At 70.3% G+C, this 45,406-nt stretch carries 47 protein-coding genes and 1 tRNA gene (1 of these 48 cut by a window edge); 11 read left to right on the forward strand and 37 right to left on the reverse strand.

The window, feature by feature from the left end; translation table 11 throughout:
- Positions 1–1,001 carry the 5' portion of a MinD/ParA family protein gene (locus tag AB0259_RS06660; protein WP_366221384.1) on the reverse strand. The gene continues 385 nt to the left of window position 1, outside the view, so 1,001 of the gene's 1,386 nt are visible here — the first part of the coding sequence; its start codon is at positions 999–1,001; the stop codon falls past the left edge of the window.
- Positions 1,002–1,054: 53 nt separating this feature from the next.
- Positions 1,055–4,462 (reverse strand): pyruvate carboxylase, encoded by a 3,408-nt coding sequence (locus AB0259_RS06665; RefSeq protein ID WP_366219961.1) that lies wholly within the window; start codon positions 4,460–4,462, stop codon positions 1,055–1,057.
- Positions 4,463–4,559: 97 nt separating this feature from the next.
- On the opposite strand from AB0259_RS06665, the gene AB0259_RS06670 reads away from it, so the two are divergent.
- Positions 4,560–5,372 (forward strand): ParA family protein, encoded by an 813-nt coding sequence (locus tag AB0259_RS06670; protein WP_251580473.1) that lies wholly within the window; start codon positions 4,560–4,562, stop codon positions 5,370–5,372.
- Positions 5,373–5,413: 41 nt separating this feature from the next.
- Here the strand turns inward: AB0259_RS06670 and AB0259_RS06675 are convergent, their stop codons facing one another.
- The 3 genes from AB0259_RS06675 to AB0259_RS06685 all read right to left on the reverse strand — a co-directional run bounded on the left by AB0259_RS06675 (position 5,414) and on the right by AB0259_RS06685 (position 7,222).
- The gene (locus tag AB0259_RS06675) at positions 5,414–5,959 is read right to left on the reverse strand and encodes a MerR family transcriptional regulator (protein WP_366219960.1); all 546 of its coding nucleotides are present in this window, start codon (positions 5,957–5,959) and stop codon (positions 5,414–5,416) included.
- Between the two features lie 97 nt (positions 5,960–6,056).
- Positions 6,057–6,737: a MerR family transcriptional regulator gene (locus AB0259_RS06680; RefSeq protein ID WP_251580472.1), complete on the reverse strand. Its 681-nt coding sequence runs from the start codon at positions 6,735–6,737 to the stop codon at positions 6,057–6,059.
- Entirely contained in the window at positions 6,734–7,222 is a 489-nt protein-coding gene (locus tag AB0259_RS06685) for an FHA domain-containing protein (RefSeq protein ID WP_251580471.1), read from the reverse strand. The genes AB0259_RS06680 and AB0259_RS06685 overlap by 4 nt, the downstream gene beginning before the upstream one ends.
- A gap of 138 nt (positions 7,223–7,360) precedes the next feature.
- Between AB0259_RS06685 and AB0259_RS06690 the strand changes: the two genes are divergently transcribed.
- Entirely contained in the window at positions 7,361–7,936 is a 576-nt protein-coding gene (locus tag AB0259_RS06690) for a copper resistance CopC family protein (protein ID WP_366219959.1), read from the forward strand.
- A 29-nt stretch (positions 7,937–7,965) separates the two neighbouring features.
- Positions 7,966–9,366 (forward strand): dihydrolipoyl dehydrogenase, encoded by a 1,401-nt coding sequence (gene lpdA, locus AB0259_RS06695; protein ID WP_366219958.1) that lies wholly within the window; start codon positions 7,966–7,968, stop codon positions 9,364–9,366.
- Between the two features lie 112 nt (positions 9,367–9,478).
- On the opposite strand, the gene AB0259_RS06700 is transcribed toward lpdA, so the two are convergent.
- The 8 genes from AB0259_RS06700 to AB0259_RS06735 form a co-directional block, all read right to left on the reverse strand.
- A complete protein-coding gene (locus AB0259_RS06700) occupies positions 9,479–10,108 on the reverse strand; it encodes a CYTH domain-containing protein (RefSeq protein ID WP_366219957.1) in 630 nt (209 codons plus the stop codon).
- A complete protein-coding gene (locus tag AB0259_RS06705) occupies positions 10,098–10,340 on the reverse strand; it encodes a response regulator (RefSeq protein ID WP_251580467.1) in 243 nt (80 codons plus the stop codon). Before AB0259_RS06705 ends, AB0259_RS06700 begins: the two co-directional genes overlap by 11 nt.
- An 88-nt stretch (positions 10,341–10,428) precedes the next feature.
- A complete protein-coding gene (locus AB0259_RS06710; protein WP_366219955.1) occupies positions 10,429–12,945 on the reverse strand; it encodes a glycogen/starch/alpha-glucan phosphorylase in 2,517 nt (838 codons plus the stop codon).
- Between the two features lie 59 nt (positions 12,946–13,004).
- Positions 13,005–14,021 (reverse strand): YihY/virulence factor BrkB family protein, encoded by a 1,017-nt coding sequence (locus tag AB0259_RS06715; RefSeq protein WP_366219954.1) that lies wholly within the window; start codon positions 14,019–14,021, stop codon positions 13,005–13,007.
- A 75-nt stretch (positions 14,022–14,096) separates the two neighbouring features.
- Positions 14,097–14,618, reverse strand: coding sequence for an A24 family peptidase (locus AB0259_RS06720; protein ID WP_366219952.1), 522 nt, complete (start codon positions 14,616–14,618; stop codon positions 14,097–14,099).
- 4 nt (positions 14,619–14,622) lie between these two features.
- The gene (locus AB0259_RS06725) at positions 14,623–14,919 is read right to left on the reverse strand and encodes a DUF1905 domain-containing protein (RefSeq protein ID WP_366219950.1); all 297 of its coding nucleotides are present in this window, start codon (positions 14,917–14,919) and stop codon (positions 14,623–14,625) included.
- 54 nt (positions 14,920–14,973) lie between these two features.
- The gene (locus AB0259_RS06730) at positions 14,974–15,960 is read right to left on the reverse strand and encodes an aldo/keto reductase (protein ID WP_366219948.1); all 987 of its coding nucleotides are present in this window, start codon (positions 15,958–15,960) and stop codon (positions 14,974–14,976) included.
- Positions 15,961–15,970: 10 nt separating this feature from the next.
- Positions 15,971–16,933, reverse strand: coding sequence for a LysR family transcriptional regulator (locus AB0259_RS06735; protein WP_366219947.1), 963 nt, complete (start codon positions 16,931–16,933; stop codon positions 15,971–15,973).
- Positions 16,934–17,013: 80 nt separating this feature from the next.
- Here AB0259_RS06735 and AB0259_RS06740 point away from each other — a divergent pair, with 80 nt between their 5' ends.
- Positions 17,014–18,054, forward strand: a complete 1,041-nt coding sequence (locus AB0259_RS06740) for an aminotransferase class V-fold PLP-dependent enzyme (RefSeq protein ID WP_366219945.1) — start codon at positions 17,014–17,016, stop codon at positions 18,052–18,054.
- A 5-nt stretch (positions 18,055–18,059) separates the two neighbouring features.
- Here the strand turns inward: AB0259_RS06740 and AB0259_RS06745 are convergent, their stop codons facing one another.
- Positions 18,060–19,727 carry a sodium:proton antiporter gene (locus tag AB0259_RS06745; RefSeq protein WP_366219943.1) on the reverse strand — a complete coding sequence of 556 codons (1,668 nt, stop codon included), beginning with the start codon at positions 19,725–19,727 and terminating at the stop codon, positions 18,060–18,062.
- Between the two features lie 36 nt (positions 19,728–19,763).
- On the reverse strand, positions 19,764–20,177 hold the full coding sequence (locus AB0259_RS06750) for a hypothetical protein (protein WP_366219941.1): 414 nt from the start codon (positions 20,175–20,177) through the stop codon (positions 19,764–19,766).
- 117 nt (positions 20,178–20,294) lie between these two features.
- On the opposite strand from AB0259_RS06750, the gene AB0259_RS06755 reads away from it, so the two are divergent.
- Positions 20,295–21,317, forward strand: a complete 1,023-nt coding sequence (locus tag AB0259_RS06755) for an NADPH:quinone reductase (protein WP_366219939.1) — start codon at positions 20,295–20,297, stop codon at positions 21,315–21,317.
- Positions 21,318–21,347: 30 nt separating this feature from the next.
- Here AB0259_RS06755 and AB0259_RS06760 read toward each other — a convergent pair whose 3' ends face one another.
- Positions 21,348–22,601 (reverse strand): MFS transporter, encoded by a 1,254-nt coding sequence (locus AB0259_RS06760; protein WP_366219937.1) that lies wholly within the window; start codon positions 22,599–22,601, stop codon positions 21,348–21,350.
- 86 nt (positions 22,602–22,687) lie between these two features.
- Here AB0259_RS06760 and AB0259_RS06765 point away from each other — a divergent pair, with 86 nt between their 5' ends.
- The gene (locus tag AB0259_RS06765) at positions 22,688–23,089 is read left to right on the forward strand and encodes a VOC family protein (protein ID WP_251580455.1); all 402 of its coding nucleotides are present in this window, start codon (positions 22,688–22,690) and stop codon (positions 23,087–23,089) included.
- A 23-nt stretch (positions 23,090–23,112) separates the two neighbouring features.
- Here the strand turns inward: AB0259_RS06765 and AB0259_RS06770 are convergent, their stop codons facing one another.
- Together AB0259_RS06770 and AB0259_RS06775 are read right to left on the reverse strand one after the other, a co-directional pair.
- Positions 23,113–23,775 carry a response regulator transcription factor gene (locus tag AB0259_RS06770; protein ID WP_366219935.1) on the reverse strand — a complete coding sequence of 221 codons (663 nt, stop codon included), beginning with the start codon at positions 23,773–23,775 and terminating at the stop codon, positions 23,113–23,115.
- Positions 23,772–24,956, reverse strand: a complete 1,185-nt coding sequence (locus AB0259_RS06775) for a histidine kinase (RefSeq protein ID WP_366219933.1) — start codon at positions 24,954–24,956, stop codon at positions 23,772–23,774. Before AB0259_RS06775 ends, AB0259_RS06770 begins: the two co-directional genes overlap by 4 nt.
- A 155-nt stretch (positions 24,957–25,111) precedes the next feature.
- Between AB0259_RS06775 and AB0259_RS06780 the strand changes: the two genes are divergently transcribed.
- Together AB0259_RS06780 and AB0259_RS06785 are read left to right on the forward strand one after the other, a co-directional pair.
- Positions 25,112–25,813 carry an ABC transporter ATP-binding protein gene (locus AB0259_RS06780; RefSeq protein ID WP_366219931.1) on the forward strand — a complete coding sequence of 234 codons (702 nt, stop codon included), beginning with the start codon at positions 25,112–25,114 and terminating at the stop codon, positions 25,811–25,813.
- Positions 25,810–27,114 (forward strand): ABC transporter permease, encoded by a 1,305-nt coding sequence (locus tag AB0259_RS06785; protein WP_366219929.1) that lies wholly within the window; start codon positions 25,810–25,812, stop codon positions 27,112–27,114. Before AB0259_RS06780 ends, AB0259_RS06785 begins: the two co-directional genes overlap by 4 nt.
- 69 nt (positions 27,115–27,183) lie before the next feature.
- On the opposite strand, the gene AB0259_RS06790 is transcribed toward AB0259_RS06785, so the two are convergent.
- Positions 27,184–27,257, reverse strand: a tRNA-Pro gene (locus AB0259_RS06790).
- A 104-nt stretch (positions 27,258–27,361) separates the two neighbouring features.
- Here AB0259_RS06790 and AB0259_RS06795 point away from each other — a divergent pair.
- Together AB0259_RS06795 and AB0259_RS06800 are read left to right on the forward strand one after the other, a co-directional pair.
- Entirely contained in the window at positions 27,362–27,874 is a 513-nt protein-coding gene (locus tag AB0259_RS06795) for an O-acetyl-ADP-ribose deacetylase (RefSeq protein WP_366219927.1), read from the forward strand.
- A 39-nt stretch (positions 27,875–27,913) separates the two neighbouring features.
- The gene (locus AB0259_RS06800; protein WP_251580449.1) at positions 27,914–28,270 is read left to right on the forward strand and encodes a S4 domain-containing protein; all 357 of its coding nucleotides are present in this window, start codon (positions 27,914–27,916) and stop codon (positions 28,268–28,270) included.
- Here AB0259_RS06800 and AB0259_RS06805 read toward each other — a convergent pair.
- From AB0259_RS06805 to AB0259_RS06890, 18 genes are all read right to left on the reverse strand, one after another.
- Positions 28,256–28,651, reverse strand: coding sequence for a DUF2809 domain-containing protein (locus AB0259_RS06805; RefSeq protein ID WP_366219925.1), 396 nt, complete (start codon positions 28,649–28,651; stop codon positions 28,256–28,258). The two genes, AB0259_RS06800 and AB0259_RS06805, sit on opposite strands and share 15 nt — an antisense overlap.
- Positions 28,648–29,550, reverse strand: a complete 903-nt coding sequence (locus AB0259_RS06810) for an NUDIX domain-containing protein (RefSeq protein ID WP_366219923.1) — start codon at positions 29,548–29,550, stop codon at positions 28,648–28,650. Before AB0259_RS06810 ends, AB0259_RS06805 begins: the two co-directional genes overlap by 4 nt.
- Positions 29,551–29,622: 72 nt before the next feature.
- A complete protein-coding gene (der, locus tag AB0259_RS06815; protein WP_251580446.1) occupies positions 29,623–31,152 on the reverse strand; it encodes a ribosome biogenesis GTPase Der in 1,530 nt (509 codons plus the stop codon).
- Complete coding sequence (cmk, locus tag AB0259_RS06820; protein WP_251580445.1) at positions 31,149–31,826, reverse strand: (d)CMP kinase; 678 nt, start codon at positions 31,824–31,826, stop codon at positions 31,149–31,151. The genes der and cmk overlap by 4 nt, the downstream gene beginning before the upstream one ends.
- Positions 31,819–32,934, reverse strand: coding sequence for a prephenate dehydrogenase (locus AB0259_RS06825; RefSeq protein ID WP_366219920.1), 1,116 nt, complete (start codon positions 32,932–32,934; stop codon positions 31,819–31,821). Before AB0259_RS06825 ends, cmk begins: the two co-directional genes overlap by 8 nt.
- Positions 32,931–33,713 (reverse strand): pseudouridine synthase, encoded by a 783-nt coding sequence (locus AB0259_RS06830; RefSeq protein WP_366219919.1) that lies wholly within the window; start codon positions 33,711–33,713, stop codon positions 32,931–32,933. The genes AB0259_RS06825 and AB0259_RS06830 overlap by 4 nt, the downstream gene beginning before the upstream one ends.
- Positions 33,710–34,315: an SMC-Scp complex subunit ScpB gene (gene scpB, locus AB0259_RS06835; RefSeq protein WP_251580442.1), complete on the reverse strand. Its 606-nt coding sequence runs from the start codon at positions 34,313–34,315 to the stop codon at positions 33,710–33,712. Before scpB ends, AB0259_RS06830 begins: the two co-directional genes overlap by 4 nt.
- Positions 34,305–35,159, reverse strand: coding sequence for a ScpA family protein (locus AB0259_RS06840; RefSeq protein WP_366219918.1), 855 nt, complete (start codon positions 35,157–35,159; stop codon positions 34,305–34,307). Before AB0259_RS06840 ends, scpB begins: the two co-directional genes overlap by 11 nt.
- Positions 35,143–35,976, reverse strand: coding sequence for a ParA family protein (locus AB0259_RS06845; RefSeq protein WP_251581238.1), 834 nt, complete (start codon positions 35,974–35,976; stop codon positions 35,143–35,145). The genes AB0259_RS06840 and AB0259_RS06845 overlap by 17 nt, the downstream gene beginning before the upstream one ends.
- 153 nt (positions 35,977–36,129) lie before the next feature.
- Positions 36,130–37,053 carry a site-specific tyrosine recombinase XerD gene (gene xerD / locus AB0259_RS06850; protein ID WP_251580440.1) on the reverse strand — a complete coding sequence of 308 codons (924 nt, stop codon included), beginning with the start codon at positions 37,051–37,053 and terminating at the stop codon, positions 36,130–36,132.
- Between the two features lie 6 nt (positions 37,054–37,059).
- On the reverse strand, positions 37,060–37,710 hold the full coding sequence (locus AB0259_RS06855; protein WP_366219916.1) for an NUDIX hydrolase: 651 nt from the start codon (positions 37,708–37,710) through the stop codon (positions 37,060–37,062).
- Between the two features lie 3 nt (positions 37,711–37,713).
- Positions 37,714–39,414 carry a CTP synthase gene (locus AB0259_RS06860; RefSeq protein WP_366219915.1) on the reverse strand — a complete coding sequence of 567 codons (1,701 nt, stop codon included), beginning with the start codon at positions 39,412–39,414 and terminating at the stop codon, positions 37,714–37,716.
- Between the two features lie 58 nt (positions 39,415–39,472).
- Positions 39,473–41,167, reverse strand: a complete 1,695-nt coding sequence (gene recN, locus AB0259_RS06865; RefSeq protein WP_366219913.1) for a DNA repair protein RecN — start codon at positions 41,165–41,167, stop codon at positions 39,473–39,475.
- Positions 41,164–42,084 carry an NAD kinase gene (locus AB0259_RS06870; protein WP_251580436.1) on the reverse strand — a complete coding sequence of 307 codons (921 nt, stop codon included), beginning with the start codon at positions 42,082–42,084 and terminating at the stop codon, positions 41,164–41,166. The genes recN and AB0259_RS06870 overlap by 4 nt, the downstream gene beginning before the upstream one ends.
- Positions 42,081–42,887 carry a TlyA family RNA methyltransferase gene (locus AB0259_RS06875; RefSeq protein ID WP_366219912.1) on the reverse strand — a complete coding sequence of 269 codons (807 nt, stop codon included), beginning with the start codon at positions 42,885–42,887 and terminating at the stop codon, positions 42,081–42,083. Before AB0259_RS06875 ends, AB0259_RS06870 begins: the two co-directional genes overlap by 4 nt.
- Positions 42,884–43,048, reverse strand: coding sequence for a hypothetical protein (locus tag AB0259_RS06880; RefSeq protein ID WP_251581276.1), 165 nt, complete (start codon positions 43,046–43,048; stop codon positions 42,884–42,886). The genes AB0259_RS06875 and AB0259_RS06880 overlap by 4 nt, the downstream gene beginning before the upstream one ends.
- Before the next feature lie 45 nt (positions 43,049–43,093).
- A complete protein-coding gene (locus tag AB0259_RS06885; RefSeq protein ID WP_366219910.1) occupies positions 43,094–44,125 on the reverse strand; it encodes an HAD-IIA family hydrolase in 1,032 nt (343 codons plus the stop codon).
- Positions 44,125–44,775, reverse strand: coding sequence for a hypothetical protein (locus AB0259_RS06890; RefSeq protein ID WP_366235785.1), 651 nt, complete (start codon positions 44,773–44,775; stop codon positions 44,125–44,127). Before AB0259_RS06890 ends, AB0259_RS06885 begins: the two co-directional genes overlap by 1 nt.
- A 6-nt stretch (positions 44,776–44,781) precedes the next feature.
- On the opposite strand from AB0259_RS06890, the gene AB0259_RS06895 reads away from it, so the two are divergent.
- Positions 44,782–45,406, forward strand: a 625-nt coding sequence (locus AB0259_RS06895) for a hypothetical protein (RefSeq protein WP_366235787.1), incomplete at its 3' end; no start/stop codon positions are given.

The following is a 45,406-nucleotide window of genomic DNA, read 5'->3' on the forward strand; positions in this document are numbered from 1 at the left end:
CCGCTGTCGGTGAGGACGATCGAGTAGTAGTGAGCAGCGATCGCGGCGACATCGTGGTAATCGCGATCGCTGAAGGCCTCCGACAGGTGAGGATCGGCATCCGATGCCAGGATGTCGAGGCGTGTCTCGTCGCGTGCGACGATCGCGGAGAGGTCGTTGAACCCGGTCACCTCCGCGCGCGCCCGGACGAGGTCGCGGACGGTCTTTCCGCTGCGGCGCTCGATGCGCTCCGCGAGCGTGCCGCGGTCGGGATTGGCGTCGACGGCGATGATGCGGTCCTCGCGCGCGTCGGCGAGAGCCATCCCGAGCAACGTGGCGACACTCGTCTTGCCGACGCCGCCCTTGCGGGACAGAACCGGGACGAACTTCGCTCCCCCCGTGAGCGGTGCGGAGATGCGCCGGTCGAGCTCTTTGCGCGCGCGGACCCGCGGACTGTCCTCGAGGATGACGCGACGGAGGGTCGCGCCATAGACGAAGCGCTGCCACACCCCCTCGGGTTCAGGAGCGGCGACGCGGGACCGGTCGATGAGCCGATCGGCGGTGAGCAGCTCCGGTGTCTCGCGGTCCGCTGCCAGTTGGTCCAGACGGCGCGACTGCAGCGGTTCCTCCTCGACCCGGACACCGCGCACCCGCTCGAGGGCGTGCTTGTCGGGGCCCGCGGGGTGGTGGATCGCGCGCCGCGTCACCCCGGTCGGCGTCGCACCCGTCGGGCTGGACACCACCTCAGCCTCGACGATGTCGTCCGGCGCCTCCTCCTCGGACTCCGACGCCGTGTGCTCCTCGGATGCGTCGGCCGACGCCGGCTCGCCGTCGTGCACCACGGGCGCCAGGTCGTCCTCGTCGACATAGTCGTCGTCATCGTCTGCGAGAACGGGAAGGTTCAGGTCGATCTGGGCCGTCGTCCCGTCGACGATGCCGATGCCGGTCGTCTCGAGGTTGTCGGTGCGCTCGAGCACACCGTTGTCGACATCCTGGGACGTCTCGTTGTCGCGCTCACGCATCACGGGGGTCACTCCTGGTGGTTCCGGGGCCTCGAAAAGCCCGACGCACCAGGTTAGTCCGCGGGACGGACCACGAGCAAAAGGTCGCCCGCCTCCACCTGCGCCGTGGACGCGATCGCGATGCGCTCCACGACGCCGTCGACCGGCGCGGTGATCGCCGCCTCCATCTTCATCGCCTCGATCGAAGCCACGGGCTCGCCCGCGCGGACCTTCGCGCCCTCGTCGGCCTTGACGGTGACGACGCCGGAGAACGGCGCGGCCACCTGGCCCGGCTTGGAGGTGTCCGCCTTCTCGGCCTGACGGGCTTCCACGGCCACGGAGCGGTCGCGGACCGTGACCGGTCGGAGCTGGCCGTTGAGGGTCGCCATGACCGTCCGCATCCCCTTGTCGTCGACCTCACCGATCGCTTCGAGGCCGACGTACAGCTGCACACCCCGCTCGATCTCGACGACGTGCTCCTGTCCGGGCTTCATTCCGTAGAGGTAGTCGATGGTGTCGAGGACGCTGAGGTCGCCGAACGTGTCGCGGACCTCGTGGAACGCCTTCGTCGGTGCCGGGAAGAGCAGTCTGTTGAGCTTCTCGCGACGCGTCGCGGAGTCCGCGTCGAGGGCCTCCGAGTCCTCCGGTGAGATCTCGGTGACGGCGATCTTCACGGAGCGGCCCGCAAGGACCTTCGACCGGAAGGGCTCCGGCCACCCGCCGGGAAGGTCGCCGAGTTCGCCGGCCATGAAGCCGACGACCGAGTCGGGCACGTCGTACTTCTCAGGGTTCGCTTCGAAATCCGCCGGGTCGGCCTTCACCGCCGCCAGATGCAGGGCGAGGTCGCCGACGACCTTCGACGACGGCGTCACCTTCGGCACACGGCCGAGGATGCGGTTGGCGGCCGCGTACATGTCCTCGATCAGCTCGAAGTCCTCCGCGAGACCGAGCGCGATCGCCTGCTGGCGGAGGTTCGAGAGCTGCCCGCCGGGGATCTCGTGGTGGTAGACGCGACCGGTGGGACCGGGCAGGCCGGATTCGAACGGTGCGTAGAGGTTGCGGACCGCCTCCCAGTACGGCTCGAGGTCCGAAACCGCCTGCAGATCGAGACCTGTGTCCCGCTCAGTGTCCGCGAGTGCCGCGACCAGCGCCGAGAGGGACGGCTGGCTCGTCGTGCCCGACATCGGCGCGGCGGCGGCGTCGACGGCATCCGCCCCGGCTGCGCTGGCCGCGAGGAGCGTCGCCAGCTGACCGCCTGCGGTGTCGTGCGTGTGCACGTGGACGGGAAGGTCGAACCGCTCCCGGAGGGCTGACACGAGACGTCCCGCCGCGGCAGGACGCAGGAGTCCTGCCATGTCCTTGATGGCGAGGACGTGAGCGCCGGCGTCGACGACCTGCTCGGCGAGGCGCAGGTAGTAGTCGAGCGTGTACAGGTCCTCAGCGGGGTCGAGGAGATTGCCCGTGTAGCAGATCGCCGCCTCTGCGACGGCGGTGTCGGTGGCCAGGACGGCTTCGATGGCGGGCCGCATCTGGGTGATGTCGTTGAGGGCGTCGAAGATGCGGAAGATGTCGACACCGGATGCCGCGGCCTCTGCGACGAACGCATCGGTGACCTTCGTGGGGTACGGGGTGTAGCCCACGGTGTTGCGCCCGCGCAGGAGCATCTGAATCGCGACGTTCGGGAGCGCCGCGCGGAGCGCGTCGAGACGCTCCCACGGGTCCTCGCCCAGGAACCGGAGGGCGACGTCGTACGTCGCACCGCCCCATGCCTCGACCGACAGCAGCTGCGGAGTCAGACGGGCGACGTGCGGCGCGACACGCACGAGGTCCTTCGTCCGCACCCGTGTCGCGAGGAGCGACTGGTGCGCGTCGCGGAACGTCGTCTCTGTGACGGCGAGCCCGCTCTGAGCGCGGAGTGCTTCGGCGAAACGCTTCGGGCCCAGCTCGAGCAGGCGCTGCCTCGACCCGGGAGCCGGCTCCGCGCGCAGGTCGACGTCGGGGAGCTTCGCCGCCGGGTCGGTGTGGACCGGGCTGTCTCCGTTCGGTCGGTTCACGGTGACGTCTGCGAGCCAGGACACGATCTTCGACCCGCGGTCCTTGGACTCCCGCCCCTGGACCAGTCCGGGACGCTCGTCGATGAAGGCCGTGCTCAGGTCGCCGGAGGCGAAAGCGGGGTCGTCGAGCACCCGCTGCAGGAACGGGATGTTCGTGGACACCCCGCGGATGCGGAACTCCGCCAGCGCGCGGCGGGAGCGGACGACCGCCGCCTCGAAATCGCGACCGCGGCAGGTGAGCTTGGCGAGCATGGAATCGAAGTGCGGGCTGATCTGCGAACCCGCCGCCGTGGTGCCGCCGTCGAGACGGATGCCGGCTCCGCCGGGCGAGCGGTACGTCGTGATCTTGCCGGTGTCGGGGCGGAAGCCGTGCGCCGGGTCCTCCGTCGTGATGCGGCACTGCAGGGCGGCACCGCGCAGATGGATCTGCTCTTGGCGCAGACCCAGGTCGTCGAGTGTCGCACCTGCGGCGATACGCATCTGCGACTGGACGAGGTCGACATCGGTCACTTCCTCGGTGACGGTGTGCTCCACCTGGATACGAGGGTTCATCTCGATGAAGACGACCTCGCCCGTGCGCGGGCCGGCGGTCTCGAGCAGGAACTCGACCGTCCCGGCGTTCTCGTACGAGATGGACTCGGCGAAGGCGACGGCGTAGGCGTGCAGGTCGCGGCGGATCTCGTCGGCCAGGTTGGGCGCCGGGGCGATCTCGACCACCTTCTGGTGCCGCCGCTGCACCGAGCAGTCGCGCTCGAAGAGGTGAACCGTGTTCCCGGCTTTGTCGGCGAGGATCTGCACTTCGACGTGGCGGGGACGCTGAACGGCCTGCTCGAGGAAGACGCGAGGGTCGCCGAAGGCGCTCCCGGCTTCGCGCATGGCCTCCGACAGCGCCGGCGGCAGTGCATCCGGGTGCTCGACACGACGCATCCCGCGCCCGCCGCCTCCGGCGACGGCCTTGACGAAGATCGGGAAGCCGATCTCCGGCGCCTGCGCCACGAGGGCGTCGATGTCGTCCGACGCCTCGGTCGATCGCAGGACGGGCACCCCGGCCGCGATCGCGTGCTGCTTCGCGGTGACCTTGTTGCCCGCCATCTCGAGCACGGTCGAGGACGGACCGATGAAGGCGATGCCGTGGGCCGCCGCCTTCGCCGACAGCTCCGGATTCTCGGAGAGGAATCCATAGCCCGGGTAGATCGCGTCAGCGCCGCTCTCGAGGGCGACGCGGATGATCTCGTCCACATCGAGGTACGCACGCACCGGGTGACCGACCTCGCCGATCTGGTAGGCCTCGTCGGCCTTCAGGCGGTGGAGCGAGTAGCGGTCCTCGTACGGGAAGACGGCGACCGTACGGGCTCCGAGCTCATACGCGGCACGGAATGCGCGGATGGCGATCTCTCCGCGATTGGCGACCAGAATCTTGCGAAACATGCTCTTCACCTCTACTGGGTGCGGGGCCACTCCGTCGGGGCCGCCGAGGTACGGGCTGAGTACCCTCACAGCCTAGGGGACGGTAACGTGGTCGCTTGTGCACGTACTCTCCGTCAGCTCCCTCAAAGGTGGCGTCGGCAAGACGACCGTGACCCTGGGCCTCGCCTCCGCGGCGTTCGCGCGCGGGGTGCGGACCCTTGTCGTCGACCTGGACCCGCAGTCCGACGTGTCGACGGGGATGGACATCCAGGTGGCCGGTCGGCTGAACGTCGCCGATGTCCTCGCCAACCCCAAGGAGAAGGTGGTCCGTCAGGCCATCACCTCGAGCGGCTGGGCGAAGGTGCACCCGGGCACGATCGACGTCATGATCGGCAGCCCGTCCGCCATCAACTTCGACGGCCCGCATCCGAGCGTGCGCGACGTCTGGAAGCTCGAAGAGGCGCTGGCGACGATCGAGGCGGACTATGACCTCGTCCTCATCGACTGCGCCCCCTCCTTGAACGCCCTCACGCGCACCGCGTGGGCGGCATCCGACCGCGTCGTCGTCGTGACCGAGCCCGGCCTGTTCTCCGTGGCCGCCGCCGACCGCGCGCTGCGCGCCATCGAAGAGATCCGCCGCGGTCTGTCGCCCCGACTGCAGCCGCTCGGCATCGTCGTGAACCGAGTGCGCCCGCAGTCCATCGAGCACCAGTTCCGCATCAAGGAGCTTCGTGACATGTTCGGGCCCCTGGTCCTGACCCCCCAGCTCCCCGAGCGGACCTCGCTCCAGCAGGCACAGGGCGCCGCCAAACCCCTGCACATCTGGCCCGGCGACTCCGCCCAGGAATTGGCCGGCGACTTCGATTCGCTGCTGGACCGGATCGTCCGCACGGGTCGGATCCCCGTCGCAGGAACCGCCTCGCCCGCCTGAACAGCGCGTCGGGAACGCGATCCGCGCGGCTGGAGTGGAACTCAGGCGGAGCGTGCAGCGCGCCGAGCGGCGAGCTCGTCGACCTGTTCGGGCTGCTGAGCATCGAAGTCGACCAGCGTGGTCTCGACCTCGCGCAGGACCTTGCCGACGGCGATGCCGAAGACACCCTGACCGCGGCTGACGAGGTCGATGACCTCGTCGTTCGACGTGCAGAGATAGACGGACGCCCCGTCGCTCATGAGCGTCGTTCCCGCGAGATCGCGGATGCCGGCCGCGCGCAGCTGATCGACGGCGATCCGGATCTGCTGCAGCGAGATGCCGGTGTCGAGCAGCCGTTTCACGAGCTTCAGGACGAGGATGTCGCGGAATCCGTACAGTCGCTGCGATCCGGAGCCGCTCGCGCCCCGGACGGTCGGTTCGACCAGCTCGGTCCGCGCCCAGTAGTCGAGCTGCCGGTACGTGATGCCGGCAGCACGCGCCGCCTGGGCTCCGCGGTAGCCGACTTCGTCATCCATCTCGGGGAGGCCGTCGGTGAACAGGAGTTCGGTCGAGAACTTCTGCTCGCCCAGCGCATCGTGCGCGGTCATCGGGGCCTCCTGCGGGTAATGGGTAGTTCCACGCTAGAGGAGGGAATGGCCTCCGGCAACGACATCCGACTGGTCGGGCCCGGCGTGTCGCGGGTCGTCACGGCGTGAGACGGTCGAGAGCCGCCGCGACGAAGACCTGGCGGATCTCCTCGAGGCGGCGAGCCAGTTCCGGCGCGATCTCATTCGCTTTTGCACGCGACCCGGCGTCCGCCCGACGCAGCAGCGGGGCGATCGCGCTCTCGATGAGCGACACCTCGCGCTCCGCGCTCTGCCGGATGCTGCGGATGTGGCGAGGCTGGATCCCGTGCGCGTCGAGCGCGACGAGGGAGCGCAGCACGCCCAGAGCCCGTTCGTCGAACGAGTCGGCGGGAGTGATGAGGCCGGCCGAGACCGCCTCGTTCAGCAGCGTGGCCGAGGCACCCGCAGTGCTGAGCAGCTCGTCGCGGCGGTAGCGCCGCGACGTCTGCACGATGGACGCCGGGGGTACCGGCGCGATCTCGTCGCCGTGCTCCTCGAGATACTCACGGATCCGCGCCAACGGGATGCCGAAGTCGCGCTGCATGCTCAAGGCCGTCCGCAGTCGCTCCACATCCGCCGCGGAGAACTTCCGATAGCCGGACTCCGTGCGAACGGGCGTGACGATGCCCTGTACCTCGAGGAAGCGGAGCTTGCTCGCCGTGAGGGCGGGGAACTCCGGGCTCAACCGGGCGAGGACCTGACCGATGCTCAAAGACCCCGAGGACGCCGCTCGTCCCCGGGTGGCGGCGGCCGAGCTCACGCGCCGATCGCCCGCTCTGCCGGAGCGATGAAGAAGTTCAGACGGAATTTGCCGACACGCACCTCGGCGCCGTCGGTGAGCGTCGCACGGTCGACACGCTCGCCGTTGACATACGTCCCGTTGAGCGAGCGCTGGTCGATGAGCTCGAACGTCGCTCCTGTGCGGGTGATCTCGGCATGACGGCGCGACACGGTGACGTCATCGAAGAAGATGTCGGCCTCGGGATGACGGCCCACGGTCGTCACGTCGGTGTCCAAAAGGTATCGTGCGCCCGCGGTCGGGCCGGACCGAACGATCAGGAGCGCGGCGCGGGCAGGAAGAGCGTTGATCGCCTCGACCTCGGCCGCCGTCAGCTCTGCGCCGAAGGGGACGAAGGACAGGTCCGAGTCGTGCCCGAACGTCTGCGTCGAATCCACGAGACGCGGGTGCGCCGACGTCTCGGCACCCCGATGGATGTCGCCGCCCGGTCGCTGATTCTGCTCCACGATGTCCTCCTTCTCCCACAGTAACCGATCGGTCCCGCTCACGGTGGCCGGGTCCGCCGCGAGGCGACATGGTAGCGGCCGACTCCTTCGCACGACAGGGCCGGAGGGCGGCGACTTCCGCACACTAACGTCGCCCTCATGACCCTCACCAGTCGCCCCCGCGCGCGGCGTCGGAGTGCCGCGATCGCGGCCACGGTCCTCACCGCGCTTGTGTTCCTCGCCCCCGCCTCGCCCGCCGCGGCCCACGACGAGCTGCTCGGTTCGGACCCCGCCGCCGACGAGATCCTCGGCACCACCCCCGACGAGATCACCCTGACCTTCAGCGCTCCACCTTCGACCGAAGCGGGCGCCGCGGTGCTCGCCGTCTACGACGAAGCGTGCCGATCGATCGCGGAGGGCGACCCCGAGGTGACCGACAACACCGTCACCCAGGCCATCAGCGGGCCGGTCGAGGGTGCGGTGCTCGTCCAGTGGCGGGTCGTCTCAAGCGACGGTCACCCCATCTCCGACCAGTTCACCTTCTCCGTGGGTGAGGACGGCAAGACGGCGGCGGTCGAGGAGTGCGGGGAGTCGGCGTCCGAGCAGTCGGAAGGATCCTCCGAGGGCTTCAACGCGGTGCCGTACGCCGTCGGCGGCGGCATCATCTTCCTCGCCGTCGGCGTGGTGATCGCCGTCGCGATCGTGCGCGGTCGGCAGGGCGAGACGAAGGAGTGACGCCACCGGCGGCGGACTAGGCTGGAGGCATGCCTCACTACGACGTCGTCATCCTCGGTGCCGGCCCCGGCGGCTATGTCGCGGCCGTCCGCTCGGCACAGCTCGGACTGTCCACCGCCATCATCGAAGAGAAGTACTGGGGCGGTGTCTGCCTCAACGTCGGCTGCATCCCCTCCAAGGCGCTCCTGAAGAACGCGGACCTCGCGCACACCTTCACCCATAAGGCCGACCTCTTCGGCATCAGCGGTGACGTCTCCTTCGACTTCGGCACCGCGTGGGACCGCAGCCGGAAGGTCGCGGAGACCCACGTCAAAGGCATCCACTTCCTCATGAAGAAGAACAAGGTGACCGAGTACCAGGGTCGCGGATCCTTCATCGACGCGAAGTCCATCGAGGTCACGAAGGAGGACGGCTCGAAGGAGACCGTCACGGCTGACAACGTCATCATCTCGACGGGTTCCACGGTCCGCCTTCTGCCGGGCGTCACCCTGAGCGAGAACGTCGTCACCTACGAGGAGCAGATCCTCACCCGTGAGCTCCCGAACTCGATCGTCATCGTCGGCGCCGGCGCCATCGGCATGGAGTTCGCGTTCGTGCTGAGCAACTACGGCGTCAAGGTCACCATCATCGAGTTCCTCGACCGCGCCCTCCCGAACGAGGACGTCGAGGTCTCGAAGGAGATCCAGCGTCAGTACAAGAAGTACGGCATCGACATCCTCACCTCGACCAAGGTCGAGTCGGTCGTCGACTCCGGCGACAAGGTCACCGTGTCGTACTCGGCGAACGCCGACGGTGCGAAGGGCCAGATCGAGGCGGACAAGGTCCTCATGTCGATCGGCTTCGCACCGCGCGTCGAGGGCTTCGGACTCGAGAACACCGGCGTCAAGCTCACCGACCGCGGCGCCATCGAGATCGACGACTACATGCGCACGAACGTCGACGGTGTCTACGCGATCGGCGACGTCACCGCGAAGCTGCAGCTCGCGCACGTTGCGGAGGCACAGGGTGTCGTGGCGGCCGAGACGATCGGCAAGGCCGAGACCCAGACGCTCGGTGACTACCGCAACATGCCGCGCGCAACGTTCTGCTCGCCGCAGGTCGCCTCATTCGGCCTCACCGAGCAGCAGGCCCGCGACGCCGGCTACGACGTCAAGGTCGCGAAGTTCCCGTTCTCCGCCAACGGCAAGGCCAACGGCCTCGGAGAGCCCGTCGGCTTCGTGAAGCTGATCGCCGATGCCGAGCACCTCGAGCTGCTCGGTGGCCACCTCATCGGCCCCGACGTGTCGGAGCTCCTGCCCGAGCTGACCCTCGCGCAGAAGTGGGACCTCACCGCCCTCGAGGCGGCTCGCAACGTCCACACGCACCCCACGCTGTCCGAGGGCCTGCAGGAGGCGTTCCACGGCCTCGCGGGACACATGATCAACCTGTGACGCCTGCGCAAGACCTGTCGGAACGCATGGGTCTTCAGTAACCTGGCGAAACGACTGACGCCGCCCCAATCGAAGCCGGGGGCGGCGTCAGTGCGTTAACGGGCGCCGGAGATCACAGCCCGAGGGCCCGCTCGAGCTTCGAGCCCGATCCGGAGACCTCTCCCCCGACGCCCCGGACGAGCTCGTCGGCCGCGGCGAACAGCGCGTCGCGGGCCGCGGCATCCGTCGGCGCTGCGGGGCCGAGCTCGAGCTCCCACTCGCGCCACGACGTCTCGACGCCCCGACGGACGTCGGTGGCGGTGACCCGGTCGTCGACGAACTCGGCGAGCAGATCGCCCGCCGCGTCGAGGAGTGCGTAGGCCGTGCGCGCGTTGCGGATCCGCGCGAGCGGCGCGAACGGCGGCGCGGCGAGAGGGGCCAGGGCCGCCTCGATCGCCTCGGGCACCACGATCTGCTCAGGGCCGCTGTCGTCGAGCGGCCAGCGGGACTCCGCCTTGCCCTCGGCCGTCACGCGCTTGATGTGCCAGCCCTCGTCGGGCCCGCCGCTGCGGCGACGCAGCGCGACCCGAGCGCGTCCGAGCGCACCGTCCGCGGTGTCGAGGTAGTGCGCGTCGAGGTCGCGCGGCTCCGGGCTGCCGACGGCGGCGACGCCGGGAAGCCTGGCCCAATCGGGCAGTGGCGTCCCGGCGTCGACGTCGTAGGTGCGCTCGATCTCGAGCGAGTGCTCCGGCTCAGTCGTCAAGAGTCGAACGGTCGTCGCGCTCGTCGGCGGACGGGTCGATGTCGTCCTGCGAGGCGACGAAGCGGAAGTCGGCGGACGTGGGTCCGTCGCCCTCCCCCGTGCTCTCATCGGCGCCCGCGCGCTCATAGGTGATCTGCGTCTCGCTGTAGGGCAGGATCAGTCGATCCGTGTCCTCCTCGAGCGGGATGACCTGGCCGTCGAGCGGGCCGCCGTGAAGTCGTGCGATTGCCATGATGTACCTCCGACACCGACTCTAACCCGGCACCCCACCGGCTCCGTCGCGCCTTGTCAGCCCGCCGGCGCGGTGATATCCGCGCCCGTCAGACGAGCGGCGGCGTGTGCCAGATGCGGTCGATGTAATCGCGCATGGACCGGTCGGACGAGAAGAACCCGCATCGCGCGACGTTGAGGATCGCGGCCCGCGTCCAGGCATCCTGGTCCGCGTAGAGGGCGTCGACCCGCTTCTGCGCCGCGACGTAGTCGGTGTAGTCCGCGAGGGCCATGAACGGGTCATGGTGGATCAGGTTGGACACGACCGGTTCGAACACCGATGCGTCTCCCCCCGAGAACGCCCCCGACGAGATGAGGTCGAGCGCCCGCGACAGGTTCTCGTCCGCGCGGACGAAGTCGATCGGGTGGTAACCGCGCGCCTGCAGGTCGGCGACCTCGGGCTCGGACATGCCGAACAGGAAGAAGTTCTCGTCACCGACGAGCTCGCGGATCTCGACGTTCGCGCCGTCGTCCGTCCCGATCGTGAGTGCGCCGTTGAGGGCGAACTTCATGTTCCCCGTGCCGGACGCCTCCTTGCCCGCGAGGGAGATCTGCTCCGAGAGGTCGGCCGCCGGGACGACCCGCTCCGCGAGCGTCACGTTGTAGTTCGGCGGGAAGAGGACGGCGAGACGGCCCTCCACACGCGGGTCGGAGTTGACGACCGAGCCCACGGCGTTGATGAGGTGGATGATGCGCTTGGCCATCGCGTAGCCGGGGGCCGCCTTCGCCCCGAACACGAAGGTGCGCGGCGTCACCTGGTCGGGGGTGACCCGACCCGAGGCGATCGCGTCGTACTCGGTGATGATGTGGAGGAGCTTGAGCGTCTGGCGCTTGTACTCGTGGAGCCGCTTGACCATGACGTCGAGCAAGTGATCGTCGGCCACGGTGAACCCGTCACGCTCGGCCAGGGTCTTTGCGAGCACCCGCTTGTTGGACGCCTTCACGGCGCGGAAGGCGGAACGGAAACCCGCGTCGTCGGCGTAGTCCTCGAGTTCGCGGAGGCGGTCGAGGTCGGTGAGCCAGCCGGGACCGATCGTGTCGGTGATGAGACGCGAGAGGCCGGGGTTCGCGAGTCGGATGAAGCGGCGCGGGGTGACCCCGTTCGTGACGTTCGTGAACTTGCCCGAGTAGAACTCGTCGAAGTCGGGCAGCACCTTCTCGCGCAGCAGCTGCGAGTGCAGCTCTGCGACGCCGTTGACCTTGGACCCGGCGACCGTGGCCAGGAAGGCCATCCGCACGGAGCCGTCGGGCGAGATGATGGACATCCGCCGGATCCGGTCGTCGTCGTCGCCGAAGCGCTCGCGAACCTCTTCGAGGAACTCGTCGTTGATGCGGTAGATGATCTCGAGGTGCCGAGGCAGCAGGCGGCCCAGCAGGTCGGCCGGCCAGACCTCGAGCGCTTCGGGCAACAGCGTGTGGCAGGTATAGGCGAAGCACTGCTGCGTGATCTGCCAGGCGACATCCCATTCGAGCTTGCGCTCGTCGACGAGCACCCGCATCAGCTCGGGGACGCCGATGACGGGATGGGTGTCGTTGAGCTGGAAGATGACCCGCTCGGGGAGCTTCTCGAGGTCGAAGTCCTTCGGCAGGATGAGGTTCACGAAGTCGCTGATGGATGCCGCGACGAAGAAGTACTGCTGCTGCAGCCGCAGCTCCTTGCCCTGCGGCGTGGAGTCCTCGGGGTAGAGCACCTTCGAGATGTTCTCGGCGTAGGTCTGGGCGCGCACGGCCTCCTGGTAATCGCCCGCATTGAAGACGCGGAGGTCGAAGCCCTGCGTCGCCTGCGCGCTCCACAGACGCAGCGTGTTGACGCGCCCGTTGTGGTACCCCGGGACCATGTAGTTGTACGGGACCGCCAGGACGTTCCAGGCCGGCACCCATCGCGTGCGCGCGACGCCCTCGTCGTCGTACGTCTCGGTGTGGCCGCCGAACGAGATGGTCTGCGCCGCCTCGGGGTGCGGGAACTCCCACGGCGAGCCGAGGGCGAGCCACGAGTCGGCCTGCTCGACCTGCTGACCGTCGACGAAGGTCTGCCGGAAGATGCCGTACTCGTAGCGGATGCCGTACCCGATGCTCGGCACGCCGAGCGTCGCGAGCGAATCGATGAAGCAGGCCGCGAGCCGGCCGAGACCGCCGTTGCCGAGACCGGGCTCGACCTCGAGCGCGCGGACGTCCTCCAGGTCGAGGCCGCACGCGACGAGGGCCTCTGCCGCGATGTCGTTGAGCCCGGTGGCGAGGAGGTTGTTGTCGAGCTGCCGGCCGAGGAGGTACTCCGCGGAGAGGTAGGCGACACCCTTGGCCTGGGTCGAGCGTTGCCGACGGACGTCCTCCAGCCAGCGGGCCATCAGGTAGTCACGGACGGTCGCGGCGAGGGCGAAGTACCGGTCGTTGGCCGTCGAGGTCGACAGCGCCACGCCGCGTCCGTTGTTGAGGTTGCGGAGGTACTGCGTCACGAAGCCGTCGACGGTCGGCTCCGGTGACTGCACCGGCGCGAGGGCGATCGGGTGGCTCGGCTGAAGTCGCGGGTTCTTCACGGTACGACGGTACACACCATGGCCGTGCCGCATCGAGTCGATGCGGCAGAGTTCACACAGCGGTGACGAGGCGGTGACGAAGGAGCGGCGTGTCAGTCCTTCGCCCGTTCGGCGGCGAGGGCGTCCCGGGCCGCCTGCAGCTCGTCAGCGGCCGCCTGCATCTGGTCTTCGGCGGTCTGCACGCGGCGCTCGACGAGCGTCGTCGCCCCGTGCACGCGGCGCACGCGGTCCTCGCTCTCGAGCGTCGCCGCGACGATGTAGGCGGACGCGATGAGGATCACCTGGCACGAGAGGTTGATCCACAGCAGCAGGGCGATGAGGGCGGCGAAGGTCGCGAGCAGCGGGTTGGAGCCCGCGCCGCCGACGAACAGGCTCGAGAGCTGCTGCAGGACGGTCAAGCCGAAACCGCCGATCAGCGCTCCGGTCCACAGCGCCCGCGCGGGAGGACGGATGCCGGAGAGCGCGCGGAACAGGAGCGCGACCATGGCCGTGTCGAGCAGGAACGTCACGAGGATGCCGACCGCGGCGCTCACGGCGACGGTCACGGGGCTGTCTGCGGACACGCCCACGACATCGGCGACCAGGCCGACGCCGGCGGTGCCGACGATCGTCGCGACCGCCGCGGCGGCCAGCCCCGCGCCGATGATGATGGCGAGGAGGAGGTTGCGGGCGAGGACGATGAAGAAGAGCGTGTCGTCGTGGACCTTGTCGGCGATGATCCGCAGCGAGGTGCGCAGCGACCCGATGGCACCGATCGCCGCCATCACGAGGCCGATGAGGGAGAACACGCCGGTCAGCGAGAACGCGATCGGCTGACCGAGATCCTTGGTGTCGATGACGCCGCCCTCGCCCACGAGTCCGGGGATGACCCCGTCCACCGCGTCGATGAGGCCCTGCCACGCCTGCGGATTGCCGGCGAGCCAGAGGGCGGCGACCGAGAAGCCGAGCAGGACGCCCGCGAACACGCTGAACAGCGTGCGGTAGGTCACGCTGTCGGCGAGGAGCGGCCCCCGATGCTCGCTGTACCGGAGGTAGGCCCGGACGATCCGCCACGACAGCGCACGGGCGATCAGGCGCGGGACGAGCGGGGTCTTCGTGCTGTCGGCCATTCCCTCACGCTAGCGACGAGGTGACCTCGACCAGGGTCCCCTTGCGCCGGGCCCGCGGATCTGGCATCGACTGCGTCAGACCCCGAGCCCGGTTGCCGTCTCCGCGCCGAAGACGATGCCGGTCCACGCGCCCAGCAGCATCCACGGTCCGAACGCGACCGCGGTACGACGATGAGCACGTCGCGTCGCGAGGAGGATGGTGCCGTAGAGGCCGCCGAAGACGAAACCCGCGAGCGCCCCCACGGCGAGCGCGGGCCACCCCGTCCATCCGAGCGCCATTCCGAGGACGCCGGCGAGCTTGACGTCTCCCCCGCCCATCCCGCCACCGGCTGCGCGGAGGACGGCATAGAACACGAAGAGCACGACCCCTCCGATCGCCGCGCGCACGAGCGATGTCCAGGGTGCGCCGGCCAGGCACGCGACGAGAAGCAGTCCGCCGAGGACCGGATAACCGGGAAGGACCCAGGCGTTCGGCAGACGGTGCGTGCGAGCGTCGATGACGGCGAGCGTCGTCGAGGCGACGGCGAGCCACGCGAAGGCGAGCGCGACGGCCGTGATCGCGACCGGGCCCGTCACCCCGGCGAAGGGCGCCAGCACGGACTCAGCCCTCCAGCACGTCGAGCCGCGCCTTCACGGTGTCCCCCTCGGAGATCCCCTCGCGCTCCCGCACCGACCGTTTGAGGGGCAGCACGTACACGCCCCGGGCCGCGTCGGGGAAGATCGACGTCCGCCACGAGGACGAGCCGACCGTCACCTGCACGGGGACCGATCCGAAACCTCGACCGGGTCTCGGCACGTCGCGGATGTCCTCGCTCGCCTCCGAGGAGAGTGGCACGAAGTACCAGTCGTCCCTCCGCGCCTCCCAGCGGAAGAGCACCCCGGCGGTCTCGACGATCATGCCCTCACGGTAGCGATGTCGCCCGCACGGCGGCGCGCGGCATCCCCACCCCGGTCACCACTGGGGGTGGATGTCCTCCCGCAGCCGACGGTCGTACACGTCGACGACGGCGGCTGCGAACGTCTCGAGCACGGCGGGGTCGGTCGATCCGGCCTCGGCGTTGCTTCGAGCCTGCGCCGTCGTGCGGGCACCGGGGATGACGGAGGTGACACCGGGGCGGGACGCGATCCAGGCGAGGGATGCCGCGGGCAGCGACACGCCGTCGGGCAGAGCCGCGCTCAGCTCCTCCGCCGCGACGAGCCCGGTCTCGAAGTCGACACCCGAGAAGGTCTCCCCTCGATCGAACGCCTCGCCGTGACGGTTGAACGTGCGGTGGTCGTTCGCGGCGAAGGACGTGGAGGCCGTGTACCGCCCGCTGAGCAGTCCCGACGCGAGGGGCACGCGGGCGAAGATCGCGACACCGGCCGCCTCCGCGGCCGGGAGGACCTCGTCGAGGGGCTTCAGACGGAAGGGGTTGAAGATGATCTGCACGTTGCTCACCCCGGGCCGCGCGATCGCCGAGAGCGCCTGTGCGCAGGTCTCGACGGAGACGCCGTACGCCGCTATCGCGCCGCTGTCGACGAGGGCGTCGAGCGCGTCGTACGTCTCATCTGCGTCGATGACAGCGGACGGCGGACAGTGCAGCTGCACCAGGTCGAGCGTGTCGACTCCGAGGTTCTCCCGCGAGCGGTCCGTCCACGCGCGGAAGTGGTCCGGCGTGTAGTTCTCGGGCTCCTGCGGAACACGCCGACCCATCTTCGTGGCGACGGTCACACCGTGTCCCGGGTGCGCCGCCAGGAAGCGGCCGATGAGGCTCTCGCTCCGACCGTCGCCGTAGACATCGGCGGTGTCGAAGAGCGTCACGCCCGCCTCGACGGAGGCGGCGAGGACATCGAGCGCCTGGGATTCGGAGACGTCCCCCCAGTCGGCGCCGAGCTGCCAGGTCCCGAGGCCGATGCTGGAGACGGAACGGCCGGTGGCGGCGAGGGGGCGCTGGTGCATGGGGCTCACACTACTTCGCCCGCGCGGCCGCGGGGTCCGCATCCGTCATCTCTCTGACGGTGTCCGCGAGGTGCCGGAGGACGGTGGCGACGGCGGGCACCCGGGCGGCCCCTCGCGCGGACACGGCGTGGAGCTCGCGCCGGTCCCCCGACGACAGCGGACGGGTGATCACCCCCGCCACGAGGGGGAAGGAGGCGACCGCGAGACGCGGCAGCGTCGCGACCCCCACTCCCTGCGCGACGAGCTGTTCGACGGCGGCGACGTTGTCGGTCTCGAAGCGGATGCGGGGGACGAATCCCGCTCGCGAGCACGAATCCAGCAGGTGACTGCGGCACCGCGGGCAGCCGGCGATCCACTCGTCGTCGGCGAGAGCACTGAGGTCGACGACGTCCTCGGCGCTGCGCGCGTGTCCGTCCGGCAGCACGAGGAGCAGGTCCTCCGCACCGATGCGTCGGGCCTCCAGCCCGCGGATGCTGTCGCCGTGCGCGTCGGTGCCGTCGCCGGGGTGGCTGAAGGTGAGGGCGATGTCGGCACGGTCGGCGCGGACGGCCGAGACCGCCTCGGGCGGCTCCGCCTCGACGTACGTGAGCGAGAGGCCCGGATCGGTGTCGGCGAGGCGACGCATGAGGCGCGGCAGGACGGTCGGCGAGGCGGAGGGGAAGCCGACCAGGCGGACGGTGCCGATCCTTCCTCCGCCGAGGTCGGCGAGCTCGCCGGCCACCGCGCCGAGCGCCGTCGTGATCGACGTGGCATGACGGGCGAGGATGCGGCCCGCCTCGGTGAGCCGCATCCGTCGCCCCACCCGCTCGACGACCGCCATCCCCAGCCGGCTCTCGAGCCGGCGGATCTGCTGGCTGACGGCGGGTTGACTGTAGCCGAGTGCGGTCGCTGCGGCGGTCACGGATCCCGTGTCACCGACGGCCTTGACGATGCGCAACTCGGCGACGGAGAGGTCCGGAACGGGCTGTGGCATGTCGATATATAACGCGATGTCATGCATTCGATGCAATACCTGCCGTGGTGCACTCGATCATCCGCCAGGACCATGGAGTCATGGCCCTCTCCCCCGCGACCGTCCGCTCGGCGTTCCCCGACTCCCGTGGATACGTCGCGGCCTGCACCGCCGGCATCCCGCCCTTCGCGACGCGGGACGCCGTTCGGGCGGATCTCGAGGCATGGCCGGATCCGATCCGCTACGCGACGAGCGCCGAGCGCTGCCGCTCCTCGTTCGCGCAACTGGTCGGGGTCGACCCCGCCGCCGTCGCCCTCGGCGCGCAGACCTCGGCGATGGTGAGCCTCATCGCGGCGTCGCTCCCCGACGGCGCGGTCGTGCTGTGCCCGGACGGCGAGTTCTCCTCCCTCGTCCTCCCCTTCGTCCACGCCGGTCGCGGCATCACGGTGCGCACCGCACCCCTCGATGCGCTCGCCGACGCGGTGGACGACGAGACGACGCTCGTGGCGTTCTCGATCGTGCAGTCCGCGACGGGTGCGGTCGCGGATGCGGACGCGATCGTCGCTGCGGCCCGCCGCCGGAATGCGCGCACCCTCTGCGACGCGACGCAGGCGATCGGATGGATGCCGGTGTCCGCCGGCGCCTTCGATGCGCTGGTGTGCCACGCCTACAAATGGCTGTGCGCGCCTCGCGGGGTCGCGTTCCTCGCGATCCGCGAGGACTTCGCCGGCTCGATCGGTCCGCGTCAGGCGGGGTGGTACGCGGGCGCAGATCCGTGGGCATCGTGCTACGGCACGGACGCGACGCTGGCGGCATCCGCCCGACGGTTCGACGTCTCGCCGGCCTGGCAGGCGTTCGTCGGCGCGGAGCCCGCGCTCGCTCTGTTCGCGGACGCCGATCCGCGGGCACTGCACGACGAGGTGACCGAGCTCGCCGAAGCCCTCCGACGCCGTCTCGATCTGCCCGCTCCGTCGCGGGCGACACCCATCGTCACCTGGCGCGACGAAGGCGGCGACGATATCGCCCGACTGCGCGCCGCGGGGATCGTCGCGTCGAGCAGGGCAGGCAATGCCCGCGTCGCACTGCACGTGTTCAACGACGAAGGGGACGTGGAGGACATCGCGCGGACCCTCGGGCGCTGACGGCGTCAGATGCGACCGGTGCGCAGTTCGATCGCGATCTGCGCGGCGTCGACCACGGCGAGTTCGTGCGCGAGCACGTCGGCGTCGAAGGTCCCCGTGTCGCGCGCATCGAGGAGAGCGCGTCGCTGCGCGTCGATGACCGCGAGGCGATGCGCGCTCTCGATCTCGAAGATGCGCGCCCGATCGGCATCCGCGGGACGCTCGGGCGCGGGGACGGAGGCCGCGCTCTCACGCAGAAGCTCGAGGATGTGCCGACGCTCCTCCCCTTCGCGCTCGCGCGTCTCGTCCGCGGACGCGGCCGGCGTGAGCGCAGCCACGAGCGGTGCGACCGACGCGCCCTGTCCGACGAGGGAGACGACGGCGACGGCGAAGGCGATGAGGATGAGGACGGACCGCAGCGGGGTGTCCTCGGGCAGCGTCTGCGCCGCAGCCAGGGTGATCGCTCCGCGCATGCCCGCCCAGACCACGAGCGCGCCCTCCCGCCAGCCGAGCGGCGCCTCCTGGAAGTAGCGGATGTCGGCGAGGCCCCGGGTCACGCGCGGTCCGAATCTGCGGACGGTGCCCCGCGAGACCCGACGCCCACGGCGGGCGAACGCGTCGACGAGCTGCGCCTCGCCCTCCTCGCTCTCGAGGCGTTGCGCGATCGTCTCGAGCCGCGGCTGCAGACGGCGCATGCGGCGGGCGCTCATCGAGAGCAGTGCGAGCAGCGGCGCGACGTACGCCGCGCGCGCGACCACCGTCAGGAGCCAGGCTCCGGCGGCGATCAACAGGGCGGGGGCGATGCCCTCATGCGCCCTCTCGACGTCCGAGAGGATCGAGGTCAGCTGCAGCCCCATGAACAGGAAGACGAACCCCTCGAGGATCAGCTCGACCGTCCGCCAGTTCTGCGCGTCCGAGAGCCGATTGCGCGCCGAGAACACGCGAGGACCGCCGACCCCCGTGATGATGCCCGCGACGACGGCGGCGACGAGACCCGAGGCGCCGAGCAGCTCCGCAGGGATCGCCGCGAGGAACGGCACCGTGAACGAGAGCACGGTGTTGACCGTCGGATCGGTGGCCCGCCGACGGACCGTCAGGTTCAGCCACCCGAGTGCCGCGCCGATGAGGACGGCGACGATGACCGAGTAGGCGAAGGTCCCCACCGCGCCCCAGAAGGAGAAGGATGCCGCCGCGGCGGCGACGGCGGTGCGCAGCAGCACGAGCGCGGTGGCGTCGTTGAGCAGACTCTCGCCCTCCAGGATCGCGATCACCCGCTTGGACACGGGCGTGCGTTTGATGATCGCCGTCGCGACGGCGTCTGTCGGGCTCACGATCGCGCCGAGCGCGACGCCCCAGGCGAACCCCAGATCCGGGATCACGAGCATGAAGAACAGGCCGAGCACGAGCGCGGTGCCGATGACGAGGAAGACCGAGAGTCCGGCGATCGCGCCGAACTCGCGCCGGAAGTGCATCGCCGGCATCGAGACCGCTGCGGAGTAGAGCAGCGGCGGGAGGATGCCGAGAAGGATCCACTCCGGGTCGAGGACGAAGTCGTCGAACATCGGGAGGAAGCTGCCGCCGACACCGACGCCGACCATCAGGATCGGCGCGGCGATGCCCGCCCAGCGGCCGACGACAGTGGTCAGCGCGACCACGAGGAGAGCGACCACCAGGCCGACAAGCGTCTCGATCACACCGAAAGCCTCTCAGAGGCAGCCCGGTGGCGGCGATCAGCGGGCGGAGCGTCCGCTGCGCGACGCGAGGGATCGCATCGCCTCGGCCGTCGGCAGATCGACCCGCAGCCTGGTCGTGCCCGGGCGAGGCCCCGCACCGTTGACGATTGCCGCGCCGCCGAGGCGGGCGAGCGGTTCGGCGAGCATCGCTGCCGAGCCCTTCGAGAGGAAGCCGATGACGCGGCCATGGGAATGGACGGCGACGTCGTGGGCGCGGCTGCCGTCTCCGCGTCCGACGCGGAGGACGTAGAGCCGGTCGTCGCGGGACCGGCGTTCCGGGTCGTCGACGACATAAAAGGTGCGAGCGACATCCTCGCGGGATGTGGGGAGCACTCGGAGGTCGGGAAGATCGTCGTGCGATCGCGTCCGGCCGATGAGCGTATGACAGAGGTGTTCGAGCCAGGTGGGCACGAGGCCCCCTTTCCTGCACGCGGCACGAAGCTCATACCGCTCCCCCGACTTTGTCACACCCCGCCTGGCAATCCCCCGGTCCGGAATGCTCAGCCGGAGGAGGCGGTTGGGATCGGTATGAAGGCGATCGTCTACAGCTCCCCGGGCGCATCCGACGTCCTGTCCCTCGTCGACCGTGAGGTCGCGACCCCCGGCCCCGACGAGGTGCGTGTGCGCATCGCCGTCTCGGGCGTGAACCCGACCGACTGGAAGTCCCGGTCCGGCGGCACGACGCGCGGATCCTTCGTCGAGACGGTCCCGAACCAGGACGGAGCCGGCATCGTCGACGCCCTCGGCGACGGGGTCGACGACCTGGCCGTCGGCGACAGGGTGTGGGTGCATCTCGCGCAGCACCAGCGCCCGACGGGGACCGCTCAGGAGTACACGGTGGTGCCGGCATCGCGGGCGATCCGCCTGCCCGACGGCATCGACTTCGCGACCGCGGCCAGTCTCGGCGTGCCCGCCGTCACGGCCCACCGCGCGCTCACCGTGCACGAGGACGGGCCTGCGCGTCTGGCGCCGGGCGCTCTCGTCGGGCGCACCGTGCTCGTCGCGGGTGGTGCCGGCGCCGTCGGCCACGCCGCGATCCAACTCGCCCGATGGGCCGGCGCCACGGTGATCACGACCGTGAGCTCGGACGCCAAGGCGGAGCTCGCCCGCGCCGCCGGCGCGCACCACACCATCGACTACACGCAGGGCGACGTCGCGGCCAAGGTGCGGGAGGTCGCCCCCGACGGCGTGGATCAGATCGTCGAGGTGTCGCTGGCCACCAACGCCGCCCTCGACGCAGAGGTCGCGGCCGGCCACGCCGTCATCGCGTTCTACGCCGATGACAACGGCGACACCTTCAGCATGCCCATCCGCCCGACGTTCGCGAAGAACATCCGGGTGCAGGGCGTCCTCCTCTACACCGTCGGGGAGCCCGCTCTGGACGCTGCGGTCGCCGACATCACGCGCGCACTCGAGGACCATGCGCTGCCGGTGGGCGAGGAGCACGGCCTGCCGTTGACATGGTTCCCGCTCGAGCAGACCGCGGCCGCCCACGACGCCGTCGAGGCGGCGACCGTCGGGAAGGTCCTCATCCGCGTCGCCGACCTCTGATCGCCCGGATGCCACGGGCCACGCGATCGCTCAGCCCGCGGCATCCGTCTCGTCGTCGATCCGCGCTGCCGCGATGTGACTGATCGGTCGCCACACGAGCACCAGGGTGACCGCGGCCCCCACGAAGGCGAACCACCATGGGGCGGTGAGTCCGCCGATCTGGGCGATGACGCCGCCGAGCGCTTGGCCGATCACGAGCCCGCCGAAGACGCCCACCATGTTCACCGATGCGATCCGACCCTGGAGTTCGTGCGGGACGAGACGCTGTCGGACGGTGGTGGAGATCGTGCCCCACACGAAGGCATAAGCGCCGAAGGCGATCATGATGACGAAGGCGACCGCACCCGACGTCGTCAGCGCGAAGGCGAGATGCATCGCCACCTCGGCGCTGAGGCAGACGCGCATGAGGGTCGCGAAGGAGAACCGTCTCTCGAGCCACCCGAACGAGAACGTGGCGAGCAGTCCGCCCACGGCGGACGCCGTCGTGAGCGCACCGTACCCGACGGGACCCATGCCGAGGTGATCCGTGGCGTAGAGGACGAGGACGCCCCACGGCGCCGCCCAGGTGACGTTGAAGGTGAGGATGATGAGGACGAGGGTCCGCACGGGCGGGTTGCGCCACAGCCAGCGGATGCCGACGGCGATGTCGGTGTGGACGGGTGTCCGCGGAGAATCGGCCGCCGTCTTCGGCACCGGTGTCGCGGTGATCCGCGAGATGAGGACGACGGCGAGCGCGACGCACAGCGCCTGGACGGCGAACGGCCAGAAGGACCCGACCGCGAAGAGGAACGCACCGAGCGGTGGGCCGCCGAACTGGTTCGCCACCAGGAAGCCCGCCTGCAGGCGGGCGTTCCCGACGCCGAGGTCCGACTTGCGGACCATCATCGGCAGGAGGGTGCTGCTGGTGGTGTCGACGAACACCTCCGCGCACCCGTAGAGGAATGCGACGGTCAATACGAGCCAGATGCTCGCGACACCCGTCAGGAGGAAGCCGCACAGCGCCACGAGGACGAGGGCCCGCGCGCCGTTGGCGATCATGATCAGCAGCCGCCGGTCGAGCCGGTCGGCGATCGCGCCCGCATGCAACCCGAAGAGCAGCCACGGGAGGAACTGCAGGACCGCCCCGGCGGCGACCAGGATGGGAGAGTCCGTCATCGACGCGATCAGAAGGGGTGCTGCAGCGAGCGCGATGCCGTCGCCGACGTTGCTCGTCCACGACGACGCGAGCAGCCAGCGGAAGTCCCGCCCCAGCCGCCGCGGCGCGACCCACTCACCGATGCCCACCGGAAGAGCCTAGAGGTCGTCGTCCCCGCAGGGTGGCGTGAGAGAGGGCATTGCATCCGCGCCGGCGACACCGCGAGGATGTGGCCATGACGGAGAGCTCTCCCACCCCCGGAGCGGTCGGCCCACTCGGCCAGATCTCGCGTCGGGTGACTGACATCGAGACGGCGGTCAGATGGTACCGCGACGTCCTCGGCCTGCCGCACCTCTACACCTACGGTGATCTGGCGTTCTTCGACGCCGGCGGCATCCGTCTCTTCCTGACGGCGACGGATGAGGGGGCGGGACCGTCGGGCGAATCGGTCCTCTACTTCCGCGTCGACGACATCCGCGACACACATCGTGCGCTGACGACGCGCGGGGTCGCCTTCACGGACGAGCCGCACCTGATCCACCGGCACGAAGACGGGCTCGAGGAGTGGATGGTGTTCTTCGCGGACCCGGAGGGCCGTCCGCTGGCACTCATGTCGCAGGTCCGGCCGGTGGGCTGAGGCGGGACGCGAGGCGAGACGACTCACGATCCCGCGGTGAGGAGTCCCGATTCGTAGGCGAGGATGACGAGCTGCGCCCGGTCGTGCGCGTGAACCTTGGCCATGATGCGATTCACATGAGTCTTGGCCGTGTGCGGCGAGATGAAGAGGTCGTCGGCGATCTCCTGGTTCGACCGGCCGCGAGCCACCATCAACAGCACCTCGCGCTCGCGTTCGGTGAGCTGCTCGAGGCTCACCGAGGGCGTCAGCTTCAGCTGCGGGGTCGCGACGAACCGGCCGATCAACGCCCTCGTCGCGACCGGCGACAGGAGCGCGTCGCCGGCATGGACGGCGCGGACGGCGCGGACGATCTCCTGCGGCTCCGCGCCCTTCCCGACGAAACCGCTGGCCCCGGCGCGAAGCGCGGCGACGAGGTACTCGTCCTCTTCGAAGGTCGTGAGGATGAGCACTCGGGTGGCCGACAGCTCGGCAACGGCGCAGATCGCCGCGGTCGCCGCGATCCCGTCGAGCACCGGCATCCGGATGTCCATGACGACGACGTCGGGACGATCCCGGGTCGCGGCGAGGAGCGCTTCCTGCCCGTCGGCGGCGGAGCCGATCACCTCGATGTCGTCCGCTGCCGCCAGGATGTCCGTGACCGCTTGACGGACGAGGGGCTGGTCGTCGACGACGAGCACGGTCGTCATGCGTCCTCCTTCACGAGCGGCAATCGGGCGCTGAGCCGCCAGCCGCCCGGTACCGGCCCCGCCGACACCGATCCGCGGACGGCGGCGACCCGTTCCCGCAACCCGACCAGTCCGAGTCCGGATCCGCCGATCCCGTCCTGCGCCGATGACTCGTGCCTCGGGTTGGTGACGGTGACGACGAGGGCGTCCTCCCCGACCTCGACGAGAACGTGCGCGCGGTCTCCCGAACCGTGCTTGTGCGCGTTGGTGAGCCCTTCCTGCGCGAGGCGATAGGCGACGAGGTCGACCGCGCCGGTCACCCGGGCGGGGTCTCCGTCGATCCGGGTGGTGACATCGAGACCGGATGCCGCGAACTGCGCCGCGAGCTCGTCGAGCCGATCGAGCCCTGCCGGGGGCGCCGGTGTCGCGTCATCAGCGTCCTCGGATCGCAGCATCGACAGCAGGTCGCCGATCTCGCTGAGCACTGTCCGCGACGCCTCGCGGATGGTGACCAGGGACTCCTTCGCCTTCTCGGGATGCGCGTCGATCGCGGACGACGCTACGCCCGCGTGCAGGCTGATGACCGCGATCTGGTGCGCCACGGTGTCGTGGAGGTCGCGGGCTATGCGGAGGCGCTCCTCGCTCACCCGGCGCCGCGCCTCGGCTTCGCGGGTGCGCTCCGCTCGCTCTGCTCGATCGGTGATCGCAGTGATGTACGCGTGTCGTGCGCGAGCGCCGCTGCCGGCCGCCGTCGCGAAGGCGACGATGAGCCCGAACTGGAATATCCGGGGGTCGATCACGCCCGCCACGGCCGCCGGCAATGCGAGGACCATGATCAGCACCGCGACGCACGCACCGATGAGGAACACCTTCGAGCGCTGATAGCGATAGGCCACCTGGAACATCGCGACGCCGACCGCGACCGCGACGCCGATCGACAGCGTCCCCGCGACGGAGACCGCGCCGAACAGGACGAGGACGGCGACCAGGACCGGGATGGGACGCCGGTGCCGCCACGGCAGGACGACGATCGGCGCGATCATCAGCGCCGTCGCGGCGGGTCCGGACGACTGGAACTCGGGAATCGGCGGCTGCGCGAACGCGAGCCCTGCGATGACGACCGCGATGAGAGTCTCCCGCACCCACCGCGGCACGCGAGGGCGCGGATCCGCAGGGGCGCCGGGGAGATCCAGAAGGGTCACGTGACAAGTGTGCCCGCGCTCGGCGCGCGCGGCATCCGTTCGGCGCGTTAGCGGCGGGTACCGCGGATGCGGTACGCGATCGACCCGACGGCGGGATGCGTCCGCCGCCGGGGCCGCAGAGGGTGGAGAAGACCGCACACGAACGGAGATTCCGCATGAACACCCCCATCCTCGAGGCCCGGGACGTCCGCAAGTCCTACGGCCGCGGGCCGAACACATTCGATGCGCTGAAGGGCGTGTCCTTCCGTATCCATGAGGGCGATTCGGTGGCGATCGTCGGAAAGAGCGGCTCGGGCAAGTCGACTCTCATGCACCTGCTGGCGCTGCTGGACGCCGCGGATTCGGGCACGATCCTCCTCGCCGGGGACGACACCGCCCATCTCCGCGGATCCCGCCTGAACAAGACGCGGAACCCGACCTTCGGCTTCGTCTTCCAGCAGTTCTTCCTGACCGGCACCACGACCGTCCTCGACAACGTCATGCTGCCCCTGAAGATCGCCGGCGTCCGACGCGGCGAGCGCCGGCGTCGCGCCATGGCGGCGCTCGAGCAGCTCGATCTCGCCGACAAGGCCCACAACAAGGCTGCGAACCTCTCCGGTGGCCAGAAGCAGCGGGTCGTCATCGCCAGGGCCCTCGTCAACGACCCGCGCCTGATCCTCGCCGATGAGCCCACCGGCAACCTCGACACGCAGACCGGAGCTGTGGTCGAGGACATCCTCTTCACCCTCAACCGCGAGCACGGCATCACGCTCATCGTGGTGACCCACGACGAGGATCTCGCGGCCCGCTGCGACCGCCGGATCGTCATCCGCGATGGGCTCATCGTCGAGGACTCGGCGCAGGAGGCGGCGGCATGAGGACCACGGACATCGTCACCTCTGTGGTCGCCAACACGTTCCGTTCCAAGACCCGGACGATCCTCACCATCCTGGCGATCTTCGTCGGCGCGTTCACCCTGACGCTGACGAGCGGCCTCGGGACAGGGATCAACGCCTACCTCGACGACACCGTGTCGGGCGTCGGCGCATCCGACGCCATGACGGTGACGAAGAACGCCGAGTCGGAAGAAGGCCTCCCCGGCCAGGCCTCGGACGGCCCGCAGGAGTACGACCCGAACACGGTGTCCGGCGGCATCCCCGGGACGACCGTCTCCGCCCTCACGCCCGACGACATCGACACGATCGGAGATGTCGACGGCGTGCTGCGCGTCGATCCGGTGCGGACGATCTCGCCCGACTACATCGTGGTCGGCGACGGGACGAAGTACGAGGCATCTGTCGGCAGCCTGATCCCCGGCCAGACCGTCGTGCTCGCCAGCGGCGCGGAACCGGACCCGGACGCGACCGAGTACGAGGTGACGATCCCCGTGACCTACGTGGAGCCGCTCGGTTTCGCCGACGCCGAGGCCGCCATCGGCGAGACGGTCACCGTGTCGGTGACGGACGCCGAGCGCACGCCGCACACGATCGACGCGACGGTCACAGGCGTCGCCGAGGAGGCGATCGCGAGCCCGACAGGCAGCGGTCTGCTCGTGAACACCGCGTTCGAGGACGCGCTGTTCGCGGCGCAGAGCACGGGGCTCACTGCCGAGCAGGCCGACCGCTACGCGTCGGCGACGGTCTGGTTCAACCCCGAGGCGACGGATGCCGAGATCACGGCGCTCAAGGATCGCCTGGCGGACGAGGGCTATACCGGCACGACGATCGCCGACCAGCTCGGAACGGTGAAGACGATCATCGACGGCATCGTGCTCGTGCTCAACGCGTTCGCCGTCATCGCCCTGCTCGCAGCGGCGTTCGGCATCGTGAACACCCTGTACATGTCGGTGCAGGAGCGCACCCGGGAGATCGGCCTGATGAAGGCGATGGGCATGGGCTCGGGCCGCGTGTTCTCGCTCTTCAGCCTCGAGGCGGCCTTCCTGGGCCTCCTCGGCAGTGCGATCGGAGCGATCATCGCGATGGCGGCCGGCAGCGCCATCAGCACGGCGCTCGCCGGAGGACTGCTCGCCGACCTCCCCGGCCTGACGCTCATCGCCTTCGATCCGGTGTCGATCGCCACGGTGATCGTACTGGTCATGGCGATCGCGTTCCTCGCGGGAACACTCCCCGCCGCCCGTGCCGCGCGGGCCGATCCGGTGGAGTCGCTGCGGTACGAGTGAGGTGGACGCCGCACGCTCGCGCACCGACGACGAAGGGCCCGCCAGATGGCGGGCCCTTCGTGGTACCGGTCGGGATGACAGGATTTGAACCTGCGACCCCTTGACCCCCAGTCAAGTGCGCTACCAAGCTGCGCCACATCCCGGTTCGTCGCCCTTGCGGACAACTCCCCTATCCTAGCCGGTCCCGGCGCCTCCCGCGAACCGCCACGGGGTTCCGCGTGTCCGGGCGCGGGACTACTCTGCCCGGATGACCGAGATGAACCGCGTCACCGTCGTCAGGGGCGACATCACTCAGCAGCAGGTCGACGCCGTCGTCAACGCGGCCAACCGGGCGATGCGCGGTGGCGGGGGCGTCGACGGCGCCATCCACCGCGCGGGCGGCCCGCAGATCCTCGCCGACTGCATCGAGCGGTTCCCTCACGGCCTGGCCACGGGGGATGCCGGCTGGACGACCGCCGGCGACCTGCCCGCCCGCTGGGTGATCCACGTCGTCGGACCGAACCACACCGCCGGCGAACGCGACCGCGCCCTGCTGACCTCCTGCTACCGCAGAGCCCTCGAGGTCGCCGACGAGCTCGGCGCGACCTCCGTCGCGTTTCCGCTCGTGAGCGCCGGGATCTACGGATGGCCGCTCGACGATGCGGTGGACGCCGCCGTCACGACGCTGCAGGACACGCCGTCGCAGGTCGCCGAAGCGCGCATCGTCGCCTTCGACCAGGCCATGTTCGACCGGGTGGAGCGGCGGCTCGCGGCATCCTGACCTGCCTACGATGGGTTCACCGTACGGGAGGAGGGTGACATGGCGGATGCCGTGCGCGTCGACTCCTGGCTCTGGGCCGTCCGCGTCTACAAGACCCGCTCCGCGGCGACCACGGCATGTCGAGCCGGGCACGTCCGCGTCAACGGCGAGAAGGCGAAGGCCGCGCAGCAGGTGCGACCCGGCGACGAGTTGCGCGTGCGGATCGCCGGATTCGACCGCATCCTCGTCGTCCGTCAGACGATCACCAAGCGTGTCGGCGCGCCGCTGGCCGCCGTCGCGGCGGAGGACCGGACGCCCGAACGGGAACCCGTCGCGCAGATCGCGGTGCGCGACCGCGGCGCGGGCCGACCGACCAAGCGCGAGCGGCGCGACATCGAGAAGCTACGCGGCCGCTGACACCGCTCGGCGGTCGATCGCGCGGCGCGTGCCGGCATCCACCCCTCCCACGGCGGCCGCGGTGACGGCGTAGACGACCAGGTCCCTCGGGTCGAAGACCGTGCCGAACACGAGCACGATCGGAGGCCACTCCCCCGCCCATCGCAGCGGCAAGCCGGTCAGCTGGAACAGCTCCACCGCGACACTCCAGGCGAGGACGACCGCGGCGGTCATCCACGACCGCCATCCCGGGAAGAGGAGGACGAGCCCACCCCAGACGGCGATCACATAGAGCGCATCTGCGGCGATGTCGGACGCCGCTCCGTCCAGCGCCGACAGGTGCACCGCGAGCCCGACGGTCACGGCCAGGACAGCGGCACAGAGTCCGGCGAGTCGTCTCACGAGGTGAGCAGCCCGCGGAGCCACGACACCGGCTGCGTGGTCGCTCCCGCCTCATGGACGCGCTCGATGAGGCCTCGATCGCTCGTCACCACGAGGGTGCGATCTCCCCGGTGCACCGACTCGACGGCGGACGCCACGATCTGGTCGTCGCCTTCGCCCGCGGCGCGCACCACCTCGAGCTCGCCCGCATCGGAAGCGGCGCGGGCAGCTCCCTCGAGGACCGCGACCACGCGGGGGAACCAGCGGTGCCCGCCGAGTCCCAGCGCCTCGGCGGGCACGCCGCCGCGCGAGAAGTCGGACAAGCCCGAGAGCAACCGCTCGGTGGCGCCTGCGCGGTCCTTCCACCACCCGTCCGGCGTCGAGCCCACGACGTTCGCCGCGTCGACGACGACCGTCACCCGCGTCGACAGGGCCTCGCGCAGCGTGGGCCACGAGCCCGCGAAACCGGGATGCAGCGGCATGCCGTCGACGCGGTCGACCGCCACCCACTCCAGCGCGTAGCTCTCGGGGTCGGCGATGACCGGTTCGAACGGACGCTCCACTGTCGCGACGAGCGTCGTGTAGGTCCACACGTCTCGGTCCAACACGCTCGTGAACAGCGGCCGCAGGGCGTCGCCGGGCACACCGGCCTCCTCCTGCGACTCGCGGATCGCGGCATCCGTCGCACTCTCGCCCTCGTGGCGAGCTCCCCCGGGAATTCCCCACGTCCCGCCGAAGTGACTCCACGAGACCCGGTGCTGCAGCAGGATGCCGCGGGCCGGGTCGTGCGCGAGCAGTCCCGCAGCCCCGAACCGTCCCCAATACTTCTCGCCGCTGTCGGCGAGTATCCACGCGTCACCGGGGTCGCGCGGTCCGAGCGGACGACGCGGCTCACCGGGGTCGGGCGGGCGGATGATCACCCGACCAGCCTCTCACGCAGCGCGTGGCAGGGCGCGGCATCCGTCACCGGACGACGCGCAGGCGACCGAGGCTCAGCGCTGCCGGCGCTCGCGCACCCGCATGTTCGTGACGATGGGCGTGCCCTCGAACCCGAAGATCTCGCGCAGGCGCCGCTGGATGAACCGGCGGTAGCCCGGGTCGAGGAACCCGGTCGTGAACAGCACGAATGTCGGCGGCCGCGTCGAGGCCTGCGTCCCGAACAGGATGCGGGGCTGCTTGCCGCCGCGGAGCGGGTGCGGGTGCTCGGCGATGAGCTCGGCGAGGAACGCGTTGAACTTGCCCGTGGGGATGCGCTGATCCCACGACTCGAGCGCCGTCTCGAGCGCCGGGACGAGCTTGTCGAGGTGACGTCCGGTGCGGGCCGAGAGGTTGACGCGCGGCGCCCACGTGACGTGCGCGAGGTCCTGCTCGATCTCGCGCTCGAGGTACCGACGACGGTCGGCGTTGTCCATGTCGTCGTCGTTCAAGCGATCCCACTTGTTGAACGCGAGGACGAGGGCACGACCGGACTCGAGCACCAGGTCGATGATGTTGAGGTCCTGCACGCTGATCGACTCGGTGACATCGAGGACGACGACGGCGACCTCGGCCTTCTCGAGAGCCGCACTGGTGCGCAGCGATGCGTAGAAGTCGGCGCCCTGCTGCAGGTGCACACGACGACGGATGCCGGCGGTGTCGACCAGACGCCACAGCTTGCCGCCGAGCTCCACGACCTCGTCCACGGGGTCGCGAGTGGTGCCCGCGAGGTCGTTGACGACGACGCGCTCCTCCCCCGCGGCCTTGTTCAGCAGCGACGACTTGCCCACGTTCGGTCGTCCCAGGATCGCGACGCGGCGGGGCCCGCCGAGCTCGTTCTTCGCGACGGCCGAGACCTCGGGCAGCACCTTCATGACCTCGTCCAAGAGATCTGCGACGCCGCGGCCGTGGATGGCGGACACAGGGTGCGGCTCGCCGAGGCCGAGGTTCCAGAGGGCGGCGGCCTCCGGCTCCTGGCGCGCATCGTCGATCTTGTTGGCCACGAGGAAGACCGGCTTGTCGGTCTTGCGCAGCATCCGAACCACCTGCTCGTCGGTCGCGGTCGCGCCGACCATCGCGTCGACGACGAACATGACGACGTCGCACAGCTCGATCGCGATCTCGGCCTGTGCGGCGACGGAGCGGTCGATCCCCTTCGCGTCGTGCTCCCAGCCACCGGTGTCGACGAGCGTGAACCGGCGATCCATCCACTCGGCCTTGTAGCTCACTCGGTCACGCGTGACGCCGGGGGTGTCCTCCACGACGGCTTCGCGACGACCGAGGATGCGGTTGACGAGCGCGGACTTGCCGACGTTCGGCCGTCCGACGATCGCCACGACGGGCAGCGCCGGCAGCATCTCGACGACCTCGCCTCCGGCGGTGAAGCCGGCCAGCAGATCGTCGTCGTCCTCGTCGAGCTCGTAGTCGGCGAGCGAGGCACGGAGGGCCGCGGCGCGCTGCTCGGCGAGTTCCTCGTCGAGGTTGGCGAGCTTCTCCTCGAGCTGATCGGGGCCGCCTTCGTATTCGTAGTCGTCTTCGGCGCTCATCGCGAGCCTTCCGTTCCCGACCGCACGACGCCCAGGACGGCGTCGACGGTCTGTGCGAAGTCCAGGTCGGTCGAGTCGACGACCGTCACGCCGGGGGCGGCGGTGAGGAAGTCGACGACCTGGGAGTCGGATGCGTCGCGCTTGTGCAGCGCGGCGGCGACCGCCGCGGCATCCTCCGTGGTCAGTTCGGCGCTGCGCCGAGCGGCACGCACCTCGGGTGCGGCGGTCAGCAGGATGCGCACGGGTGCGTCGGGGGCGACGACGGTCGTGATGTCGCGGCCTTCGACGATGACGCCGGGGCGGCCCGACTCCGACACGAGGCGCCGGAACAGGACGTTGACCTGCTCGCGGATGACGGGCACCCGCGCGACGCCGCTCACGGCGGAGCTGACCCGCGGCTCACGGATCGCTTCCGTGACCGAGGTCGCGCCCACCCGCACCCAGTAGTCGTCGGGGTCGAGCGAGATGGCGTAGTCGAAGTCGCCCGCGGCGTCCACGACGGCGGCCGCGTCGGAGGTGTCCGCGCCATGCTCGAGGACATGCCAGGCCAGCGCCCGGTAGGCGGCGCCGGTGTCGAGGTAGCCGTAGCCGAGGCGGCGCGCCGCCTCCTTGGACACACTCGACTTGCCGCTGCCGGCAGGGCCGTCGATGGCGACGGTGATGGGGTCAGTCATTGAGGCTCGCAATCTTCCACCCGCGCGCGGCGAGGCCGTCGGTGGCGACGGTCACCGCGGACGGGACGACACTGATCTCGCCGAGACCGAACTGGGCTCCGGGCGAGTGCTCGAGACGGAAGTCCTCGACGTTGACGTCGAGCTCGCCGAGGTCGCCGAACAGGCGCCCCAGCTGGCCGGGGGTGTCGTCCACCATGACGACGACCGTCTCGAAACGGCGGTTCTGACCGTGCTTGCCCGGCAGCCTCTCGACCCCCTCGTTGCCCCGACGGATCGTGTCGGCCACGGTGCGGCGCGCGCCCGGCGCATCGGGATCGCGGAGCGCGCGGGCGACGCTCGTCAGGTCCGCCGCGAGCGCATCGAGCACCTCGACGACCGGGTCGGCGTTGGCACCGAGGATCTGCACCCAGAGCTCAGGGGCGGATGCGGCGATGCGGGTCGTGTCTCGCACGCCCTGTCCCGCGAGGCGGAGCGAGGCGTCCTCGGCACCGACGAAGCGTCCGGCAAGGAGGGATGCCACGAGCTGCGGCACGTGCGAGACGAGAGCTACCGAGCGATCATGCTCTTCCGGACTCATCTCGATCAGGCTGGCACCGAGGTCGAGCGCGAGTCCTTCTACGACGGCGAGGTCGCGGGCGGACGTCTCCTCGTCCCGGCAGATGACCCACGGCCGTCCGAAGAAGATGTCGGCGCGGGCGGAGATCGCCCCGCCCCGTTCGCGTCCGGCCATGGGATGGCTTCCGATGTAGCGCGACAGGTCCACCCCACGCTCGCGCAGCACGAGCAGTGGCTCGAGCTTGACGCTCGCGACGTCGGTGACGACCGCGTCGGGGAAGGCGGTGAGCTCGCGCTCGATGACGTCGGCCGTCACATCCGGCGGCACCGCCACGACGACGAGATTCGGTCGGTCGTCCTCACGCGGCAGGCGACCCGCGCCGTAATCGACGGCCAGCCGCAGCTGAGCGGGCGACGCATCGGCGAGGACGACGTCGACACCGAGCGCGGTCAGAGCGTGACCGATGCTCGAACCGAGCAGCCCCGCGCCGACGATGCGGACGAGACCGCTCGTGCGGACCGCGCGAGGGCGCGCGTCGATGGCGTCGGTCACAACTGCTCCTGAGTGGGATCCCCGGGCGGGGTCTCCGCCTGGCGCGCGAGAGTCAGCAGCGCACCACGCTCCACTGTAGTCAACTCGCGCGTCCGCCCCGCTGGGAGCGTGCCCAGGTGCAGGGGGCCGAACTGCCGCCGCACGAGCTCCTGGACCGGGTGTCCGACGGCGGCCATCATGCGTCGGACGATGCGGTTGCGTCCCGAGTGCAGTGTCAGCTCGACGAGGCTCGTGTCGCCGTTGGCGTCGAGGAGGCGAGCCTTGTCGGCGGCGATCGGGCCGTCCTCGAGATCGAGCCCCTTGGTCAGCTGCGCGATCGTCTGCGGGAGAACACGACCCGACACCTTCGCGATGTAGACCTTGGTGACGCCGAAGGACGGGTGCGCGAGGACGTGCGCGAGCTCGCCGTCGTTCGTGAGGACCAGAAGGCCGCTCGTCTCGGCATCCAGTCGGCCGACGTTGTAGAGGCGCTCGGGCCAGTCCTTCGTGAAGCGGCGGAGGTCGGGACGGCCCTGGTCGTCCTTCATCGACGAGACGACTCCGGTGGGCTTGTTGAGGATGACGTAGCGCTTGCTCGTGTCGAGCTGGATCGCGGTGCCGTCGACGTCGACCCTGTCGTGCTCGGGGTCGATGCGGGAGCCCAGCTCGGTCACGACGACCCCGTTCACCCGGACGCGACCCTCGACGATGTACTGCTCGCAGACGCGGCGCGAGGCGACACCGGCGTTGGCGAGGACCTTCTGCAGCCGGACCCGGTTCTCGTCGGACTGATCGTTCATCGGATGGTCTCTCCTTCGAAGCCCGCGGAGCCGTCATCCAGCAGCGGGGAGATGGGGGGCAGCTCGTCGAGGGAGTTGATCCCCAGGTGACCGAGCAGCGCGTCGGTGGTGCGGTAGTTGATGGCCCCGGTCTCGGGGTCGGTGAAGGCCTCGGTGATGAGGCCACGGGCGAGGAGCGTCCGGACGACGGAGTCGACGTTCACGGCGCGGATCGAGGCGACCTGGCTGCGCGAAACCGGCTGCTTGTAGGCGATCACGGCGAGCGTCTCGAGGGCGGCCTGCGACAGCCGGGAGGGCGCCTGGCCGTTGACGAACTCGGCGACGAGGTCGTCGTGCTCCTCGCGCACGTAGAAGCGCCAGCCGCCGCCGACCTCGCGCAGCTCGAAGCCGCGGCGCGGTCCGCTCCGTTCGCCGTCGTAGTCCGCGACGAGCTCCTCGACCGCCTGGCGGACGGCGGGCACGGGCGCCCCGACGGCCGCAGCCAGCGAGACGAGGCTCTGCGGCTCGTCGATGATCATGAGAATGGCCTCGAGTCGCCGCGCGACGTCGGCGGGCTCCTGCGAGCGGGGCGGGGCCTCGATCTCGGTGGCGTCATCGGTCATAGTCGGCTCCCAGAGTGGCGAGGTTCTCTTCGGACCACCGTTCGGCGGTCCATCGCAGGGTCAGCTCCCCGAGCGGCTCGAGCTGCTCGAACGAGAGCGCTGCGTGCCGATACAGCTCCAACACCGCGATGAACCGCGCCACGACGACCCCCGTCTGGGTCACGCCGGCAACCAGTTCGCGGAAGTTCAGCTGTCCGGCGTCGCGCAGCAGGGTCACGACGACGGCCGCCTGCTCCCGGATCGAGACGAGCGGCGCATGCAGGTGGTCGAGTCCGACGTGCGGGATCTCCTTCGGCGCGAAGGCGAGCATCGCGATCGCGGCGAAGTCCTCCGGCGACAGTGTCCAGACCAGCTCGGGCACCGCGCGCCGATGCTTCTCGTCGAGCCGCACCGCCCGGGTGTGCCGCTTGCCCTCGCGGTCCAGGCAGCGGGCGAACCAGGCAGACACCTCTTTGAACGCGCGGTACTGCAGCAGTCGTGCGAACAACAGGTCGCGCGCCTCGAGGAGGGCGACCGACTCGGCATCCACCAACTCGCCCTGCGGGAGCAGCCCCGCGACCTTCATGTCGAGCAGCGTCGCGGCGACGACGAGGAACTCGGACGCCTGGTCGAGATCGGCGTCGTCGTCGAGCCCTTTCAAATAGGAGATGAACTCGTCGGTGACCTTGCTGAGCGAGACCTCGGTGATGTCGAGCTCGTGCTTCGAGATGAGGGTCAGCAGCAGGTCGAAGGGACCGTCGAAGTTGCCGAGCGAGACACGGAACCGGTCGCCCGCAGCCTCGGTCGGTTCTGCCCCGGAGGGCGCGGCGTCGGCGTCGGCGACGTCCTCAGGCGACGGCGCCACGGGCGACCAGCTCCCGCGCGAGGCGCAGGTACGCCTGGGCGGCGGAGTGTTCGGGGGCGAACTTCGTGATGGGAATCCCGGCCACCGAGGCGTCCGGGAACTTCACCGTGCGCCCGATGACCGTCTCGAGCACATCGTCGCCGAAGGCGTCGACGACCCGCTCGAGGACTTCGCGCGAGTGCAGGGTGCGCGGGTCGTACATCGTCGCGAGCACGCCGTCGAGCTGGATCGCGGGGTTCAGGCGATCGCGGACCTTGTCGATCGTCTCGATGAGAAGGGCCACGCCACGCAGGGCGAAGAACTCGCACTCGAGCGGGATGAGCACGCCGTGGCTCGCGGTCAGCGCGTTGACGGTGAGGAGCCCCAAGGACGGCTGGCAGTCGATGAGGATGACGTCGTAGTCGCCCGCGACCTTGCGCAGGACGCGCGCGAGGATCGTCTCGCGAGCGACCTCGTTCACGAGGTGGACTTCGGCCGCCGACAGGTCGATGTTGGCGGGCAGGATGTCGAGGCCTTCGACCGACGTCGAGACGATGACCTCGTTCGGGTCGCGCTTCGGGTCGAGGAGCAGGTCGTAGATCGTGGCTGTCTCGTGCGTCTGCACTCCGAGACCCGCGGACAGCGCGCCCTGCGGGTCGAAGTCGACCGCGAGCACGCGACGGCCGTACGAGGCGAGACCCGCAGCCAGGTTGATCGTCGTCGTCGTCTTGCCGACGCCGCCCTTCTGGTTGCAGAGCGAGATGATGCGCGCCGGGCCGTGACCGTCGAGCTTCGGCGGGGTCGGGAAGCCGTGGTACGGACGTCCCGTCGGCCCCATCGGGGTGTCGGTCGCCGAACCCGCCGCCGATGCGCCGGTGGCCTCCGCCGTGCTCCGCTTGCTCGCCACTGATCTCCTGCCTTCGCCGTGCTCACCCGAGTCTAGTCACCGCCGGGCCCCGGGCGAGGGAGCGACTCCCCCGCAGTGCCCTGGTCATCTCGCCCGCGGATGCGACGTGAGGTAGACGTCGCGCAGCGCGTCGACGGTGACGTGCGTGTAGATCTGCGTCGTCGCGACGGAGGCGTGGCCGAGCATCTCCTGCACGACGCGGACGTCGGCGCCACCCTGCAGCAGGTGAGTTGCGAAGGAGTGCCGCAGCGTGTGCGGCGAGACGTGGGCCGTGATCCCCGCACGCTGTGCGGCCTGCTGGATGACGAGCCAGGCGCTCTGCCGCGACAGCGGTGCTCCGCGGGCGCCGAGGAAGGCGCGGGGCGTCGCGCGGCCACGCCGCGAGAGTTCGGGTCGAGCGCGCGTCAGGTACGCGTCGACCGACGCACGGGCGTACGACCCGACGGGAACGATCCGTTCCTTCGACCCCTTGCCCCGCACCCGCAGCACCTCGCCGTGCATGAGGTCGTCGACATCGAGGTCCACGATCTCCGAGACGCGGGCGCCGGTGGCGTAGAGCAGCTCGAGCAGGGCACGGTCGCGCAATCCGATCAGCTCGCCCGGCGCCGCATCGGCGGGTGCGGGGCCGGCGGCATCCAGCAGCCGGATGACGTCGTCCACGGGCAGCGCCTTCGGCAGACGCAGAGGCGCCTTCGGTGGACGGAGCCGGACCGTCGGGTCGTCGGTCGCGATGCCCTCCCGCGCGAGGAAACGGTGGAAACTGCGTACCGCGGACTGCAGCCGGGCGAGCGAGGTCGACGCGGGAGGCGGATCGGATGCCGCCCGCTCCGCCGCGAACCTCGTGACGAGCTCGGTCGTCACGACCTCGGTGTCCTCGGCGCCGTGCTGCGCGAGCCAGTCGAGGTAGCCGGCGAGGTCGCGTCGGTACGCGGACACCGTGTGCGCGGACAGACCGCGCTCGATCGTGATGTGCCGGAGGAACGCGTCGACGGCGCGCGCGAGCCTCACGGGTTCTCAGGCCTGCGGTCGGTCCGCGCCCACGGGGCGCGATCGCCCCGGCCACGGCGCATCCGGCTCACCGAGCGTCGACCAGTCGCGGGCGCGGCCCGCGGCGGCGGCGAGGGCGGCGACCACGAGCGACGGGTTCTGCAGCGAGCGGGCGAGGACGGCGTCCACGACGTCGTCGAGGGGCACCCAGCGCACCTCGATGTCGGCCTCCTCGTCCGTGCGGGCGAACACCTCGGGCGCGTCGGCGAGGCCTCGCGCGAGGTAGATCCGGATCGCCTCATCGCTCCCCCCGGGGCTCGTGAAGAAGTCCGACAGGACGTGCCAGCGCTCGGCGGTCAGGTCCGCCTCCTCAGCGAGCTCGCGCTGGGCCGCCGCGAGCGGGTCCTCCCCGGGGACGTCGAGCAGACCGGCCGGGATCTCCCAGTCACGGAAGCCGACCGGATGCCGGTACTGCCGGATGACGAGCACCCGCCCGTCGTCGTCGAGCGCGAGGACCGCCACCGCACCGGTGTGGTCGACGTACTCCCGCACGATCGACCCGTCCCCATAAGTGAACTCGTCCCGGCGCAGATTCCAGACCCGGCCCTCGTAGACCGTGTCACTGCGTGTGACGTCGACGGCGACGGCCTCGTCCTGCAGCGGAGCGGCATCCGTCATCGCTCAGTCCTCGTTCTCGACGTCGAACAGTTCGCTCGCGCGGTGGCGATCGAGCGCGGCGGCGATGAGGCCCCGGAAGAGCGGGTTCGCCTCGGTCGGACGCGACCGCAGCTCGGGGTGCGCCTGCGTGGCGATGTAGTACGGGTGGACGTCGCGCGGCAGCTCCACGTATTCGACGAGGTCGAGGTCGGGGTTCAGGCCCGAGAACACGAGACCCGCGTCGGCGATCTGCTGGCGGTAGGAGTTGTTGACCTCGTAGCGGTGGCGGTGACGCTCGGTCGCACGGTCGGAGCCGTACAGCTCGGCGGCGAGCGAGCCTTCGGCCAGCGCCGCCTCGTACAGACCGAGACGCATCGTCCCGCCCATGTCGCCCCTGTCGAGGATGTCGACCTGCTCGGCCATCGTGGCGATGACCGGGTGCGGGGTCTCGGGGTCGAACTCGCTCGAGGACGCGTCCTCGATGCCCGCGACGTGGCGCGCGTACTCGATCACCATGCACTGCAGGCCGAGGCAGATGCCGAGCGTCGGCAGCCCCTGCTCGCGGGCGAACTTGAGCGCGCCGAGCTTGCCCTCGATACCGCGGATGCCGAAGCCGCCGGGGATCACGATGCCGTCGACGGCCGACAGCGCCTTCGCGGCACCCTCCGGCGTCTCGCACAGGTCCGAGGGGATCCAGATGATCTGGACCTTCGTCTCCTGCGCGAAGCCGCCGGCCTTGAGGGCTTCCGTGACCGAGAGGTAGGCGTCGGGGAGGTCGATGTACTTGCCGACGAGACCCACCGTGACCTCGTGCTTCGGGTTGTGCACGGCGTTGAGGACCTTGTTCCAGCGGGTCCAATCGATGTCGCCGGCCTTCGCGTCCAGCCCCAGGCGGCGGACGATGTAGGCGTCGAGGCCCTGATCGCTGAGCGTGGAGGGGATGTCGTAGATGCTCGGCAGGTCGACGGTGTTGATGACCGCGTCCTCGTCGACGTCGCACATGAGCGCGATCTTGCGCTTGTTGGACTCGGTGACGGGCCGGTCGCTGCGCAGGACGAGAGCGTCGGGCTGGATGCCGATGGAGCGCAGCATCGCGACCGAGTGCTGCGTGGGCTTGGTCTTCTGCTCGCCCGAGGCGCCCATGAACGGCACGAGCGACACGTGCACGAAGAAGACGTTGTCGCGGCCGAGTTCGTGGCGGATCTGCCGAGCAGACTCGATGAACGGCTGCGACTCGATGTCGCCGACCGTGCCGCCCACCTCGGTGATGATGACGTCGGGACGGGGCTCCTCGGTGGCCTGCAGCCGCATCCTGCGCTTGATCTCGTCGGAGATGTGCGGGATGACCTGGACGGTGTCGCCGAGGTACTCGCCGCGACGCTCCTTCGCGATGACCTCGGAGTAGATCTGACCCGTGGTCACGTTCGCGGCCTGGCTGAGCTCGATGTCGAGGAAGCGCTCGTAGTGGCCGATGTCGAGGTCGGTCTCGGCGCCGTCGTCGGTGACGAAGACCTCGCCGTGCTGGAACGGGTTCATCGTCCCCGGGTCGACGTTCAGGTACGGGTCGAGCTTCTGCATCACGACGCGCAGGCCGCGCGCGGTAAGCAGATTGCCGAGGCTGGCGGCGGTCAGACCCTTGCCGAGAGACGAAACGACACCACCCGTCACGAAGATGTGCTTGGTGATGTCGTTGTTTTTGCGTCCCGCGCCCGAAGAGTCCGTCACGGGCTTTCACTCTATCAGCCCCGCCGACCGCCCAGCCCGGTGACCGCCCGGGTGTCGTTCAGCGGGCGCGCCCGAGCGCCAGCAGTTCGCGAGCGTGATCCAGGGCCGCGTCCGAGTCGGACATGCCCGACAGCAGCCGCGCCATCTCGGCAGCACGCTCCTCGCCCTCGAGGTGCCGCACGCTCGACGCGGTCACCGATCCGTCGCTGGCCTTGACGACGGACAGGTGGTTGCCCGCGAACGCCGCGACCTGGGCGAGGTGGGTGACCGCGATCACCTGGCTGGTCTCCGCGAGCTTCGCGAGCCGCCGGCCGACCTCGATCGCCGCGGCCCCGCCGATACCGGCATCCACCTCGTCGAAGACGAAGGTCGGAACGGGATCGGTCGCGGCGATCACGACCTCGATCGCCAGCATGACGCGGCTGAGCTCACCCCCCGACGCGCCTCGGGCGACAGGACGGGGCGACGCACCCGGGTGGGGTGCGAGCTGGATCGTGACGACATCGCGACCGTGGGACGCCTCCGGCCCCGCCTCCACGGCCACCGTCACCGTCGCGTCGGGAAGCGCGAGATGACGCAGTTCGGCGGTGACCGATTCCCCGAGGCGGGATGCCGCCGCGCGCCGCGCGTCGGTCAGCTCCGCCGCCCGCGCCTCGACCTCATCGCGCAACCGGTCGCGCTCGGCCGTGAGTCGCTCGATGCGGTCCCCGTCGTCGTCGAGTTCGACGAGTCGTGCGGAGCCGGAGGCCAGCAGCTCGAGGGCAGCGTCGAGGGACCCGTGCGCGCGGATGAGGCCATTGACGGCGGCCCGACGCTCTTCGACGGCCGCGAGCTCGTGAGGCCCGCCCTCGTCCAGGTCGGCGAGGTAGCCGCTCAGTTCGCCGGCGACGTCGGCGACGCGGTACCCGAGCTCCTTAATCACTGCGGCGTGTCGGCGCAGCGCCTCATCCGAGCCGGCAGCGCGTTCGAGCGCGCGACGCGCCTCGGCGAGCAGCGCCTGCACGTCGGGTAGGTCGTCCTCGTTCGACAGCGCGGCGTGCGCGGTCGCCGCGGCCAGGCGCAGCTCCTCCGCGTTGGCGAGTCGGTCGGCACGCTGCGCGAGGTCCGCGTCCTCCCCCGGCTGCGGGTCGACCGCCTCGATGTCCGCGATGGCCGCGCGCAGCTCCGCTGCCTCGCGGGCGCGGGCGTCCTGTTCGGTCGTCAGCGTCTCGAGCTCGGCTGCTGCGGTGCGCCACGCGTCCCACACTGCGCGGTAACGCTCCAGCGCCTCGGCGACGGGAACGCCGCCGAACCGGTCGAGCGCCTCCCGCTGCGCAGCGGCGGAGGTGAGCCGCAGCTGATCGGACTGGCCGTGGACGACGACGAGCTGATCCGCGAGGTCCGCCAGCACTCCCGCCGGAGCGGTGCGGCCGCCGACGGTCGCCCGGCTCCGTCCCTCGCTCGACAGGGTGCGACCGAGGTAGAGCTCCGCGCGCCCGTCACCGAGGGGTTCGACGTCGCCCCCGGCATCGCGCACCCGTTCGACGACGGGGCCGTTCTCCGGGACGATCCACACACCGTCGACGGCGGCCTGCTCGGCGCCCGCTCGCACCGCACCGGAGTCGGCGCGCTGACCGAGGAGCAGGCCGAGGCCGGTCACGACCATGGTCTTTCCCGCGCCGGTCTCGCCCGTGATGGCGGTGAAGCCCGGACCGATCGGCAGGGTCGCCCCCGCGATGACCCCGAGGTCGCGAAGGCGGATCTGCTCGATCACGGTGTGGCCTCCGTCGCGCCCCGCCACCCCGCGACGGGCAGCTGGAACTTGCGGACGAGCCGGTCGGTGAAGACGGACGGATGCAGCCGTGCGAGGCGGACCGGCCGGGTCGACCGCCGCACGACGACGCGGGCGCCCGGCGGGAGGTCGTGCGATCGGCGACCGTCGCTCCACAGCACCGCGCGCCCCTGGTTGCGCTCCAGAACGTCGATCGAGACCGACGTCTCGGGTCCCAGGACGACGGGACGGGCGAACAGGGCATGGGCCGACAACGGCACGAGGCACAGCGCCTGCACCGACGGCCATACGACCGGTCCGCCGGCGGAGAAGTTGTAGGCGGTCGACCCGGTGGGCGTCGCGACGACGACACCGTCGCAGCCGAACGACGACAGTGGACGACCGTCGATCTCGATCATCACCTCGAGCATCCGCTCACGGGACGCCTTCTCGACGGTCGCCTCGTTGAGGGCCCACGTCCGGTACACGACCTCGTCGTGGGCGTCTCGGACCTCGACCGACAGCGTCATCCGCTCGTGGATCTCGTAGTCCCGCGCGAGGGCGCGGCCGATGGCCTCGTCGATGTCGTCGGCCTCGATCTCGGCGAGGAAGCCCACATGGCCCATGTTCACCCCGAGGATCGGGACGGATGCCGCTCGCACCAGCTCGGCCGCGCGCAGGATCGTGCCGTCGCCGCCGAGGACGATGGCGACCTCGATGTCCGCCACGTCGACGCCGTCCTCGCCGAGGATCGCGGTGTCGAGGTCGCCCAGCACCGCTGCCAGCTCCGGATCGTCTCCGGGCACGACGGGCTGCAGACCAGCTGCATGAACCGCCGCGACGACGCGCCGCGCCCCTTCTACGGTGTTCTCGCGCAGCGCGTGCGCCACCACGAGGATGTTGCGCGTCGCGTCGGTCATGCGGCTCCCGCCAGTCGGTTCACGGTGTCCAACCATTGTGTCGGATTCACGTCGTCGCTCGTCCCGGGACGCAGGTGGATGAGGAACTCCCGGTTGCCGTGTGTTCCCGCGATCGGTGACGCGATGACGCCGTGCGTGCCGAGCCCCGCGTCCCACGCCGCCCAGAGGACGGTCGCGACGGCGTCGGCTCGGCGCCCGGCATCCGTCACGAGACCTTCGCGGACCCCGGTGCGCCCGACCTCGAACTGCGGCTTCACCAGCAGCACCAGGTCGGCGTCCCGAGCGCAGACCGCGGCCGCCGCGGGAAGGACGTGCGTGAGCGAGATGAAGGAGAGGTCGCCGGTGATCACCGACGGGGTGTCGGCGACACGGGAGGCGTCGGCCAGTGACGCCGCCGTCATGTGACGGACGTTGAAGCCTTCGACGGAGACGACCTGCGGGAGCTCTGCGATCTGAGCGGCGAGCTGCCCGTGACCGACGTCGACGGCGAGCACGCGCGCCGCTCCCCGCTCGATCAGAACCTGCGTGAAGCCGCCGGTCGACGCTCCCATGTCAAGCGCGACGCGCCCCTGCGGATCGACCCCGAAGGCGTCGAGCGCCGCGATGAGCTTGTGCGCTGCCCGGCTGACGTAGTGATCGGATGCCGCGACCTCGATGACCTGATCGTCACCGATCTTCGCGGACGCCTTCACCACGGGGCGGCCGTCGACGCTCACGAGTCCGGCGTCGATGAGCTGGGCCGCGTGCGTGCGCGAGCGTGCGAGTCCGCGCGCCGCGACGGCCGCGTCGAGACGTGTCGTCATGCGTTGGCGTCGCGCGGGCCCGACTCGAGGCGCTTGGCCAGCTCGTCGTGCAGCAGCGCGTAGGCGGCGGCGCGCTCGGCGAGCGGCTGGTCCTCGATCACCTCGAGCGTCGAGAGCAGGTCTTCGCGGCGGGCCTCACCCTCGGCGGCATCCATCGACATGGATCCCACCCTACGCGTCGCGAGGGACGCCGCGGGCGGGCGCGCTCAGCGTCGGTGGAACGGGTCCGCGTAGAGCTGCTCCGGCACGCGGAACCCGTAGATCGCGCGACCCGTGCTCCAGATGGCGGCCGCACCCGCACGGACGAGGTCGATGGGGCGATCCCCTGCGGAGAGGATGCGGACGTCGGGGCCGTCGATGCGGACCGATGCCCCGCCGACGGTCGTCACGTCGCCCTTGACGATCGTCTCGGGGTAGGGCTCGTGCAGTTCTCGCAGGTCGCCGAGGATGTACGTCGGCCGTGAGACGGTCGGTGCAGCGAGCACGTGCTTGGGCCGGTCGATACCGGTGAGCACGAGGACGGAGTCGATCCCCGCGGCCTGCGCGCCGGCGATGTCGGTGTCGAGCCGATCGCCGATGAAGAGCGGATGCTGCGCCCCGAACCGCGCGACCGCCTCATCGAAGATCGGGCGCTCAGGTTTGCCGGCGACGGTCGCGAGGCGACCGACGGCAGTGTGGACAGCCGACACGAGCGTGCCGTTCCCGGGTGCGATGCCGCGCGCCTGCGGGATGGTCCAGTCCGTGTTCGTCGCGATCCAGGGGATGCCGCCCTCGTTTTCGGGGAGGGCCAGCGCGTAGGCGGCTTCGGCGAGCTGAGCCCAGCCGACCTCCGGGGCGAAGCCCTGCACGACGGCTGCAGGCTGGTCGTCCGCGCTGCGGGTGACGACGTAGCCGGCCTTCTCGAGTTCGAAGACGAGTCCATCCCCGCCGACGACGAGCACCGTGGCTCCCCCGGGGATCGTGTCGCGCAACAAGCGGACCGCCGCTTGAGGGCTCGTGACGACCTCCTGCGGCTGCGTCGGCAGTCCCAGCTCGGTGAGGTGCGCGGCGACAACGCTGTCGCGTCGCGATGCGTTGTTCGTGATGTACCCGAGCGCCCGCTCCTCTGCCGCACGAGTCAGGCTGTCGACCGCATGGGGGATGGCGCCGTTCCCTGCATAGACCACTCCGTCCAGGTCGGCGAGGATCAGGTCCACGCCCTCGAGCGGAGTGGGCCGGGATCGGGAGAACAGTCCCATCAGGCGCGCTCCCCCGCGCCGTCCTCCGGCACGGATTCCTCGTCGTCGGTGCTGTCGGCAGTCCCGTCGTCCGCGGGATCGTCGATCTCGATCTCGTCGATCTCATCGACCTCGATGGTCTCAGCATCGGCATCGATCTCGCCGAGCGCTGCGGCGGCCACGTCTGCACGGTGCTGCCACTGCGCCGCCTCGTCGGTCCGACCGAGCTCTTCGAGCACGGCTGACCTGGCCGCGAACAGCCCCGGGCTCCACGGGTACGCCGTGTCGGGGTCGAGTTCCGGGATGTCGAGTTCCTGCAGCGCCCGCTCGGTCTCGCCCAGGTCGAGACGCGCACCCGACATGGCGATGGCGAGTTCGACGCGGACATCGGTCGGCAGGCTGGAGCGATCGACGGCACGACCGACTTCGAGCGCGCGATCGGGTCGTCCCACGCCGCGCTCGCTGTCGACCATGAGTGCGATTTGATCGTCGCGCCCCGAGATTCGACGGAACGTCCGCAGCTCTCGCAGCGCGAGAGCGAAGTCACCCACGGCGTAAGCCGTGATCGCGACAGTCTCGCGGACGACGGCGATGCGGCCTGCGCTGCGGGATGCCGCGAGTGCGTGTTCGTGCGCGAGCGCCGGGTCTTCGTCGATCAGCCGCGCGGCCATCGCGAGGTGCCGGGCGACCTGTTCGGCATTGTCTTTGCTGAGTGTCTTCAACTCGTTGCGGGCAGCGCCGTTCAGATCCCGGGCGCTGATCTCGTCCGGCACGACGGGTCCAGCCGGAACGCTTCGTCGATCGGAACCCTGAGGCGGTCGGGAGTTGCGGCGCTCACCGTCGCGCTTCTCGTAGGGGCGACGCTCACCGTCACGCTTCTCGTAGGGGCGACGCTCCCCATCACGTCTCGGGTAGGACGAACGCTCCCCGTCACGCTTCTCGTACGGACGACGCTCACCGTCACGCTTGGGATACGACGAACGCTCCCCGTCACGCTTCTCGTACGGGCGACGCTCGCCATCTCGCTTCGGGTACGCGGAGCGCTCACCGCCACGCTTCTCATACGGACGACGCTCCCCGTCACGCTTCGGGTACGAGGGGCGCTCACCGTCGCGCTTCTCATAGGGGCGACGCTCACCGTCACGCTTCTCGTAGGGGCGACGCTCACCATCACGCTTCGGGTACGCGGAGCGCTCACCATCACGCTTCTCATACGGACGACGCTCCCCGTCACGCTTCGGGTACGAGGGGCGCTCACCGTCGCGCTTCTCATAGGGGCGACGCTCACCGTCACGCCGTACG

The sequence above is a fragment of the Microbacterium sp. NPDC080005 genome, assembly GCF_040702445.1.
GTDB classification, from domain to species: domain Bacteria; phylum Actinomycetota; class Actinomycetes; order Actinomycetales; family Microbacteriaceae; genus Microbacterium; species Microbacterium oleivorans_D.

Excerpts from the sequence above, each read along its gene's own strand:
- AB0259_RS06665 (WP_366219961.1), bottom strand. The coding sequence starts at position 4,462 with ATGTTTCGCAAGATTCTGGTCGCCAATCGCGGAGAGATCGCCATCCGC.
- AB0259_RS06675 (WP_366219960.1), bottom strand. The coding sequence starts at position 5,959 with ATGACCGCGCACGATGCGCTGGGCGAGCAGAAGTTCTCGACCGAACTC.
- AB0259_RS06690 (WP_366219959.1), top strand. The coding sequence starts at position 7,361 with ATGACCCTCACCAGTCGCCCCCGCGCGCGGCGTCGGAGTGCCGCGATC.
- lpdA (WP_366219958.1), top strand. The coding sequence starts at position 7,966 with ATGCCTCACTACGACGTCGTCATCCTCGGTGCCGGCCCCGGCGGCTAT.
- AB0259_RS06705 (WP_251580467.1), bottom strand. The coding sequence starts at position 10,340 with ATGGCAATCGCACGACTTCACGGCGGCCCGCTCGACGGCCAGGTCATC.
- AB0259_RS06710 (WP_366219955.1), bottom strand. The coding sequence starts at position 12,945 with ATGCGGCACGGCCATGGTGTGTACCGTCGTACCGTGAAGAACCCGCGA.
- AB0259_RS06715 (WP_366219954.1), bottom strand. The coding sequence starts at position 14,021 with ATGGCCGACAGCACGAAGACCCCGCTCGTCCCGCGCCTGATCGCCCGT.
- AB0259_RS06725 (WP_366219950.1), bottom strand. The coding sequence starts at position 14,919 with ATGATCGTCGAGACCGCCGGGGTGCTCTTCCGCTGGGAGGCGCGGAGG.
- AB0259_RS06730 (WP_366219948.1), bottom strand. The coding sequence starts at position 15,960 with ATGCACCAGCGCCCCCTCGCCGCCACCGGCCGTTCCGTCTCCAGCATC.
- AB0259_RS06735 (WP_366219947.1), bottom strand. The coding sequence starts at position 16,933 with ATGCCACAGCCCGTTCCGGACCTCTCCGTCGCCGAGTTGCGCATCGTC.
- AB0259_RS06740 (WP_366219945.1), top strand. The coding sequence starts at position 17,014 with ATGGCCCTCTCCCCCGCGACCGTCCGCTCGGCGTTCCCCGACTCCCGT.
- AB0259_RS06755 (WP_366219939.1), top strand. The coding sequence starts at position 20,295 with ATGAAGGCGATCGTCTACAGCTCCCCGGGCGCATCCGACGTCCTGTCC.
- AB0259_RS06765 (WP_251580455.1), top strand. The coding sequence starts at position 22,688 with ATGACGGAGAGCTCTCCCACCCCCGGAGCGGTCGGCCCACTCGGCCAG.
- AB0259_RS06770 (WP_366219935.1), bottom strand. The coding sequence starts at position 23,775 with ATGACGACCGTGCTCGTCGTCGACGACCAGCCCCTCGTCCGTCAAGCG.
- AB0259_RS06780 (WP_366219931.1), top strand. The coding sequence starts at position 25,112 with ATGAACACCCCCATCCTCGAGGCCCGGGACGTCCGCAAGTCCTACGGC.
- AB0259_RS06785 (WP_366219929.1), top strand. The coding sequence starts at position 25,810 with ATGAGGACCACGGACATCGTCACCTCTGTGGTCGCCAACACGTTCCGT.
- AB0259_RS06795 (WP_366219927.1), top strand. The coding sequence starts at position 27,362 with ATGACCGAGATGAACCGCGTCACCGTCGTCAGGGGCGACATCACTCAG.
- AB0259_RS06800 (WP_251580449.1), top strand. The coding sequence starts at position 27,914 with ATGGCGGATGCCGTGCGCGTCGACTCCTGGCTCTGGGCCGTCCGCGTC.
- der (WP_251580446.1), bottom strand. The coding sequence starts at position 31,152 with ATGAGCGCCGAAGACGACTACGAATACGAAGGCGGCCCCGATCAGCTC.
- cmk (WP_251580445.1), bottom strand. The coding sequence starts at position 31,826 with ATGACTGACCCCATCACCGTCGCCATCGACGGCCCTGCCGGCAGCGGC.
- AB0259_RS06830 (WP_366219919.1), bottom strand. The coding sequence starts at position 33,713 with ATGAACGATCAGTCCGACGAGAACCGGGTCCGGCTGCAGAAGGTCCTC.
- scpB (WP_251580442.1), bottom strand. The coding sequence starts at position 34,315 with ATGACCGATGACGCCACCGAGATCGAGGCCCCGCCCCGCTCGCAGGAG.
- AB0259_RS06845 (WP_251581238.1), bottom strand. The coding sequence starts at position 35,976 with ATGGGGCCGACGGGACGTCCGTACCACGGCTTCCCGACCCCGCCGAAG.
- AB0259_RS06855 (WP_366219916.1), bottom strand. The coding sequence starts at position 37,710 with ATGACGGATGCCGCTCCGCTGCAGGACGAGGCCGTCGCCGTCGACGTC.
- AB0259_RS06870 (WP_251580436.1), bottom strand. The coding sequence starts at position 42,084 with ATGACCGACGCGACGCGCAACATCCTCGTGGTGGCGCACGCGCTGCGC.
- AB0259_RS06875 (WP_366219912.1), bottom strand. The coding sequence starts at position 42,887 with ATGACGACACGTCTCGACGCGGCCGTCGCGGCGCGCGGACTCGCACGC.
- AB0259_RS06880 (WP_251581276.1), bottom strand. The coding sequence starts at position 43,048 with ATGTCGATGGATGCCGCCGAGGGTGAGGCCCGCCGCGAAGACCTGCTC.
- AB0259_RS06885 (WP_366219910.1), bottom strand. The coding sequence starts at position 44,125 with ATGGGACTGTTCTCCCGATCCCGGCCCACTCCGCTCGAGGGCGTGGAC.
- AB0259_RS06890 (WP_366235785.1), bottom strand. The coding sequence starts at position 44,775 with ATGGCCGCGCGGCTGATCGACGAAGACCCGGCGCTCGCGCACGAACAC.